This is a genomic window from Planctomycetaceae bacterium, assembly GCA_041398825.1.
Lineage (GTDB): Bacteria > Planctomycetota > Planctomycetia > Planctomycetales > Planctomycetaceae > F1-80-MAGs062.
Map to the genome: position 1 here is coordinate 461,371 of JAWKTX010000002.1, position 57,671 is coordinate 519,041.

General features: G+C 55.2%; 57 protein-coding genes, 1 tRNA gene and 1 pseudogene (2 of these 59 only partly in view). 12 read left to right on the top strand and 47 right to left on the bottom strand.

Translation table 11 applies throughout. From position 1 onward, the window contains the following. From R3C20_05635 to R3C20_05705, 15 genes are all read right to left on the bottom strand, one after another. On the bottom strand, positions 1-93 hold the start of the coding sequence (locus tag R3C20_05635; GenBank protein ID MEZ6039966.1) for a hypothetical protein. The gene continues 492 nt to the left of window position 1, outside the view; 93 of the gene's 585 nt are visible here — the first part of the coding sequence; its start codon is at positions 91-93; its stop codon lies off the left edge, out of view. A 344-nt stretch (positions 94-437) separates the two neighbouring features. Next, a complete protein-coding gene (locus R3C20_05640; GenBank protein MEZ6039967.1) occupies positions 438-1,763 on the bottom strand; it encodes a CehA/McbA family metallohydrolase in 1,326 nt (441 codons plus the stop codon). 9 nt (positions 1,764-1,772) lie between these two features. Further along, a complete protein-coding gene (locus tag R3C20_05645) occupies positions 1,773-3,077 on the bottom strand; it encodes a hypothetical protein (protein ID MEZ6039968.1) in 1,305 nt (434 codons plus the stop codon). 28 nt (positions 3,078-3,105) lie between these two features. Continuing rightward, complete coding sequence (locus R3C20_05650) at positions 3,106-5,808, bottom strand: CehA/McbA family metallohydrolase (protein ID MEZ6039969.1); 2,703 nt, start codon at positions 5,806-5,808, stop codon at positions 3,106-3,108. A 43-nt stretch (positions 5,809-5,851) separates the two neighbouring features. Next, the gene (locus tag R3C20_05655; GenBank protein ID MEZ6039970.1) at positions 5,852-7,348 is read right to left on the bottom strand and encodes a CehA/McbA family metallohydrolase; all 1,497 of its coding nucleotides are present in this window, start codon (positions 7,346-7,348) and stop codon (positions 5,852-5,854) included. 112 nt (positions 7,349-7,460) lie between these two features. Further along, positions 7,461-7,799, bottom strand: a complete 339-nt coding sequence (locus R3C20_05660) for a hypothetical protein (protein ID MEZ6039971.1) — start codon at positions 7,797-7,799, stop codon at positions 7,461-7,463. Positions 7,800-8,211: 412 nt separating this feature from the next. After that, positions 8,212-8,748 (bottom strand): N-acetyltransferase, encoded by a 537-nt coding sequence (locus tag R3C20_05665; GenBank protein MEZ6039972.1) that lies wholly within the window; start codon positions 8,746-8,748, stop codon positions 8,212-8,214. Positions 8,749-8,822: 74 nt separating this feature from the next. Then, a complete protein-coding gene (locus tag R3C20_05670) occupies positions 8,823-9,404 on the bottom strand; it encodes a sulfatase-like hydrolase/transferase (GenBank protein MEZ6039973.1) in 582 nt (193 codons plus the stop codon). Positions 9,405-9,412: 8 nt separating this feature from the next. Beyond that, positions 9,413-10,315 carry a sulfatase-like hydrolase/transferase gene (locus R3C20_05675; GenBank protein ID MEZ6039974.1) on the bottom strand — a complete coding sequence of 301 codons (903 nt, stop codon included), beginning with the start codon at positions 10,313-10,315 and terminating at the stop codon, positions 9,413-9,415. Between the two features lie 530 nt (positions 10,316-10,845). Further along, a complete protein-coding gene (locus R3C20_05680) occupies positions 10,846-11,391 on the bottom strand; it encodes a hypothetical protein (protein MEZ6039975.1) in 546 nt (181 codons plus the stop codon). Then, positions 11,343-11,612: a sulfatase-like hydrolase/transferase gene (locus tag R3C20_05685; protein MEZ6039976.1), complete on the bottom strand. Its 270-nt coding sequence runs from the start codon at positions 11,610-11,612 to the stop codon at positions 11,343-11,345. Before R3C20_05685 ends, R3C20_05680 begins: the two co-directional genes overlap by 49 nt. A 135-nt stretch (positions 11,613-11,747) precedes the next feature. Next, positions 11,748-14,663 carry a heparinase II/III family protein gene (locus R3C20_05690; GenBank protein MEZ6039977.1) on the bottom strand — a complete coding sequence of 972 codons (2,916 nt, stop codon included), beginning with the start codon at positions 14,661-14,663 and terminating at the stop codon, positions 11,748-11,750. 464 nt (positions 14,664-15,127) lie between these two features. Next, positions 15,128-15,565: a hypothetical protein gene (locus tag R3C20_05695; protein MEZ6039978.1), complete on the bottom strand. Its 438-nt coding sequence runs from the start codon at positions 15,563-15,565 to the stop codon at positions 15,128-15,130. Positions 15,566-15,692: 127 nt separating this feature from the next. Then, positions 15,693-16,715, bottom strand: coding sequence for a sulfatase-like hydrolase/transferase (locus R3C20_05700; GenBank protein ID MEZ6039979.1), 1,023 nt, complete (start codon positions 16,713-16,715; stop codon positions 15,693-15,695). After that, positions 16,716-17,132: a sulfatase-like hydrolase/transferase gene (locus tag R3C20_05705; protein MEZ6039980.1), complete on the bottom strand. Its 417-nt coding sequence runs from the start codon at positions 17,130-17,132 to the stop codon at positions 16,716-16,718. 259 nt (positions 17,133-17,391) lie between these two features. On the opposite strand from R3C20_05705, the gene R3C20_05710 reads away from it, so the two are divergent. The 3 genes from R3C20_05710 (at position 17,392) to R3C20_05720 (ending at position 21,197) form a co-directional block, all read left to right on the top strand. After that, complete coding sequence (locus R3C20_05710; protein MEZ6039981.1) at positions 17,392-18,567, top strand: DNA-binding transcriptional regulator; 1,176 nt, start codon at positions 17,392-17,394, stop codon at positions 18,565-18,567. Positions 18,568-18,708: 141 nt separating this feature from the next. After that, positions 18,709-20,598 (top strand): redoxin family protein, encoded by a 1,890-nt coding sequence (locus tag R3C20_05715; protein MEZ6039982.1) that lies wholly within the window; start codon positions 18,709-18,711, stop codon positions 20,596-20,598. Continuing rightward, positions 20,595-21,197 (top strand): TetR/AcrR family transcriptional regulator, encoded by a 603-nt coding sequence (locus tag R3C20_05720; protein MEZ6039983.1) that lies wholly within the window; start codon positions 20,595-20,597, stop codon positions 21,195-21,197. The genes R3C20_05715 and R3C20_05720 overlap by 4 nt, the downstream gene beginning before the upstream one ends. 521 nt (positions 21,198-21,718) lie before the next feature. On the opposite strand, the gene R3C20_05725 is transcribed toward R3C20_05720, so the two are convergent. Both R3C20_05725 and R3C20_05730 read right to left on the bottom strand, forming a co-directional pair. Continuing rightward, the gene (locus tag R3C20_05725) at positions 21,719-23,791 is read right to left on the bottom strand and encodes an alkaline phosphatase D family protein (protein MEZ6039984.1); all 2,073 of its coding nucleotides are present in this window, start codon (positions 23,789-23,791) and stop codon (positions 21,719-21,721) included. 48 nt (positions 23,792-23,839) lie between these two features. Continuing rightward, entirely contained in the window at positions 23,840-24,979 is a 1,140-nt protein-coding gene (locus tag R3C20_05730; GenBank protein ID MEZ6039985.1) for a phosphonoacetaldehyde reductase, read from the bottom strand. A gap of 116 nt (positions 24,980-25,095) precedes the next feature. Here R3C20_05730 and R3C20_05735 point away from each other — a divergent pair, with 116 nt between their 5' ends. Genes R3C20_05735 through R3C20_05745 form a run of 3 tightly spaced genes read left to right on the top strand, consistent with a single transcriptional unit; the run spans position 25,096 to position 27,628 of the window. Then, positions 25,096-26,364: an MFS transporter gene (locus tag R3C20_05735; protein MEZ6039986.1), complete on the top strand. Its 1,269-nt coding sequence runs from the start codon at positions 25,096-25,098 to the stop codon at positions 26,362-26,364. Between the two features lies 1 nt (position 26,365). Continuing rightward, positions 26,366-26,932: a cupin domain-containing protein gene (locus R3C20_05740; protein MEZ6039987.1), complete on the top strand. Its 567-nt coding sequence runs from the start codon at positions 26,366-26,368 to the stop codon at positions 26,930-26,932. A gap of 15 nt (positions 26,933-26,947) precedes the next feature. Further along, a complete protein-coding gene (locus R3C20_05745) occupies positions 26,948-27,628 on the top strand; it encodes a phosphonatase-like hydrolase (GenBank protein ID MEZ6039988.1) in 681 nt (226 codons plus the stop codon). A 422-nt stretch (positions 27,629-28,050) separates the two neighbouring features. Here R3C20_05745 and R3C20_05750 read toward each other — a convergent pair whose 3' ends face one another. The 3 genes from R3C20_05750 to R3C20_05760 all read right to left on the bottom strand — a co-directional run bounded on the left by R3C20_05750 (position 28,051) and on the right by R3C20_05760 (position 29,401). Continuing rightward, complete coding sequence (locus R3C20_05750) at positions 28,051-28,692, bottom strand: hypothetical protein (protein MEZ6039989.1); 642 nt, start codon at positions 28,690-28,692, stop codon at positions 28,051-28,053. Between the two features lie 101 nt (positions 28,693-28,793). Then, positions 28,794-29,138, bottom strand: a complete 345-nt coding sequence (locus R3C20_05755) for a serine hydrolase (GenBank protein ID MEZ6039990.1) — start codon at positions 29,136-29,138, stop codon at positions 28,794-28,796. Beyond that, positions 29,111-29,401: a hypothetical protein gene (locus tag R3C20_05760; GenBank protein MEZ6039991.1), complete on the bottom strand. Its 291-nt coding sequence runs from the start codon at positions 29,399-29,401 to the stop codon at positions 29,111-29,113. The genes R3C20_05755 and R3C20_05760 overlap by 28 nt, the downstream gene beginning before the upstream one ends. A 127-nt stretch (positions 29,402-29,528) precedes the next feature. Here R3C20_05760 and R3C20_05765 point away from each other — a divergent pair, with 127 nt between their 5' ends. Both R3C20_05765 and R3C20_05770 read left to right on the top strand, forming a co-directional pair. After that, positions 29,529-29,774 (top strand): ribbon-helix-helix protein, CopG family, encoded by a 246-nt coding sequence (locus tag R3C20_05765; GenBank protein ID MEZ6039992.1) that lies wholly within the window; start codon positions 29,529-29,531, stop codon positions 29,772-29,774. A gap of 3 nt (positions 29,775-29,777) precedes the next feature. Further along, a complete protein-coding gene (locus tag R3C20_05770; GenBank protein ID MEZ6039993.1) occupies positions 29,778-30,212 on the top strand; it encodes a TA system VapC family ribonuclease toxin in 435 nt (144 codons plus the stop codon). An 8-nt stretch (positions 30,213-30,220) separates the two neighbouring features. Here the strand turns inward: R3C20_05770 and R3C20_05775 are convergent, their stop codons facing one another. The 16 genes and pseudogenes from R3C20_05775 to R3C20_05850 form a co-directional block, all read right to left on the bottom strand. Then, the gene (locus R3C20_05775) at positions 30,221-30,616 is read right to left on the bottom strand and encodes a hypothetical protein (GenBank protein MEZ6039994.1); all 396 of its coding nucleotides are present in this window, start codon (positions 30,614-30,616) and stop codon (positions 30,221-30,223) included. A 41-nt stretch (positions 30,617-30,657) separates the two neighbouring features. After that, positions 30,658-30,972 (bottom strand): hypothetical protein, encoded by a 315-nt coding sequence (locus R3C20_05780; protein ID MEZ6039995.1) that lies wholly within the window; start codon positions 30,970-30,972, stop codon positions 30,658-30,660. Between the two features lie 77 nt (positions 30,973-31,049). Then, positions 31,050-31,301, bottom strand: a pseudogene (locus tag R3C20_05785) (sulfatase-like hydrolase/transferase). A gap of 224 nt (positions 31,302-31,525) precedes the next feature. Beyond that, a complete protein-coding gene (locus R3C20_05790) occupies positions 31,526-31,813 on the bottom strand; it encodes a sulfatase-like hydrolase/transferase (GenBank protein ID MEZ6039996.1) in 288 nt (95 codons plus the stop codon). Positions 31,814-31,835: 22 nt separating this feature from the next. Continuing rightward, positions 31,836-32,132 carry a DUF1501 domain-containing protein gene (locus R3C20_05795; GenBank protein MEZ6039997.1) on the bottom strand — a complete coding sequence of 99 codons (297 nt, stop codon included), beginning with the start codon at positions 32,130-32,132 and terminating at the stop codon, positions 31,836-31,838. Between the two features lie 176 nt (positions 32,133-32,308). After that, positions 32,309-32,881, bottom strand: coding sequence for a DUF1501 domain-containing protein (locus tag R3C20_05800; protein MEZ6039998.1), 573 nt, complete (start codon positions 32,879-32,881; stop codon positions 32,309-32,311). A 475-nt stretch (positions 32,882-33,356) separates the two neighbouring features. Continuing rightward, positions 33,357-33,878 (bottom strand): hypothetical protein, encoded by a 522-nt coding sequence (locus R3C20_05805; protein ID MEZ6039999.1) that lies wholly within the window; start codon positions 33,876-33,878, stop codon positions 33,357-33,359. Further along, positions 33,879-34,907 carry a helicase C-terminal domain-containing protein gene (locus R3C20_05810; protein ID MEZ6040000.1) on the bottom strand — a complete coding sequence of 343 codons (1,029 nt, stop codon included), beginning with the start codon at positions 34,905-34,907 and terminating at the stop codon, positions 33,879-33,881. It lies immediately after the preceding gene. Positions 34,908-35,799: 892 nt separating this feature from the next. Beyond that, a complete protein-coding gene (locus R3C20_05815; protein ID MEZ6040001.1) occupies positions 35,800-36,078 on the bottom strand; it encodes a hypothetical protein in 279 nt (92 codons plus the stop codon). Between the two features lie 327 nt (positions 36,079-36,405). Then, positions 36,406-36,696, bottom strand: a complete 291-nt coding sequence (locus R3C20_05820) for a hypothetical protein (GenBank protein MEZ6040002.1) — start codon at positions 36,694-36,696, stop codon at positions 36,406-36,408. Positions 36,697-36,976: 280 nt separating this feature from the next. Further along, positions 36,977-37,522, bottom strand: coding sequence for a hypothetical protein (locus R3C20_05825; GenBank protein ID MEZ6040003.1), 546 nt, complete (start codon positions 37,520-37,522; stop codon positions 36,977-36,979). Positions 37,523-37,603: 81 nt separating this feature from the next. Beyond that, positions 37,604-37,768 (bottom strand): hypothetical protein, encoded by a 165-nt coding sequence (locus R3C20_05830; protein MEZ6040004.1) that lies wholly within the window; start codon positions 37,766-37,768, stop codon positions 37,604-37,606. A gap of 64 nt (positions 37,769-37,832) precedes the next feature. Next, positions 37,833-38,093 carry a hypothetical protein gene (locus R3C20_05835; GenBank protein ID MEZ6040005.1) on the bottom strand — a complete coding sequence of 87 codons (261 nt, stop codon included), beginning with the start codon at positions 38,091-38,093 and terminating at the stop codon, positions 37,833-37,835. A 357-nt stretch (positions 38,094-38,450) separates the two neighbouring features. Beyond that, positions 38,451-38,618 carry a hypothetical protein gene (locus R3C20_05840; GenBank protein ID MEZ6040006.1) on the bottom strand — a complete coding sequence of 56 codons (168 nt, stop codon included), beginning with the start codon at positions 38,616-38,618 and terminating at the stop codon, positions 38,451-38,453. A 661-nt stretch (positions 38,619-39,279) separates the two neighbouring features. Continuing rightward, entirely contained in the window at positions 39,280-40,386 is a 1,107-nt protein-coding gene (locus tag R3C20_05845; protein MEZ6040007.1) for a cis-3-hydroxy-L-proline dehydratase, read from the bottom strand. A 125-nt stretch (positions 40,387-40,511) separates the two neighbouring features. Then, entirely contained in the window at positions 40,512-42,305 is a 1,794-nt protein-coding gene (locus R3C20_05850) for an arylsulfatase (protein MEZ6040008.1), read from the bottom strand. Positions 42,306-42,696: 391 nt separating this feature from the next. Here R3C20_05850 and R3C20_05855 point away from each other — a divergent pair, with 391 nt between their 5' ends. Then, a complete protein-coding gene (locus R3C20_05855) occupies positions 42,697-43,107 on the top strand; it encodes a hypothetical protein (GenBank protein ID MEZ6040009.1) in 411 nt (136 codons plus the stop codon). Positions 43,108-43,276: 169 nt separating this feature from the next. On the opposite strand, the gene R3C20_05860 is transcribed toward R3C20_05855, so the two are convergent. The 4 genes from R3C20_05860 to R3C20_05875 form a co-directional block, all read right to left on the bottom strand. Further along, positions 43,277-43,567 carry a hypothetical protein gene (locus R3C20_05860; protein ID MEZ6040010.1) on the bottom strand — a complete coding sequence of 97 codons (291 nt, stop codon included), beginning with the start codon at positions 43,565-43,567 and terminating at the stop codon, positions 43,277-43,279. A gap of 513 nt (positions 43,568-44,080) precedes the next feature. Beyond that, complete coding sequence (murQ, locus tag R3C20_05865; protein MEZ6040011.1) at positions 44,081-45,010, bottom strand: N-acetylmuramic acid 6-phosphate etherase; 930 nt, start codon at positions 45,008-45,010, stop codon at positions 44,081-44,083. Between the two features lie 136 nt (positions 45,011-45,146). Further along, positions 45,147-47,282: a hypothetical protein gene (locus R3C20_05870; protein MEZ6040012.1), complete on the bottom strand. Its 2,136-nt coding sequence runs from the start codon at positions 47,280-47,282 to the stop codon at positions 45,147-45,149. 284 nt (positions 47,283-47,566) lie between these two features. Beyond that, positions 47,567-47,713, bottom strand: coding sequence for a hypothetical protein (locus tag R3C20_05875; GenBank protein ID MEZ6040013.1), 147 nt, complete (start codon positions 47,711-47,713; stop codon positions 47,567-47,569). A gap of 123 nt (positions 47,714-47,836) precedes the next feature. Here R3C20_05875 and R3C20_05880 point away from each other — a divergent pair, with 123 nt between their 5' ends. The 3 genes from R3C20_05880 to R3C20_05890 all read left to right on the top strand — a co-directional run bounded on the left by R3C20_05880 (position 47,837) and on the right by R3C20_05890 (position 49,809). Then, entirely contained in the window at positions 47,837-48,949 is a 1,113-nt protein-coding gene (locus R3C20_05880) for a hypothetical protein (protein ID MEZ6040014.1), read from the top strand. A gap of 308 nt (positions 48,950-49,257) precedes the next feature. Continuing rightward, on the top strand, positions 49,258-49,641 hold the full coding sequence (locus R3C20_05885) for a hypothetical protein (protein ID MEZ6040015.1): 384 nt from the start codon (positions 49,258-49,260) through the stop codon (positions 49,639-49,641). Between the two features lie 93 nt (positions 49,642-49,734). Further along, positions 49,735-49,809, top strand: a tRNA-Pro gene (locus R3C20_05890). Between the two features lie 520 nt (positions 49,810-50,329). On the opposite strand, the gene R3C20_05895 is transcribed toward R3C20_05890, so the two are convergent. The 7 genes from R3C20_05895 to R3C20_05925 all read right to left on the bottom strand — a co-directional run. Further along, positions 50,330-51,226: a hypothetical protein gene (locus tag R3C20_05895; protein MEZ6040016.1), complete on the bottom strand. Its 897-nt coding sequence runs from the start codon at positions 51,224-51,226 to the stop codon at positions 50,330-50,332. Further along, positions 51,223-52,032 (bottom strand): hypothetical protein, encoded by an 810-nt coding sequence (locus R3C20_05900; GenBank protein ID MEZ6040017.1) that lies wholly within the window; start codon positions 52,030-52,032, stop codon positions 51,223-51,225. Before R3C20_05900 ends, R3C20_05895 begins: the two co-directional genes overlap by 4 nt. Before the next feature lie 40 nt (positions 52,033-52,072). Continuing rightward, entirely contained in the window at positions 52,073-53,380 is a 1,308-nt protein-coding gene (locus R3C20_05905) for a VWA domain-containing protein (protein ID MEZ6040018.1), read from the bottom strand. Positions 53,381-53,384: 4 nt separating this feature from the next. Further along, entirely contained in the window at positions 53,385-54,272 is an 888-nt protein-coding gene (locus R3C20_05910) for a MotA/TolQ/ExbB proton channel family protein (GenBank protein ID MEZ6040019.1), read from the bottom strand. Positions 54,273-54,338: 66 nt separating this feature from the next. Beyond that, entirely contained in the window at positions 54,339-55,199 is an 861-nt protein-coding gene (locus tag R3C20_05915; GenBank protein MEZ6040020.1) for a GYF domain-containing protein, read from the bottom strand. 71 nt (positions 55,200-55,270) lie between these two features. Next, positions 55,271-56,374, bottom strand: coding sequence for a hypothetical protein (locus R3C20_05920; GenBank protein MEZ6040021.1), 1,104 nt, complete (start codon positions 56,372-56,374; stop codon positions 55,271-55,273). Beyond that, a protein-coding gene (locus R3C20_05925; protein MEZ6040022.1) for a hypothetical protein crosses the window boundary here: on the bottom strand, positions 56,368-57,671 show its 3' portion. It continues 541 nt past the right edge of the window; only the last 1,304 of its 1,845 coding nucleotides appear in the window; the start codon falls outside the window, past its right edge — the gene reads right to left on this strand; it ends in the stop codon at positions 56,368-56,370. Before R3C20_05925 ends, R3C20_05920 begins: the two co-directional genes overlap by 7 nt.

Sequence of the window (57,671 nt, forward strand, 5' to 3'; positions counted from 1 at the left end):
AAACGCTGATCGAGCGGCACTATGGCGAGAGCCAACAACGGTTGGAAACGAACATCGTAAGTGAAGCGACAGCTTTGGGTAAGCTACTAGCATTCGTCACCTCATCGTTTCAGCACTACTGAGTTGATCCGCGCGTACCAAGGCTAATGTTCCAAACCTATTATGGCCCAACCGTTCCAGAGATTGACGGTGTACTGGACAAGTTGACGGAGCAGCGATTTCGGCTTGTCGTAAGCACCACGAAATATGGCATGCATTCTGGTGAGCTGAGAGATTCGAACGCTGAGTCCCTTGCTTTGACTTTTTGCAGCATAGTGGATCAGCCGCTGAATCTATTTTCTCGCAAATCAAGGCCCAAGAGATACCTGACGCCTGAGTTTGCGTGCTCAATCGTCAACATGTTTATGACGGTTGCAGCGGCAAAGCCAGGCTAATGTTCATTGCGCCTCGTGTTCTTTCGCGAGTAACCGTTGATAGTAGGTGCGGGCGTGTTCGTACGCGGCCGTCGCGTCTTTTTGTTCATCTGCGTCGTAAGTCGCTTGTTTGGCTTTCCAGCACTGCTCGACTCCGGCCAAACACCAACGGATGCTTTCAGTAGCACCCCTAATCGGCTGATCGTCGACAACAACGTAGATAGGATTCGTGTGGGCATGGGGAAACACACGCACGGCAACCCAACTACTTTTTTCCAGTCGATGCTTAAACGTGATTTCTGTGAGTGTGCCATCTGCCTTGGTTTTCTTGCTCACCGCAGGGTAGCCGTTGACGATCAGCTCCACTTCCATCTCTTGATCTTCGAGCAGCGCGGCGACGTCCACAGCGAATGAGACTTCGCCTGGCGGCTTCAGTCTCAACTCGCTGCCATCGACACCTAGTTTGGCAACTTGACCGGTTTGGATATCTGTGGCATTGAGACCGGTTAGGTGACAGAGGCCGTCGCTAACATAACTTCGTCCATCGGCGATGGATTGAACCCATTTTTCGAATGTCAATTTCCCGTCGACTTGTGCATACACGCGGCCAATGCCAACTCGCTCACCGCTCATGCAGGGAAAATCGGTTTCACCACTCGCAGCGACGCGGAACCCACAGTTCAACACGTGATACCACATGTTCCACTCGGCAACTCGTTCGGTGTTCATCGTCGAGATAAAATCGACCGCAGGGACCAAAGCCCCATCGATGCCGGGGACTTGATGGGTCACATCGACGATAAACTCATTCGCACCGATCCCATCAAATGCCGGGATGTTGAAATTTGGCAAATTGTTTGGACCGTCTTTACCGTCGGTATCGGGAACACGCCCCACAAAGCGGCTGAGGCCGATCGATGAATGGGCGGGCCCGCAGACGGCACCTTGTCGTTTTGCCCACCGCAATGTGTTGAGCCCTAACGTCGGCCAGTGATCTTTGGATTCTCCGCCCGGGTAAATCTGTTGTTGCAGATTGAGCAGGTTCAGGTGCCCCGACATGTGCGAGCCAAATCCCGAAACTTCGACATCGTATCGCAACGTGTAGGGATACTGAGATTGTTCAGCGACCTCGCCAGTGAAGAATCTCTTCTGGTAGTCAAAGCACGGTCCCCACGTGAGGCAGCAACCTACCTTCAAGTCTTCGCCCATGATGTGCCTGATCATGTCAGCAGGTTGGACGCCTTGCGTGGGATTTTCATAGTGCAGACAGCCAGCCGCGTGAATGTGATGATCGCCCGACCACCAGCCCATTTTGGCCGGATCGACCCAGCGCCGGACGCGATACAACAATTGAGACTGTTATTGCCCCACGGTCAGCGTCTTCGTTTCAGGAATCGTTTCCGGACCTCGAGAACATTGAATGGTGTACTGACCAGGAGGCAACGAAACCGTTTCGCCATGCCCTCGATAAATATGGCGTTGGAAAAAGAAATCGGGAGCGAGACGTTTGGACTGGGCGGGATAAATCCGCCCTTCGCGATCACGTATTTCAAACTTGGTAAACGCGGGCAAACCTTCATCATCTATGACGTTGAAGGTGACTTCAGTCGAACTTTGACAATTGAAGTCCACTGGCAACTTGGCCCAGTTCTCTGACCGCTGGGCGGAATACAGATCGATCCAGTCAATGCGCATCTCGCCGGGCTGGACCAAGGGGTCAAGCCGCACGCCCGCAAGCTCCCCATCCACTTGAAACGGAATCTCGTACAAGTGCTCTTTGTTGGGCTCGAGCAGGAAGTTGGTTTGCCGGTCCGCCGTTGGCGATGGAATGTCGCTGGTCCACCAAAACAACTGACCGATTCCCCCGGTGCCAGCTTTGGCCCAAAAACGCAACATCATTGGACCGCCGCGAGATTGAACGTCCGCCATCATGAAGGGGTCTTCGCCGGTGGATGTTACTTGAAGTGATCCATCACTGGCATCGATGTTGATTTGATTGGCTGGCTGCCAACCGTCGGTGTCGCTGTCGAAACGCCACTCACGGATCAAATCACGGTCCCCTTTCGGATCGCCACTCACGTTGAACTCGAGCGTCGCCGTTTTCGCTCCGGCGTCGCGACTGTAGACCTGCACAATTCGATACTCTAAAGCCAGTCCGCTCAGATTGGCTCGCATCGGCTGACCTTCGAACGTCGAGATCTGCATCCACCGCGAATCCACTTCATCCGACGGCGCATGAGGCAGCGGGCGAGCATTAGGACTTTCCACGAAAAGTCGCCCGGTTCTCCCAGGTCGGTTAATCACTTTGATTAAGAAAGTCCGCCAACCTTGTTCAAGTAGTTCAGTTCTGGCGGAGCCCAAAGAGACTTGCGGCGGTCCTGATTCAGCGACATTTACAGCGGCCAAACAGTACGGATCCAACAGACGCTCAATGGCAGCGGACACTTCTTCATCGGTCGCCAGAGACTTAATCTGGGCGAGCCTGTCTAGCTCTGCTTCTGATAAGGGACGCCCAACGACTTCCAGTGCTTCGGACAAGCGATGCACTTGCGCCAGCAGCGGCTGAGCTGGCACTTGCAGGGCTTTCTCATCGATCTCGTCACCAAGCGTCAGTGCCGAGTGCGAACACAGCGATCCGGCCAGCACTCCGAGCCAAAGAAACATTCGCGTTAGAGTTCTATTGCTCACTATCCTACCGCCCATTGCTGCTTGACCACTTGGGACGAATCTCCAGCAGTACATCCGACGTTGCGCGGAAACCCAAGTCCTGTGTTCCCTGCCCGGCGTCGCCAATGATTCGCGATTCTCGCAAACCGCTTAAATGCGAAGTCAATTGCATCACTTTGTACTCCGAATCGTCGCCGGTAAAAAACCGCGAAGTAAACGGGCTGTCGACCACTTCAACACTCAGCCAGTCCGCCGCCGTGGGCGGATTCAATGCCACATCGATCGCAGAAAGATTCAGCGGTGCGGTGATCCCTGCCGTGTTTTCCACTTTGATCAAGAAACGCTCAGGTCGCTGCTGGTGCAGTCGAATTCTGTCGCGGCGCGAGCTAATCTTCACCCGTGACTCAGGGTTCACGGAAACGTCGAACAACACCAGCGGCTCACAGGCTGCCTGGACTTCGCGAAAGTTGGTCGCACCTTTCAGTTCGTCAATCGCTGCCGCGGATTCCGCATCACCGCCAAAACGTCGCAAGACGTGAATCATTCGATCACGTGTGGTCTGCCAGGACGGATTGCGCTGACGCGCGGAATGGATGTGGGACTCCAGTTGGGCAAACATCTCCATCCCATGCTCTAAGTAACGCACCGCTTCTGCCAATTGCGATTCAGTCGCAAAGCGTCCCTTCGCCTGGACGTCTCTCAAGTGATCGCGTATCTGATCCTGCCAAAAGGCAGCGGCAGCGGGATCGAATCGCACGCGGCCGTCAACTTCCACATAGATCGGGCTGGTATGTGCGATCCCAGGCCCGGTGATCGCGTTGAAGTTGCCGAAGCCCCAATCCGCGTTGCCATCGTCGCGGTGGCTGCAGCGTGCGACGATCCAGCAGCTTTCCGTCGGAGCGACGGCGAGTTCTAGTTCAGCAGTGGTTTGTTCTGTGTAAGTTTCCGCGATCACGTCTCCGTTGGAGATGATTTGAAACTGACCAATCGGCTCGCGCGAGATAACATGCGCTCGAATCGTGAGTGATTGTTGATGCCCCGCAGTGACCACATCACCGATCTGATGGTCATCCACGGTCAAGAAAATCAGCGGTCCCGAAGTTGTAAACGTTCGACCTTGCCTGACGGCTTCAATCCACTTTGGATAGTAAAACTGTCCATCAACTTTCGCGTAGCAACGAGCTGCGCCCAGCGGCCTCGCGGGATGATCACTCCCGTTGGTCAACGGCAAACGAAAACCGCAGTCGAGCAGACGGTAGTACATCTCCGGTTCCATTTGATCCAAAGAGTCTGTCAGATTGTGGATAACGTTGACAGGAACATCCTTGTTGCCGCCCGTTCCGTGCGCCTCGATACTGATCCCACCTTGCTGCCGGCACGCTTGAATAGCCGTCCGATTCAGCGGATAGTCTATCGCATCGGGACCTGCAATGATTGAGCCTGTACCAATCGGCTGAACAAGCCAATCAATGTTTAAGAAATTGAGATGACCGTAGAGGTCTTCGTTGCGATACTCTTCGCCCATTTGAATGTGGAACGACGTATCGCTGAATTCTGCTACAGGGCCCATCGGCGCTTGAGACGGTTTGATGAACGCCTCGTTCGCGTATCGTTGCAGCAACGTCAAATTGTTGGCGACCATGAGTCCCTCCGCCCGCTGCACCAATGCCAACAGTTCCAGGGGTTCATCCACGTTCCACTGATTCGTGACCCAATGCACGTGCGTGTCGCCAGAAATCCAGCCCAATTGTTTCATGTCGACCAGCGGTTCGCAGGAAACTGCGAGATCAACGATCTGACCTGAGGCGATGCTGGGCGACACTCGCCCGCGCTGATGATGAAAACCGCGTTCAACAATGACTTCGATTTCGCCCGGCGGCACCTTCAGCTCGAATGTTCCGTCGGAGTAGAAATAGGTCATCCTTTGCCATCCTCCAATCGGTGGATAGATGATCGGCTTCTTAGTAAGTGTTGACTTCTCAGCATATTGGCCGCCAAAGCGACACATCCCATCACCACTGATCACGGTGACTCTGGCGGGAACGCGTTGGTCGTCGTCAACAACCGTTCCACGAAGAATTCCGCAATCAGTCAGCTGAACCGGTACGACAAGTTTCGACGAATCGACGCCATGATCAAAGCTGATCTCGATTCCGGCCGCTTGGGCATCTGCGGGATACAGCATCGGGACCAGGAACACGCACTCAGAGTTGCCTGCAATGTCCGTCCATTCCGAAATCGAGCTCTCCGCAGCGGCATGATCGGAGGCGACGAAGCGGGGATCAACACGCGGACGCAACCGGACAGATTCTCCACTGCGATTGTGAACTGCAACGAACAGTGGAGTCGTCAGCGTGCGACAAAAACTCAGCGGCGAAGTATTCTTGTGCAGCAGCATCGTTGTCCCATCCCACGTAACTTCGATCGATGGGACACGGTCGAACAGCTTTACCAACAGTTGTTTCCGCGAAGCCTTTAACTCGCCTGGTGCAGCCGCGTTCGCATCGCCATTTAAGGCTTGTTGTTCCAGCCACGCTTGAGAGATGAGTTGTTCCTGCTGAGGCGTCGGCCAGTGTTCGATCAGCTTCGTCCACAGTCTGTGGTACGATTCAGCGACCTGATTATCAATGCTTTGAGACTTGGAGCCCGCGTTGACCTGCGGCGTATGCTGGTGACCTTCATGAGCGCGAAGACTCTGCACCAGAAGCACGGCGATGATGAGGGCCATCCCAGAACGGTCTCGAAAACCCCTTACCGACATTCTGTTTTGTCTAGTCAGCATTGGCATCTCGTTGCAGTGCACGGAAAAACTCCCTCGCCTGATAGTGCCAACCAAGTACTAAATCTCGCTGACTGATATCGCTGACGTTTTGCTGGATGTTCAGAATGCGTGATTCCAGCCAATCAAGAAAGAATTCGACCGAAGAACGGCTGATACGTTTTGAATTATTTTCACCCTCAACGTACCACGGCGCAGTCGATGCAAAGCGAAATGTGTGTTCGACGTCCGCGATGGCTCGAACCAGAAACCACCCTGATTCACGCAATTCCATACTTGCGTGGAGCGTTTGATCTCTTGCATCTCTACAAGGGATGCGATGTTGGACTGATCCGTTGAAGATGACCTGCACTTCGGCAAAAGGATCATTCGAAGTAAGGTGGATTTCAAAGTCGATTTTTCGAGTCTCGTCCAAACGCAAGATGGTGCCTGCATGCGTTTGATTCGCCCTGACACGAAGTAGTGGGCCATTGGTCACAAAACAGCGCCCCGATTTAAGCGCCGTGAACCAGTTGTCACGATGAAACGGCTTGTCGCCCAGATGCACGTAGGCACGATTGTAGCCAACGGGATTCGGCAACACGCCCGATGCGCTTCCGGCCGACGGCGGGATTCGAATGCCGCAATTGAGAATGTGGTAATAGATCTCTTGAGTCCATAAACCATTGCCGTGCGGACCAGGAAACTGTTCGATGCTACGCTGCTTTCCCCACGCTTCGTTGTCCAGCACGCCACTTCGGTGCATGTGGTTGTGTGCGATGCCAATCGAGTCCGGTTTGGCCACGGCAAGCCAGGTTGGCACATCCCACCAAAACGATTTCTCGATATCGATCCATACCTCGGGATTCTGTTGTCGAGCTTGTTCGACGAACCGCATGGGCGAAGGAACTTCTCGGTTGATGACTGATAGATCCAGTGGCTTGTTCAAGCCGAAGTATAGCAGCGCTCCACCAGCACGTTCGTCTTCGCCTGCGCCGGTACAGTAGATTCGGTCGTCACCAAACTGGAATTCAGTTTGCTTGGCTGCAACTGCTTTTGGCGCGGGACTGTTCCACCACCCGATCACGGTCGCGAAATCCAGATCCTCCGCCAGCATCAACGGCTCAATCTGTGACACCGGCCGATGAACATGCAAGTCACCACAATACCAACCTTCATCACGAAGCGATGCAATCGAAGTCAGCATCGCAGTCGCATCCACAATCTCGCCAGATCTAACGTTGACCTTACCAGACTTTCGTAAGTACTCGGGACCGCGTTCGATCTCCCATTCGTAGTTGTCTGGCGCAACAGAAACGGTTGCTTGTCCTGAACAGACAAAATGGTCGGACCAATACGGATACCCGGCCACTTTCACAGGAGCGCCCGAAGAATCACGCACGTGAATGCGACACGGCAAAGAATCACCGCGGTCATCGGTCACTTTAAAATGGATCTCGCCAGTCTCCGCCGCGATACCGGCAACCACCGGTATGAGGAACGATGCCATCAAGAAAAATAGCGAGACTTGGCGATGTCGAAGGCTGTGCACGAGAGTGTTCCTATTGGTTGGATCGCTGCAGTAGGGTCTCAGCCACCTTTCGGTGGTCAATCGTGACAAATTAGTCAAACCATGTTGCTTCTTTGCCCCAATCTTGAGCACCGTTTTGCTCTCCGCGATCGTTCAAGATGTTGCCAATACGGCATTGGACTCGAATGGACGAAGCGACGCGCACAGCCAAGCCAGATTCTTCTTGATCGTCACCATCCTGGTCGATGATAGTGTCAACGCGATCGCCCGGCGTCTCAGGTGCTGGCCCTCGCCACTGCGGCCCTTGCGCAACAAAGATGCGTCCCAGTCGGTCGAACGCCATCACACACGGATTGCTCACCATCGGCTCGCGAGCCACAACATCGACCACAAACCCATCCGGCACGATCGGCAGTTGATCATCAGCCAAGGCAATCGGACAGTTCAACAGACAACACAGGAGTAAACCCGCGCGTCTTGGATTTCGCCGAAAAAGACACAGCAACAGCGAGTGAATAAAGTCCTTGTCATTCATGTGAATTCTGAATTCCCTAAACAGCCCGTTCAGGTCTTTGACTGTCGCAAACCACTCTCTCAAGTCCCTTCGTTTAACCCGTGGCCGAAAGGACAGGCCGTCTCTGCGTGTCGGACGACCTGGCCTCTCGGCCACGGGTTAAACACAATACCGTTCACCGAACCGAGATAATGTAGTGGATCTCGCCAGAGATCCCTGTATTTTTCCAGGGGAAGTCTGGCGACTCCCACTACATTTTGAACGGCATTGGAGTTAAACAAGACAGAACAAACCGTTCATGAAGAGCCTGTCTGAACGAGACAGAATACTACCAATACGCAGCATCGCTCAATGCCGCGACACATTGGCAGTGACCGCGAAATTCTTCCACGGGTGTCGAAGTGAGTGACTGACCCAGCCAGCCTTCCGGCTGTGAGAGTTCAAACGGAGGACGAATTGCCTGCGGAGAAATCGACCGGAACCCGACCTTTGAATAGAACGCGGGATCTCCATAGGTGACGACCAACTCGACGTGCTGATCCTGAAGCTGCGTCAAACCGTATCGAATCAGTTTCTGACCGATGCCCTGTCCCTGCGATTTGGTTTTAACCGCCACCGGAGACAGAATGGACGCTTCGATTTGAGTATCGAAGCTCAGCCGACTGAAGAAAATCGCGCCAACGATCTGCTCGGCTTCGACAGCCACAAATCCGCGCAGGTCCTGATGCTCGGTCGTGGTCATCATCTCACGGACGAGTGCCGCGATCCGGCCCCCTTCCTGCTCGCCTTCAGCATCCGTAAAGACGGAATGAAACAGTGACACAATCGCATCCAAATCGCTCGGCAGACTATTTCGAAATTCCAATGCTATCTCCAGTGAACAACGAGGGGCTTGTGGTCGGGAATTGCAACGAATCAATACATCTGCAGGCTACCGTGTCAAGCTGTCGGCACCCAGTTGCAGGTAATGCTGATACCATACTCGTTCGCGCTGGATGCCGTTCTTCGGCAATCCGGGTGGTCGCAATTGCTGTGACCACGTTTCAAGTTTGGCACGGAGCTCGACAACTTTTTCAGGATACTCCGCTGCAACGTTTCGCGTCTCAGGGTTCGGCTGACGCATGTCGAACAGAAAGTCGGTCCCGTCACCCAGATGCAGTAACTTCCAGTCGCCACTACGAACGGCGGCTTGTTTCCAGAATCGCCAATAGAGAGCATCGTGCGGTGGGCGGTGACGGCGCTCGTCAGATGTGGCAGCAAATCAACACCGTCGAGTCCTTCACGCTCTTCGATGCCCGCTGCGGCAAGTACGGTCGCGGTGATGTCGAGTGAGGACACCGGATGATCAAAAACCTGGCCAGCAGGAATAACTCCTTTCCAGGACCAAAGGAACGGCTCGCGGATGCCGCCTTCGGTCAGCATCCCTTTCTCGCCCAGTTGCGGTGCATTGATCGATCCGTCCCAGCCACCCATTTCGGTTTGCTTGCCGTCGGGGCCACTGGTCATCTGCGCGTCAGGCATCGTCAGCTTCAGCGCGCACCGTTGTCGCTTGTGAAGACAATCAATGTGTTCTCTTCGATACCATGGCGTCGCAACGATTCGCGAAGTAGCCCAACGCCATCGTCGATCGTCGCCAGCATCGCCAATGCGGTTCGTCTGCGTTCCGGCATTTCACCCGGGAAGCGGGCGAGTCGTTCCGGGGTCGCCGCCAGCGGTGTATGTGGACCGCTATAGGCAAGGTACAGGAAAAACGGCTTCGTGTGATTGCGTTCAAGAAACGCCAGGGCACCCGCGGTTTCATCATCAAGACGATCACCAGTGGTTTCGGTGATCCATTCACCTTCGGGCTTTAGACTGGATCCGTCGGCGCGGAAGTTCGCCCAGCGCCGCTCACGAGCGTTCATGTAGAACTCGTCAAAACCCTGTCCAGCCGGCGAGAACCGACGACGCGCTGGTTCCCTGATCGTCAACGGTTTTCCGGGCGTACGTTGAACCGCATTGGGATTGCGTTTGATCCACGCTACGGAAGATGGGCTTGCATCGAGATGCCATTTACCAACCATGCCGCTGACGTAACCTGCAGGTTTAAGACGTTCAGCAATCGTGAGTTCATTCGCTGGCATCGGCGTATCGGCGATTTCCTCCAAACCGAATCGCTGCTGATATCGTCCTGTCAGCAAACCCGCTCGCGAAGGAGAACACTGGGGTGCCGTGATGTATCCCGCCGAACATCGCACGCCCGACACCGCCAACGAATCGAGGTGCGGCGTTTTCAAGTCATCGCGCACGCCCTGGCATCCAAGATCGGCCCAACCCTGATCATCGGTGAAGATAACGATGAAGTTGGGTTTTGGCCCGGCCGCGGATACCACCGAGCCACAGACGACACAGAGAACGAGCAGGAGGGAGCGTCTTACTGGTTTCGACATCATTTGGCGTTCTTCTTTCCTCGTCCTCGTACCGTGGCTGCACCGGCGGATTGGATGTGCATTTCGAGTTGCTGGCGGAGCTGTGCGAGCGTCTTTGAGTGCAACGTGTTGTGCGAGGTTATCGTGCTGGCCCGGGTCAGCATCCATGTCGTACAGCTCCTCCGCACCGTCCGCGTATCGCATGTAGGCCCAGCGGTCGGTGCGGAGGAGTGGTGACCGCCCATCACATAGGAAAACGCGGAATCGTTTACCGTGGCGTGGGTCTCGCAGGACCGGTACGAGGCTTTACCTTCCACACTGCCGGGGACGGGTGCGCCGGTGAGCTCACAGACGGTGGGAAACAAGTCGACCAGTTGGGCAAGGAGCGGCTGCGCGACGGCACGACATTTGGCGCGGCAATGATCAAAGGCACGTGGATAACCTGCTCGTGCAAATTCGACTTTTGCCAGAACGTGTGGTCACCGAGGTGGTACCCGTGGTCGCTGGTAAAGACGATGGCGGTGGTCTCGGCAAGGCCAAGTCGGTCGAGCTCGTCAAGCACACGCCCAAGTTGCATCCATGAAAGTGACACTGGCTCGATAGCCCGACCACATACGTTGCTGGTTTTCGGGATATTCCGCGAGGCCGTTCTTCCGCGAGTTTGAACCTGAGATGCCCGCTGGAGGAATGTCGTCCAGATCGCCGTCGGGAACGTGCGGCAGCGTCATCTGGTTGTGCGGGTAAAGATCGAAGTATTGGCGTGGCGCGACCATCGGATAATGCGGGCGCACGAAGCCGACTGCGAGCAGGAAGTTTTGGTCCGCTGCCTTGAACTCGCGCAGCAACTCGACCGCTTTCGTCGCCGCTTTCGCATCCGGTTGGTCTGAGCCGTCGCCTTCGTAACTCACGGTGACGAAGGGACGATGCGGGTCGCCGGTAGATTGCCGACCCTCCAGCGCGGTCGTAAAGATATTCCGATTCAGACAGGCATAATCGCCCGGAGTGTGGGCCTCCAGGCCAGGGGCGTTGAAACGCTGAGTCCAGCAGGCGGCTACGTCCTCGCCATCGCTGCCGGCGATGATGTCACCGGGCACACGCATGTGAAAAATCTTCCAACCCGTGCCGTTGCGCGGCCCTGTCCGATCAAATGCTCGCCTAATGTGATCCCTCGATTCCCGACGTAGCGGCCACGCATTAACGATGCCCGCGAAGGGCCGCACACCGTGCCTTGGCAGTAAGCTCGCTCAAAGACTACGCCTCGAGCCGCGAGACGGTCAATGTTGGGAGTGTCGCTTGTGTTGTCTCCGTAGCAACGCAGCACATTGGCGGCAAATCGTCGGAGATGATGAAGAGGATATTCTTCGACGGTTCAGCCTCAGCTCGCGAAACTGTGGTTGCGCCGATTACGCAGAAGAAAAGAATCAGGTGCTTCATGATGATTGTCGGTTCGTTGTGATTATTGCGAATCGGAAGAAGCCTTCGTTTGCGCGGCGTTAACAAGATGAGAAGGTTTGGCAACACTCTCTTCGCCATCGATGATTTCCAATCGAAAGTGTTGGTCGGTGGAGTCGATGCAATCGACGACAAGATCGCCCGTGATCGTCTCGCCTTGGAACTCAGTCGGTGGCTGACCGGGAAAGCGTCGCAGTACGTGATCATGTCCACCATCGCGACGATGGATCGTGAAGTGAATTTCTCCTGCTTGGTTTGTCGGATGCAGCGAAACCGATTCGACGGGCCACGCGGATTCATCAGCCGACATCTGGATGACCCAGGCACGGCAAAAGGTGCCATCGTCCTGCCATTGGTAGGTCGGAACTGGCCACGGATTGGCGATGGTGTCATAGATGCGCCAGCCGAGTAATTCCGGCTGCTCCTGACCCTGGATGATGGAGACATTCATCTCGCCGACGGGCAGGATTTTTAGTGCTGCGTCTGGCCCGATGGCGGTGGAACTGCGGTCGGACTCGCGGATCGCGATGTTGGAAGCGTTGAGTCCCAACTGCGAGGGATGCCGCCAGGTGCGCGGCTTGTCGTCCCTGGGTTCGACTGTATCAATCACGACAAAATAGCCGTCCGTGCGAGCGTCTTTGCCTTTGACAAAGACGACTTGCCGCAACCACTTTCCTTGAATGTGCTCCGTGGAGTTGTACCAACCATAGTTGAACGCGCCTTCCCCATAGTCGAAGTGGTCATTGCTGATCCAGCGACGCTTGGGAGGAACGAAGCCGATGGCCATGTCGTGCTTCCAGTGCGGGATGCTGTTTTCCTGGGCCCAGTCGGGCGAGAGCGTGTTGAACGAGAGCGAACGACCGGCGTGCTTTGTGTTCCCGATCCCGCTGTAGCTGCCCCGACCCGCGTTGCGGATCAGTACCTGGTTTCCGAATTGTGCGTAAATATTCAGCGCGTCAAACTTGCCGTGACTGGCTCCCCACGGTCCCGCACCAAAGAACAGATACTTTTCCTCTGGTCCCCAACCGGTTCGCATGACGTAGTGGCCGGCGTTAGGAAAGTAAACGGAACGCTGATCGGGAGGCGAACCTTTCGCTCCCTTCGTTGCCATCCACTGAAAGTCTTTCCGATCGGGGAACCACGTCAGCAGCGATTGGTAGCGATCTTCAATTGTGCTCCAGCCACCATCGTTGAGATCCATTTGTCCTTGATTCGGGCCAGTCAAAAGCATCGGATGTTCGGCCGCCTGTTCGAGCGTTGCGAGCGCCTTCGCAGGCGGAGTTTCACCAAAGCGTTGGTACAGACGCAGATAGTTTTCGAGTGCCGTCAAGGAGGCCCAGTTGTAGCCGGTACTCAAGCTGACGTGGCTGCCATCGGGATGAAACTGCCGTGCCAGGATCACATCCCACCGTTGCATGGCGGTCTGTTTCCAGGCAGCACTTTCCTTGAACTCAGGCAACATCAATGCCGTCTGCATCAGTGCCAATGTGGTGTGAGCGCCACCGTCATCGTGCGCCGCAAAGCTGGTGGGGTTCATGATCAACCGAGCCTGCCGAAGCATTCCCAACAACAGGGCGACGTGCGCCTCGTCGCTGAAGTCAGGCGAATCGCGGAAGACTTCGTACGCAGGCCACCATGTCAATTCCAATCGACGTCCGATGTTGCTGGTATTCATGTAGCCCCAGCGAAAGGTCGTGCCGTCCATTAGGTTCAAGCCACCGACGGTGGGACAGCGGTCCCAGAAGAACGGCTCGCGCGAAACCCAGTCCAGCACCTCTGCGCTGAACTGGCGGACGTACTTCGGGTCGTGATTTTCTTGCCAGGCACGCGCCATCGACACCCAATGAAAGTGGCGGTTGAGATGGCCGTTGTCACGCGCCCAGTTCAATTGCAGCGGTTCTTGTTGCAGCACCCACGGGTGCGTTTCGTTGTTCGTGTCCCTCCATGCATCGACGAAGCCGTCGAAGTACCCGATCGTCGCGTAGCGTCCTGCCACCGCTTCGTCGGAGATCTTCTGCCAGTTCGGATGCAGCACCACGCTGGCGACTTCGTCGATGGTCGGGCCCATCGGCTCCGTGCGGGTGCGCATGTGCTGGAGCAAGAGTGATCTCGCCTCGTCGGTTCTGCCCTCCTTGATCGCCGCAGCGACGGGGCGCATCGCCGGATGGTCGCCATTGATCGCATCCAGGACGTTCTCCACCATCGATGGCAACTCGCGAGCCTCGTCGATCGTCAGCTTGCGAAAGGCAACATCGGAGAAAAGGCTTGTCTGACGAATGTCGACTTCTTGACCGCCGCGCATCGTGAACAGCTTTACCACGCCAGCGCGAATTTGCTCGGTGAGCACATGTTCCTCAAGAGGTCGATCCATGTAGTCCACGAACAATCGCACACGCGAACCCTCGCCATCGGGCCAAGCAACCAGCTTGACACGGCGACCCAGGCCATCGCGCGACGGCAATTCATTCGGATGCTGGTAGTCACGGTTGTCCATCCAGCCCGCAGGTTTCAGGCCTGGCTGCTGCATTGTCAACGATGTCTCGCGATGCCAAAGGTTGAAGCTCGCGCGTTCCGCGCCTTCGCGAAGGTCCACACGCAACTGACCGCCAAGGCCGTCTTGCAACCGCTCGCCATCCCGCATCCCGACGACGAATCCACTGACGACTTGCAAGTCGCCTCCCACCGCCTCAACCGGATCGATCTGAGCTTCGATGGAAAAAGTCTCCGCCGCCGCATCGACCCCTTCGATGACCGTCTCGCTCCAGGTGCCCGAGCGGGCGACAAGCGTGCTTCTGCCGCCAACTGCTGTGACGGAAGAGTCGGGCTTGGATTCCGCGGCGAGCAAGACTCGATCGTCCGGGACACAAAGCCCGCCAATGGGAACACAGAGAGCGAAAAGGAAGTAGTAGAAAGTTTTCATGGTGATGTGCGACGCGACAAACTTGAAGGGCGATAGGCAACGCTGTGAAGTATCCTCTTTCGATGTAGGACGCCCTTTTCAGGGCGTCGAAATCGGCCGTTCTTTTGGCAATGACGGCCTGAAAAGGCCGTCCTACGAATAAATTGACAGCCTCGCCGCGCTTTTGCCCGGAATCGCAGGAAAACCCATCAAAAGAAGACGTCACAGCGTTGGGCGATAGGGGGAATTCGAAGGATTCATGGCATCTTTCAACCAGAAAACGGAATGCAACGGATGAAGTTCACTTCAATTTCTGCCGTAGATAAACGATGCGCCAAAGCCCTCAGCAAAGGCGGTGTCTTTCAGTAGCGACTGGCTGCAAGGTGGTTCTATCGCGACGCACTTTGGTGACCACAATCCGCAGCCGATTGAAATCAGCAGACAAAGACTGAGGGCGAACCTGAGAACACGTAGTTGTTTCGCGTTCATCGCTGGTCCTCCACCACCAATTCGCCGTCCGCTGAAAAATCATCGAAGACCAGATGACCCCAACCAGCCTTTGCCTGGTCCACCAGCCGCAGGTAGAGAATCCGGCCGGTCTGTTGCGGCAATTCGATGACTCGGCGAACCATGCGCGGACCGTTCTCACCGCCACTCCGAGCGATCTCGTTTCCGTCAGCATCACAGACTGCCAGATGAACGTCCTCGCGAAAACCACCACCAATCAGAAACGCGATCTTTTCACCCTTCAATCGAAAACGCGGCGACTCGATAATGCCGGTCTGTTGATCCGATGCGCGCGGGTTATCCCTGATGGCCACAGTGGACAAATGAAATTGCCCCTGTCGTCCGAAAGGTCGATCGGGATGCCGTGGCAGCGAGTCGGAAGAATCAACAGGTTTTGCGAACTCGCCATCGATCACTCGCCAGCCCTGCAGGTCGCCGGATTCGAAATCAAATCGCAGATCTCCGAGTGCCCAAATGCCGCGGGCGATTTCAGTTCAGCCAATCGGGCTGCCAGCTTGCGAGCAACTTCCGGGTGTTTGCGGATCACGTTGTGCTGTTGCTGAGGATCCTGTTCGAGATTGTAAAGCTGTTCTCGAGGCACGTTGGCTCGCAATTTCCCCTGCGAATCGATATCGCTGTTGAGTTGCCCTGTGAACGCGATCTCTCCCAGTCCATTGCCGAACCCACCCGACCCTGAGCGCCGATGTAAACCCATGGTCCGGATCGCAGTGCCAGGTTGGCCCGCTGATGCGGCGCCAGCACGACTTCCTCTCGCATCGGCTTTTCGGGATCACCGGTTAGCACGGGAAGGATGTTCCGCGAATCCTGTCCGGAGTCTGAAGGAAGCTCGACCTCGACAACTGCGGCCATTGTCCGCAGCAGGTCGACGTTCGCAATCAACTGCCCGGATGTGGTTCCGGCAGGAATCTGACCCGGCCAGCGAGCAATGAACGGAACGCGGTGTCCTCCTTCCCACGCACCAAACTTAAAGCCAAGCAGCTCGCCGTTCAGCCGATGCCCGGCGGTCCAGGCGTCGCGGCCGCCTTCATTCAGCATGCCTCCGTTGTCGCTGGTAAAGATGACCAGCGTGTTCTCGCGCTGGCCGATTTCATCCACCGTTCGCAGCACTTCGCCGACTATCCAGTCCAGCTCATGAATGAAGTCGCCGTAACGTCCGCATTCGCTGGTGCCCTGAAAACGCGGGTGCGGCGTGAAGGGGTGATGAATATTCCCCGGTGCAAAATAAAGAAAGAACGGCTGATCTCGTGACTGCCTGAGCCATGCCACTGCCTTCTCGGTCAGTTTGGCCCCGACCTGTTCATCGCGATACAGCTCATGCGCCTTCCGTGCACCGCCGACCGCCTGAATATTTTTCTTCTCCGGAAATGCCTGCGCGTGAATCCTGCCCTTCGCAGCTGCGCTGAAGACAAATGGATCTGCCGGATCAAATCCGACGACGTGATGGTTCTCGACGAACACAAACGGCGGATGACTGTTGACAACGGGAATTCCGAAGTAGTCATCAAACCCGCTTCGAGCGGTCCTGGCTTCAGTTCGCCATTCCAGTCAGGCGTCGTTTCGCCAAAGCCCAGATGCCATTTGCCAATACACGCAGTCCCATAGCCCTGCTGCTGCAGCAGACGAGCTACGGTCATCTGCTTCGTGCCAATCAGCGGCTCCGGCGGTGTGAAAAACGGGAGCCCAGATATTCTTTCGCCACGCATACTCACCGGTCAGCAGCGAGTAACGCGATGGAGTACAAACCGCAGACACGGTATGCGCATCGGTGAAGCGGCGTCCTTCGCGGGCGAGCTGATCAAGATGCGGAGTCCGGACGTGCGTCGCGCCGTAACAACCGACGTCGCCGTAGCCCAGATCATCGGCGAGAATCACGATCACGTTTGGCCTGTCAGCAAACGCAGGAACGCCGCCAGCTATCAGGATCAGAAGCAGCGAACAGACGTTTCCGATCAAACATTTCATCGCAAGCTTCCCCAGCCATTCCAAACACGGCATCGGTCCACAGGTGCGGCGTCATTTTGAGCAGACTCACCACAACCGGCTCAATATTTCTACCGAAACGACGATCTCAACAAAACGAAAAGCGACAAGACTTCATGGAGCACAAACTCGGATTTCTTGGTGATTCTAGCGTGATGGCGTTCATCGTCGATGATAGAATGCGACGGCGTATTGACGATTTGCGACATTTCCAGGGCAGATGAAACATTCCCTGAAAACCATGACTCCGAAAGCTCGTTCCCGTATTGCACTCCTCGTCGAAACCTCGCGTTCTTACGGACGTGAAGTCCTGATGGGAGCTGCGCATTTTGCAAGGACGCTCAACGACTGGTCGCTGTTGCATCAGGAAATGTCCATTGATGCTGCCATGCCGCAGTGGATCGGCGAGTTCCAGGTTCAGGGGGTGATTGCGCGAGTCGATCAACACAACATTCAGTCGCTTCGCGCGTTGAACATCCCCGTGATCGATGTTCGTTGTCACATGACCAATGTCGAGTTTCCGCAGGTCGACACAGACGACAGACTCGTTGCCCAAATGGCATTCGATCATCTCTGGGAACGCGGCTTTCGACGATTTGCATTCTGTGGCTATCAGCATGCTCGTTACTCAGAGAGCCGACTGAGTCATTTCCGTGAATTTGTGTCAAACGCGGGTTGCCGTCTGATGGTCTACGAGACGAACGCAGGCAGCGATCAGGCTCTCAGCCGAATTGAAGAATCCGGCGTCTACGAAATGGAGACGCTCGCCGATTGGCTGCAATCACTTCCTCAACCAACCGGTGTCTTCGTCTGTAACGACATTCGCGGACAGCAGGTGCTCAACGCCTGCCGAGTTGCAGAGATTGCTGTTCCGGAAGACGTGGCCGTGATTGGGGTCGACAACGATGATGCAATCTGTCAGTTGTGCGATCCGCCACTGACCAGCGTTCGCCCCAATTCCTGGGCGGTCGGTTATCGAGCAGCAGAGATCCTGCACGAATGCCTTCGCGGCGGTTCGTCAACTCGAAATATAGAATACGTCCCCCCCATCGGCGTCGTCGATCGGCTTTCAACGCAGGTCAGTGCGGTTGAAGATCGGGAGGTTGCCAGAGTGTGTCAGTTTATTCGCCAACACGCCTGCGACGGGATCAATGTCAGCGATGTCGAGAACTATTCGCGAATCTCACGACGACATCTCGAACGTCGATTCCGTGAGGCGCTGAATCGAACCCTGCACGAAGAGATCACGGCAAATCAGATTGGTCGAGTCAAACAACTGCTGGCAGAAACCTCGATGACTCTGGAACAGATTGCGCCTCTCGCCGGATACAGCCACAAAGAACGTTTAAGCACCGTCTTCAAACGCGAAACCGGAATGACGCCAGGCCAATTCCGGCAACAATTCTCCGTGAGCTGAGAGTCGGCACTTCATCCGCATCGCAGTTCCCATCGTCCCCGCGGGGGAATCCGCAGCAACCGCTTGAAATCACCCTCTCAGCCACTTAATATAACGATCGTTATATTTGCGTGTCTTTCCCAAGTGATGGGAGTGTATGCCGTGGGATTCCGTAACCTTTTTTATGCCGGACTGTTGGCGGCATCAGTTGGCATTGCTTTTGCCGACGATTTGCGACCAGGCGGTTCGACCAACGCTGGTGTCAGGTTAAGCTTCGATCTTTTGGATGTGGATGGAAAGATTCACGCTCTCGGCCAGAACGACAAGCAGTCTGTCAGAGTCTTTGTGTTCCTGTCGATGTCGTGTCCGATCTCGAATTCGTACACGCAGGAACTGAATCGTCTCGCCCAGTTGCCGCATGCAAACGTGCAGTTCTATGGAGTCGTTTCTGACCCGTTTGTGACTCGGCAGGAGGTTGCCAGTCACTTTCAGGAGTTTCAAACGAAGTTTCCCGTGTTGTTTGATGGATCAGGACTGCTGGCCGAAGCGTTGCAGCCGACGCACGTTCCTGAGGCGTTCGTCGTTGATCGGGAACAACATCTGGTCTATCGTGGTGCCATCGATAATGCGTATGTGTCGATCGGCCGGCGTCGCGCCAGTGTCGAAGAACACTATCTGCTGAATGCGATCAAGGCGGCCGCGAATGGAAACGACGTTTCCGTGCCCAAAACCCAGCCGGTTGGCTGCCACTTCCCCAGACGGCTATCCGATGCGTCGTCCAGTGCAGTGACATATACACGCGACATCGCACCCATCATTCAAACGCGCTGCCGGAACTGCCACCGACCAGGGCAGGTCGCTCCATTCGCGCTGACGAGCTACCAGGACGCCGTGTCCCATGCCGAAATGCTGGTCGAAGTGACTCAGCGGCGCATCATGCCGCCGTGGATTCCGGGACCATCAACGCACCGCAAGTTTGTCGGTGAACGGTGGCTCACGGATCGCGAATTATCTTTCATCAGGAAGTGGGTCGAAGCGGGGTGTCCGGAAGGTGATGCCGCCGATCTTCCGCCCTCGCCAAAGTTCGCCGATGGCTGGCAACTCGGGGAGCCGGATCTGATTGTGAAGATGCAAACGCGATTTACCGTGCCGGCGGATGGCCCCGACCTGCTGCAGAACTTCGTCATCCCGATCGACATCCCGGAAGACCGGCTGGTGGCCGCCGTGGAGTTCCATCCGGGCAACAAACGCGTTGTGCATCATGCGGTGTTGTTTCTGGACGACAAAGGTCAGGCCAGAAAACTGGACGAAGCCACGCCCGAGCCCGGCTACGGCAACTTTGGCGGTCCGGGCTTTCTGCCGAGCGGAGCGCTGGGCGGATGGTCGGTCGGCAACACCGCTCGCCGCCTGCCCAACGACATGGGGCGGTATTTGAAGAAGGGCAGCGATTTGGTTGTGCAGGTCCATTACCACCCAACAGGGAAAGAGGAGACAGACCAATCGGAAATTGGGCTCTACTTCGTACAAAAGCCCGTCGCTGAGTCGCTAAGTGAGCCGGCAAGACTGGTCGGCAGCATCTGGATGGCGAACTACGAGATGGACATCCCGGCGGGCGATGCCGACTATCGCCGTTCGACGACCTACACATTGCCGAAAGATGTGATCATCGTTGGCATCGTGCCGCACATGCATCTGCTGGGAAAATCGATGAAAGTCACGGCGCGCCGACCGGGTCAGGAGCCAGAGGTTCTGATCGACGTCGCCGAGTGGAACTACAACTGGCAGGATGAGTACTACTACGAGCGACCATTCTCGCTTCCCGCCGGAACTGTATTGGCCGTGGATGCTGCCTTCGATAACTCGGCCGAGAATCCCTCGAATCCTTCATCGCCACCTCAGCGAGTCACGTGGGGTGACGAAACGACTGATGAAATGCTGTTCTGCTTTTTCCTGCTGACCGCCGAGAAGACGGAAGACCTGATTCACACTATCTTCGATAACCTCGCCCACGATCTGCAGCAGCCTCGCAAAGATGTGGGGCAAACGCCATGAGTGTACGAAGCGAAGCCGCGGCTCAAACACGCGAGCGATTACTGAATGCATCGCTGACGTTGTTTTCGCAACGCGGATACGCCGCCACAGGCGTCCGGGACATCCTGCAGGCGGCCGGCGTTACCCAGCCCACGCTTTACCATCACTTTGCTGACAAAGCATCCTTGTTGCAGACGCTGATCGAACGGCACTATGGCGACAGCCAGCAACGGTTAGAAAAAATCATCGCGGGCGAAGCGACCGTGGTGAGTAAGCTGCTTGCTTTTGTCACAACGTCGTTCGAATACTGCTGTGTCGATCCGCGTGTACCACGACTGATGTTCCAAACGTACTATGGCCCAACGGTTCCCGAGATCGATGGCGTACTGGACAAGTTGACGGAGAAGCGGTTTCGGCTTGTCGTCGGCATCATGGAACATGGCATTCGTTCGGGTGAGCTGGCTGATTCCAACGCGGAGTTCCTTGCGCTGACTTTTTGCAGCATGGTGGATCAACCATTGAATCTGTTCTCACGCAGGTCGAGACCCGGGCGATACCTGACGCCCGAGCTTGCGCACTCAATCGTCAGCCTGTTTGCGACCGGTGCAGCCGCAAAGTAAGGCGCTGCACAGCAATAATCTGCCGGATCATGCGGAACGCGCGAAAGCCCCGACCTGCTTTCTCTATTCGAACAATGTCCCTGAGTTCCCCGACTCGCACTCTATGCGAACACGGCCTGACTGAACGCGGAGCCTTCTGAGCCAACAACTTAGGTTGATCACCCTGAATGAAGTTTGCCGGTGGAACCCCATTCAGGCAATTCCGAGGCCAATACACAAGCCGAAGAAGCCACGCGCCGATGCGCCTCAAACAACTCGCTTCGATCAGTGGCTTCTCGATTCGCGGGAGGTTTCGACACGGGCTGAATTCGCTTGTTGACTCGGTTTCAGCAGAGCTCGAGTCACGCAGGTCCTGCGGCGTCGTGAATCTGCCATTGGCTGAACATGGCATTTCAACATTAGTCTTTGATTTTTGTGGCATCGACGTTGTGGATTAGTGTGGGGATCGATGCGTCTGGCTTACCGTCTTGAAGCCAGTCGGCGGCGACCAATCAGCTTCATTTCGTGCATATTCCCCGGGTCTATTGCTTGTCCTGCGACTCGAAGAGTTCTTCCAGCTCTGTCATACTCAATACCCGTTGCCAGACCGTCACCTCATCGATCAGTCCGTCATAGTTACGCCCAGTCCCGGCACGGTGGCCACCGATGACCAAACCGCCAAATTCTGATGCGGGTCCAGGGACTGGCAACAGGTACTGTTTAGTTTGCTTTCCGTTCAGGAAAAGTGTGAGCGACTGCGAGTCGAACGTGAAGGCCACGTGGTTCCAGTTGTTGAGCAGTTTGTCGCGATCGACCAGCGTGTCGAACGGACCTTGCGAGATGGCGGTTGGGGCAGCTTCCGGTTCGCTGGCTGGTCTGAGCGTGTGTGTATACAACTGCAAATTGACCTTGCCTGGATCAGTGGCAGCCCGCATGCCCAGCGACAGGTGCCATGCGCTCGTATTCGATGGTGTCCCCTGAGCGGTGCTCTCCAGGAGAAATGACCGCAAGCCAGAACCATGTTCCGGAAGACTGCTCGGCTTGAACCATAGCGAGACAGAGTGTTCTGCCGAATTATCGTCAAGGAAGCTGCGTGGAATGCTGAGAAACTGTTGTTTCGCTGCAACAAATCGGACGGCTTTTCCCCTTATCCCGTCGGTTTGCACAATCTCCACGCCATTATTCGGCTCGGCGTCAATGCGATTTCCAAGTATCGAGTTGTTGGAGAACCCCTTCTCGAAGGACCAATGGGCCCGTAAACCGCGCTGTGTGTCTACCTTCGGAGGAGATACCATTTCGTTCAGTGGGATTTCGATCTTGCGATTGATGACGCTGTTTGGCTGGCGAAACTCAGCAGTTAACATTGGGGCGACAAGAGTCCCGTCGGCTGTGAGAGTCAGGAATTGCCCGCCTTCGACGAGCGACCACTCCAGCGACGGGTGATAAACGTCGAGCGCGGTAATCACCTTTGAATGTCCCGGAGAAATGATGAAGTCGTGAAGGTTGTAGCCGACACGCTGGGGATGGACTAAGTGTCTGGCCAGGTGGATGTCTCCACCCAATAAGACAACTCCCGAAATCTGTTCCGTCTTGATGAAGTCCAGCAGAGCGTCCCGTTCGTACCAGTAGGTAAACAGATCGTCGGTTTCCTTGTTCTTCTTGTCCTGCCAGATTGCCCCCATGGCAAGCACTTTGAAAGGTGCTTTCGATTCGCGGAGGCTCTTCAGCAACCAGTTCCACTGGTCAGCGCCAAAACAGGTCGGCTGAGTCTGGTCGACTGGAGAGGGGGCGGTTTGAGAAAAGGTCCGAGGATCGAGCAGAAAGACCTCGATCATGCCCAAGTCGACTTTGTGATACACACCTTCGCTGCCGTCACCAAACTGGGCGTGTGCGCGATACTCGACAAATCCGCGTCTGGTCGACTCCTTCCCGTTCATCATGTTGCGACCGTTACCGTTGTTGCGGCCAAAGTCATGATCATCCCATGTTCCGACGATCGGCGTGTGGGAGCCCAACGCAGCGAGTTCCGGCATCTGAAGAAATTGTCGATGCCGTGTTCGGACGACACTTAAGTCGGAACTGTCGATGTAGGGCGTGTCTCCCATCAAAAAGACACCGTCGACATCCAGATTCGCCATCTCCTGCCAGATTGCATTCGGCTCGATATCCACGCATGACACGAAACTAACCGAAGCGCGACTGTTCGCCCGGGCCGGATTAGCGGTTGTGAAGGAATGCTGTTCATCAGCCGGGACAACCACGCGACCACTTTCATCTTCAATCTGATAGCGGTACTGGGTTCCCGGTTTCAGGTGATTGACCGCAAACTTGGCGACATAGTCGTGTTCGCTTTGGGACAGCGCGGTAATTCGCTGAACCACGCGTCCATCTGTCAGCACCGATAATTGCCACTTCGATTCCGCGGTTCCAGGACGGTACAGAACATGTGCAGTCGTCGACTCGACTGTCCCGACAATCGGCCCCACGACTTCGCCTGCGTGGATCGAATGGAGATCGGTCAAGGCAGCACCGATGAGCAGCAATACTGTTGCGCCACAATTGATCACGGTGGACAGGCAAGGCTTCAGCAGGGATTGAGATGTCAGGTGGTGCATTTCATCGCGCTCCGTATTGGGGCAAATCATGCCCGGAGTAACAGTTCTTCAGAATGGAATCCGGCTTTGAGACAACACATCGATCAGTTGTTCGCGACTCGCACGACGCGGATTATTCGACAACCTCTGAACATTGGCCGACTCGATTACAGTGATCAGGCCCGTGTTGTGGTTGACAATCTCTTCCAGCTTCGGGCATCCCACGCGTGTCAGCAGGCTTAGGATTGACGAGCAAGCTTCTTCAACCGTCTCGGCTCCCAGGGCTTTGAGAATCTGCGCGATTCGTTCTCGGACAGCAGCCGCTCCGCGTGGGTCGGTGCAGTCTTCATCGGTCACACCTGCGTTGAATTTGAGCAGGGGAGCAAGCGTCGTCGCGACAGCAAAGCCGTGCGGCACACCAAAACGGGAAGTTAGAGAGTACGACAAGGCATGTGGTGCAGTTGTCTTTGTGATGTTGATGGCCTTTCCGGCAAGATGGGAAGCGCGACACATCGCACGTCTCGCTTCAGGTGTGGGCGCGTTGGTTGCGGCCTCAAGGTACCTGAAAGCAAGTTGAGCGGCTTCGGTCGCGTACCCCATGGATTCCTCATTCGCCGCAACTGCCCAGACGGATTCAATCGCCTGACAGAAGGCGTCCAGCCCCGTCGCGGCAGTGATTCGAGGGGGAAGACTTGCGGTCAACGCTGGATCGACAACCGCGTAATCTGGTCGCAGCGTTGGATGGGCGACGGAATACTTCTCTCCGTCGACATACACGACAGCAAAGTGTGTCGCTTCACTGCCGGTTCCAGCCGTTGTAGGAATTGCCATCAGGGGCCTGGCACTTGCCTGAATCGGGGCGAGCCCCAACGCGATATCGCGTGAAGAATCCTGTTGTGCTGCCAGCCCGCTGATCAGCTTTGCAAGATCAATTGCCGTGCCTCCGCCCAGGGCGATCACAAAGTCGGGATTGAATGGGCGATAAAGATCGACACCACGTTGCACATCTTCCAGTTTTGGGTTCAGTTCAAAGTTTGTGAATCGCGTCGTAGCGTGTTTCTGCAGAACGGTCTCCAGGACGGTACGTGCGCCCGACACTTCGTAAGCCTCCGTATCGAGAACGACGAACAGACGCTCAAGTTCGAGCGACTCCAGCACAGAGACCACGCTGTGGAGGGAATCAATTAAGTATTGCTGTTTGACAATCAACCTGGTTATTCCGATGTGAGGCAGGCTTTTCTCGCTTGTTGTATTATGGTAAACATTGTTGACTGATAGTCAACAATGGTCATCGGTATTCGTCCGCTGAAAGGTTGAGTCTGAGCATGAGCAGAAGCCTCACGCCTCATTTGCAGTTCCGAGCAGCCCAATGGCGCATGCTGTTGGCAACCATGTTCTGCTATTTGTTCTTCTACACAGGGCGGCAGACATTCGGATTTGCCATTCCCGGGATCGAACAGGAACTGGGCATCTCGAAGTCGACGCTGGGTTGGGCCAGCGCGGCCTTATTGTGGACATACGCACTGGGGCAGTCGATCAACGGAAATCTGGGCGACAAATATGGTGGCCGTCGACTCATGAGCCTGGGGGCGATATTGTCGTGCGGTTTGAACTGGATCGTGAGTTTCGGAACCAGCTTTGCCAGCCTGACGATCCCGTGGGCTGCCAACGGTTACGCGCAGTCGATGGGCTGGGCTCCGGGGAGCCGTGTGTTGTCCAACTGGTGGCCACACTCCGAACGAGGAAAAGTTTACGGAGCCTATGTCTTTGCTGCGGGCAGCGCATCGGTGCTGGCCTTTGGGACGTCGACCTTGATTCTGGAGTTCAATCTTAACTGGCGATGGATTTTTCGACTCCCGGTCTTACTGCTGCTGATTGGCGGCGCGGTGTACTACGTGATCGTTCGAGACCGTCCAGAAGACCTGGGGTTTCCTCCGCTCTCCGATGAGAATCTGAACGACAGCAACGAAACGCCCATCCCTCATGAAAACGCTGCTGTGTCCAATGAGTCTTCATGGCAGCGTTATCGCTACGTTCTCAGCAATCCACGATTCCTGATTGCCTGTCTGGCGATTGGATTTCAAAGTATGGCCCGTTACGGCTTGCTCATCTGGGTTCCCGTGCACTTTCTCGGTGAAGACTGGAAGAATACCGACACAAAGTGGATGACGCTTGCATTACCAATTGGCATGGCACTGGGTGCCATCATCAATGGCTGGCTGTCGGACCGACTGTTTCATTCGAACCGAGCACGAGTGATCGCACTGTTCTTGTTCCTCGCAGCAGCCTGTTCGCTGGCAATGTATCTTCTCCCGAATGATCACTGGTTGGGGGTGCCAATGCTACTGCTGACCGGCTTCTTCGCTTATGGTCCACAGTCTGCGTTTTGGGCGTTGTGCCCGGATCTCCTGGGACGAGAGCGTGCCGGAACCGGAACCGGGGTGATGAACACTTTCGCATATGTTTTCGCGGGCCTGGGAGAACCGTTCATCGGCTGGATGATCGAGTCTCAGGGGCAAACCGCCCTCGTTTTCGGTGTTGTCGCCACGGCATGTCTCGTCGGTGCCATCATCTCACCTTTGATTCGGCGGTAGTATGAACCTCGTGGAACTCGCACAGCGGATTCGCAAGCTCCGCCTGGACAGACGGCTTACACTGGATGATGTTGCCTCGCGGACTGGTTTGACACGCAGCTGGCTCTCGAAGGTGGAGAACTTTCGGATCACGCCGTCACTGCCTGCCCTGGGACAAATTGCCTCTGCCCTCGGCGTCACTGTCTCCGAACTTGTCCAGGGACTGGATGAGAAACCAACTCTGGTCAAAATTGCCAGGGACGACCGGAAGGTTGTCGAGCGTGACAAAAGCAAGACCAATACGGCTATCTATGAGTCGCTGGCACACAAACGCCCCAATCGATCCATGGACCCGTTTCTGCTCACCATTCCTGCTGGTGTGGCACGGGAAGAGGCACTGACGCACGAGGGAGAAGAATTTCTGATGGTTCTCCAGGGAGCCATCGAATTCGAATTCGACAGCGAATTGCATTCCCTTCGCAAGGGAGACTGCCTGTACTTTGACAGCCATATTCCCCACCGGATTATTAACCCAAACACACGTGAAGCCATCGTCTTGTGTGTGTTTATGGAACCGCGAATCAATTAAGAAAGGAGAGCTTCCATGATCCAGCTCGTTGTGTTTGACATGGCCGGAACCACGATTGATGAAGACAACGTTGTCTACAAAACCGTCCGTGCCGCCATCAATGCTGTCGGTTATCAGTTTACGCAGGAACAGGTTCAGGAGGTTGGCGCTGGCAAGGAAAAATCGCAAGCGATCCGCGACGTTCTTGCTCTGGATGGACAACAACATTCGGATGAAGAGGTCGCTGCGATCTTTGACAACTTCAAACAAATGCTTGATGCCGCCTACGCAGCGCTGGATGTGAAAGAGCAACCGGGAGCTTCAGAAACCTTTATGAAGCTCCGACGGCACGGTGTTAAAGTGGTGCTCAACACCGGGTACGACCGAGTCACCGCAGAAAGCCTTGTCGCGAAGATCGGCTGGGAGGTGGGACGGGACATCGATGGACTGGTGACCGCCAGCGACGTCGAAAACGGTCGACCGGCTCCCGACATGATCCTTCTGGCCATGCGACAGGCGGGAGTGAAATCGAGTGATGCCGTTGCAAAAATCGGGGATTCAACGATCGATATTGAAGAAGGTAAGAACGCCGGATGCGGAATGACGTTCGGCATCACCACTGGAGCGCAGACTGAGTCGCAGCTTCGCTCAGCTGATCCGACGCATGTCGTGCGAAGCCTTGCCGATTTGTGTGAACTGGTTGTGAATGGTGGATGATCTCTTCAGATCGACCGAATCCGGTCAGTCTGCATGATTCAAATGTGGCATACAAGCCCCCGGTAAACACCGGTGACCCAGCCGAAAACTTCAAGAAGTTGTTCGTGAATAAAGTTCGATCGTGTTCGCACGGCCCTCCGAAAGTTCCCCGAGACGGGCGTCGTTCGAACACGGGGGCTTGTCGAGCCAGGTGCCTGGCAACGCAACAACTCACATCAGTCTCCGAAGATGCTCTTCTTCCCCTGGACGACCGTTTCCGAATTGCCGGAGGCCATGCCTGTCGAGCTGGTTGAACCGTTCCTCAACAGCGTTCTGTGCCCGCACACTGCGGGCGAATGGCGCGGCGCAGACGACAACCGTAAGCCCAGTGATGACGATCACAACACGACGGCGTTCTATTTTTACAGTTCCTGTTCTTTCCTCTATTCAGAACTGGTCGCTTCCAGTCCTTCCGGCAATGAATCGATTCGATGCAGTTCAACAATTTCGCTGACATACCAGGGTTTACCGGTGTTTTTCTTAAATCCCACACAACGAGCGGGATACCAGATGTTGTCCTGCTGTTTCCATTCGCTGAGGCGATGGATGTCGCTCCGCCAGTCGATGCGCACGAGTCGCAAGGTTTCCTTGTCGAAGTAGACATCCATCGCAGGTTTAATCGTCTCGCTGAGCCGCAGTCCTGCCAGGGTTTTGTCGTCTTCGTTAATGTCCGTAATCGCTTCGACTTTGGTTTCCGGATCGGTGAACACTTCGAGCGTCCAGGCCCAAACCAGTTTTGTTGCTGGTTCATCCTTCTTCTTCTGCCAGGCTCCTTTGCCTCCACGGAACCACCAGTGCTCGTGCCCATCGAATACCGACTCACGCGGTTTACCGGGCTTCTCCAGGTCTTTACTCACATTCAGTCGTTCCTGAATCGTGAAGCGATGTAACAGATTATGCTGACCACCTGCGGCTTTGACTGCTTGTTCGACCAGTGGGATGGCATCCTGTGCGGATGCAACTCCACCGAGCGACAATACGACAACGGCAAAGATAATCTTCAGATACACGGAAATGCTTACCATCAAAAATACATCCTGTTGTCAGTGCGATTGTGGTACCTGAGTGTCTTGTGTTACCACGACACTCGTCATCGAAGGAGTAAGCGCAGTCGCTGGATCCCTCATCACCTTGATTTCCCCAGCGCCTTCAGCTCGTCGATTGTAACAACCCCATCTTTGTTCTTGTCCAGCCGATTAAACACCGCAGCCGGCAGTTCATCTCGACTCAGCTTGCCCGGAAGCTGGTAATACAGCCCGCTGCTGTGGGTCATCAGCATGCGCGGTATGATCGGTTTCCGCGCCGGAACGAGTCTGTCCTCCTCGCTGACTTTCGATTCCTTCCACTCCGGCAGATGGTTCGAGATCAGATCGTCGAGACCAAACTTCCCATCGTCGAACAGAACCAGAGCGGCCACGGTGACCACTGGCTTGCTCATACTCTTCAGTCGAAAGATCGCGTCCTTCGGCATTGGCTTCTTTGCTTCAATGTCCTGCCAGCGGAAAGATTCGAAGTAGCCGCGTTGCGGTGAATCAGGCCAATGACGCCGGCGACTTCGCGGTTCTCGACAGCCCGCTGCAACGCGGCGTCGAGCTTCAACAGCATATCGGGATTCAATCCGGCTTTGCTGGCTTCATCACCGTGGGGACGCGGGTTGAAGTCGGTCGCGAAAGATTGTGTCAATCCGTTCGCAGCCAATGACAGAAGCAGAAGAAGTGGTAATGTGGTTTTCATGATCGAGGACTTCCTGCGTACCGTGTACCGTGCTTGATTGCAGAAGAGCGTCACGCACCGTCGGATTCCGAATGGTCGTGAGCTCAGCCGATTGACGCCATATTGGCGCTGGTGTAAGATTGACATCATGATTCGCACGAATATCCAGTTTCCAGACCCACTCTACCGGCGGCTCAAAGAGATCGCAGAGCAGCAGGACTGGTCGCTGTCCGAGGTCATGCGCAAGGCGGCCGAGCATTTCGTGGACCGCTTCCCCAGTCGCGCGGAGTCCACGGGCCAGTGGCAGTTTCCGACGCTCGATTGCGGAGGCGATTTTCTGCTCGATCCAGCGGAGGTGAACTCCGAGGCGGACGTGATCGAAGGGCGGGATTGAGTCATGATTGTGTCCGCCGACACGAACCTGTTCCTCTACGCGGCGAATCCCCAGTCGCCGTACCATGCACCGGCCCGGCGGTTCTTTGACGAGCAGGCGTCCGGAGGCGAGCGGTTTCTGCTGTGCGGGCTGGTGCTCGTGGAGATTTACATGCAGCTTCGGAATCCCGCGGTGTTCCGGAGTCCGAAGTCGTCGGCGGAAGCGGCCGCGTTCTGCGCCGCTTTGCGAGGCAACCCGAAGTGGGAATTCGGCGACTACGAACCGCCGGTTGCAGAGCCGTTGTGGCAGTGGACCGAAACAACCACAGCAGGATTCCGGCACATCATCGACGCCCGGCTGGCGTTCACATTGCGGCACCACGGAGTGACTCACTTCGCGACAGCCAATGAAAAGCACTTCAGCGGTTACGGATTCCAGCAGGTGTGGAATCCGGTGTGACGACAACATTATTGTTGAGTCTCCTGCCGCGATGTCTCTCGCCCTTTTCTGAAGTAGGCACGTACCTCTTCGAGCGTTGCGAATCTGTCTTTGTTGGTATCAACCGCGTCGAAGACGCCCGGTTGTGGATACTCATCGCGAGACAGCTTGCCATCGCCGTTCTTGTCGGCGGCTTTGAAGGCTTCGTCGATGCGATTGGCGGCCGGTCTGCGACGACCCGGTGTGACGTCGGTTTTCAACTTGCCGCCGGGTTCGGCGTTGCGCTGATCCTGCCGTATCCACTTCGCCGCGATTGTGCCCGTCTCCCATTCTGCGAAGGCGGCCTGCAGTTCCCTGAGCTTTGCAGGATGGGTCGTGGCGAGGTCGTGCTGCTCGCCGATGTCATCCTTGAGGTTGAAGAGCATCGACGCGCCTTCGCGAGGAATGTGCACGAGTTTCCAATAATCTATATCTTGAAAGCTGCCGGGCTGGCTTCGATCAGGCCCATCGTTCCGTTCTCTCCAAGGCAGTACAGCATGCCGTCGGCGTAGATAATGGAGCCTTTGCCTGGGCCGCGCCCGGACCATTTCTCTTTACCGCTCTTCAGCTCCAGGCAACTCCAGCCGTTGCCTTGGTTCATGTAGATGTGGCTGTCAACAACCACATAGCCGCCATGCTCGCAGTTGATTTTGGAGCTTTCCCAGGCAGGCTCAGCCTTGAGTCCGGTCGTTATGGGTTCGAGTCTGCATTGCAAACGGCACGCGAATGCCCCTTCGAACATCTGGCCTTAAAGCCGCAGAGGGTCGTTGCAGCTGGTGGTTTCGGCCGTCGGCCCACCGTTGTCGCTGTAGAACATGATCAGCGTGTTTTCCTCCTGACCAAGTTCGCGGACTTCGCCATCACACTGCCAATCGCGTCGTCGAGGGCGGCGAGTACGCCAGTAGGTCTTGGCTTGCGGTTGGTGATGTGCGGGAAGCGATCCTGATATTTGTCCGTGGCTTCGAGCGGTGAATGCACCGCGTTGAAGGGAAAGTAGAGGAAGAACGGTTTGCTTTCGCTGCGACCGACGAACTCCACCGCTCGTCGGGCAAACTCGTCGGTGATGTAGTCGAACTTCTCATCGACCGTGGTGGCGTGCGATACAGCGGATTGCGTGGCGGTTCTTCAGGAAAAACGACCGCGCGCTCGAGTGGAATACGAACGTGTGGTCGAACTCGCTCGTGCCGGAAGCGCAGCCCTCATTGAAGCCGATGTGCCACTTGCCGACCATACGTCGCTATCTGACTCCTTTGAGTTTTCAGCCAGGCATGGAACATCGCGCGGCATGCCGAAGTTCACGACGCGTAGCGTTCCGGCCGGAGTTGTGTTCGAACCCGAAGCGATGCTGATACATCCTGCTCATCGAGCCTGCACGCGATGGCGAGCAGACCGGATGCGTGGCAGAGCCACCCCGTGAATCGCACGCCGTTGTTCGCGAGGGCATCGACGTGTGGCGTGGGGATGTCCTGGCAGCCGTACACACCGATATCGGCGTAACCGAGGTCGTCGGCGAGGAAGATGATGATGTTGGGTTTGTCAGCGGCAGTTCCGATTGGCCACATCGCCATCGAGACGAGTGCCATCCAACCATTTTCATAGTGTCTCTCATGCGAACATCCTGTCATGCACCCGCCCCTTGACGTCGGTCAGACGCATGTCGCGGCCGGCGTGGCGGAAGGTGAGGCGTTCGTGGTCGAGGCCGAGCAGGTGCAGGATCGTGGCGTGCCAGTCGTGGATGTGGACTTTGTCGACGACGGCTTCGTAACCGAATCTGTCGGTGGCTCCATACTGGAAGCCGCCTTTGACTCCGCCGCCGGCCATCCACGTCGTATAACCGGTGTGGTTGTGGTCCGGCCGTCGGCGACCTGGGCGTATGGTGTGCGGCCGAACTCGCCGCCCCACAGCACCAGCGTGTCCTTCAGCAAGCCGCGTGCGGCCAGGTCGGTGAGCAGTCCCGCGATCGGCTTGTCGGTCGCTCCGGCGTGCTTGCCGTGGTCTTCTTCAGGTTGCGATGCTGGTCCCAGCCGCCGTGACAGACTTCGACGAACCGCACCCCGCTTCGAGTAGTCGCCGCGCCATCAGCACTGCCGACCAAAGTCGTCGGTCTCGGTCGTGCCGATGCCGTAGAATTCCTGTGTGGCTGACGTCTCTTGCGACAGATCGATGACAGGCGGGAGTTCTCCCTGCATCCGATAGGCGAGTTCGTGGGCTTCACTCAAGCCCGCGATGAACGGGTTGTTGTGATCGTGTTCCTCAGCGGACGCATTGAGCGACCGAATGAAGGCCAACTGCTCTTCCTGAGCCGTCTGCGTGCGGGGGCTTTTCAGGCTGGCGATTTTGATGCGCGAGATCGGCTGGCGGTTCGTGCCGATCTTTGTCCTGGACGACGCCGGCAGAAACGCACTCCCGAAGTTCGTCGAGCCTCCGTTGTTGGACGGGGTGCAGATGGTGACGAAGCCGTGGGCAGATTCGCGTTCTCGGTCCCTAGCCATACAGCACCAGGCTCCCATCGACGGTCGCGGCGACGTCGAGATGCCGGTGTGCATTTGAATAAACGCCGGCGGATGCGCCGGGATGTCGGTCTGCATGCTGTTGATGAGGCACAGCTTGTCGGCGTGATTCCGACTTCGGGATACAGATCGGAAATCCACAGTCCCGACCGCCGCCCTGTCGATACTCCCACGGTGACGGCATCAGCTGCCATTGGGGACTTTTCCCTTGCCGATGGCCTCTTCGAGTTTCGCGAACCCGGCTTGTAGTCGAATGAATCGACGTGTGATGGTCCTCCCTCCATGCAAAGCATCAGAACCTGCTTCGCACGCGGTTCGAAATGCGGTTGCTTCCGGTGCCAGCGGCGACTTGGCCGCCGCCCTTCCTTGCGACAGTGCGGCTTTATTCGAATGGCACGAAGTAGGCGCCAACAATCGACTTAGCATTGATATTCGAGTCCAGCAGAGATCGCACTCCGTCACGAGCTCGGTTTCCGACAATTGCGATTCGCACAACCGGGAAAGCACAACTCGGGCGTCAGCGATTAAGGACGCAAGCTTTTCATAGGTCAGTGCACGAGATGCGCCTGCAACGGCTGCCTTCGTTGCAATTGCGTTCGGATGAACACTGATGCGTTCACACTGGTATGAAGAATAGTTCTTCGTAAACCACTCTGCAGCGACAAGGAGTTGACCGTGTTCTTCCTTTGTCAGCGTTCTTAGCCTTCTTTCGGCTCTTGGCCTCGATAACCAAGCCGACATTACCCGGAAGGAGCCATAGAACGTCCGGGCCTTCGCCATTCACGTCGTGTCGCTCCGTCGAAAAACCAATCATCGAACCCAAATCTGCGAGGGCCTTCTCGAACTGATTGGACGATGCCGCATGATGAAGATAAGCAACGGTGTCATCGAACGTTTTTAGGAATCCACGCCGGATATGGTACGCCTTGAGTTGTCGAACAATGGCAATTGCTTGTTCGCCCGGAATAGGAAGAGGGGAATATGGTGGGCGAACGGCAGGCCGAAATAGGTTTCGGTTCTGTGCGTAAGCATCTTGTTGAGACTCTCGGCTCGCTCGCTTTGCCCCCAATGATGGGCGATCCTCGCTGCCAATTGCTCCATCCAACGCGAGTTTGCCGATCCAACTCTGCTGAGTCATTCAAAACCTCCGATTCTGCAATCGCCTTTGGGATAGCCATCTTGCCAGAGGTTCACTCGCCTTACGTTCCGCGGCGACATGTGAAAATCGTCCCCCAGACGCTTCTCCCCCGTCGACTAATTCTGCCAATGTTTCCGCATGGTACTCAGTCCAATCTGCATCACGGTCGAAACTTCGTTTGATTGTGTTTGCAAGCTCTTTCAGGTCTTGGACCTCCTTGCTGATTTCGATTCCCATCTGCATTTGAGCGCGCGTTGCACTCGTCAAGAGTTGGAAATTTGCTTCTTTCGCGATCCAACCCGCGAGGTCCGCCCCAGCGAGCACGACGACACAATGATCACCCGAACCTCGTGCGGCTCGACCGATTCCTTGTTCAATTCGCTGAGCCAGCATGCGGATGATCGCCGTCCCACCATAAAGGGCAGCGGCTCGAAACAGCTCGTAGTTCGATGTGCCCGTCGGAAGTCCACTCAATACAAGCAGCCGACACGAATCCCCCGGGAGATCCATTCCGTCATATCGGTTTGCGAAAACAAGCGGTCCGTGCGTTGATCCAGCTTGCAGTTGCTCAACGACTCCCTCAACCTGACGTGATCCCTGCGCTACCGTAGCCACATCCTGCCAGTGCTGGGCGGCCTTGTCCGACGGTACAAGGATGACGGCTCCTTTTTTCTGATCGGCGGTCCATTTCAGGAGTTTGCCGATTGCGTCATGCGTATCAAACTTGAAAGGCATTAGATCAGGAATCAGTAACATGCGTTCGCTGACCCCTGCCAACGATCGCGAACTCAGGGAACTGCTCACAGAATTCGGGTTGGCGTCAAAGGTGCGAATGATGTCACTGTCGTCGGCGATCGTGGCCGACATGTAAATGCGACGCGGTGCATCGGCGAACGTCGGGAACGCATTGACGAGTGGCACGATCGGCGTGACTGTGAACGCGTCCCGGCTAATCAACGCATGGCACAGATGAAGTTCATCACGAATTAAGGGCCATTCAAACGGGTGGGCGTCCGCATCGGATCGCAACTGCTCTCGTACCGCGTCGATCTGCTCGTGCCATGCCCAATACGGTACCTCGAGTACTGCGAATTCAGAGCCGTTTACGACATCGTCGAAAGTCCCGAGTCTGCTGCTGCTTTGTAAGCTTACGAAAGAGACTGGTTAACGAGTTATATCGGTCACGACGCTCAGACGAGCTGACTCTCGAGAGTGAATGAATCTCTAACGACGGAAAACGCGACGTGTAAGTGTCGTCGAGGATTACGGCCGAGACGCCTTTGAGGATGTCCGAATCATGAAGCCGGGAATTTGCTCTTCCCGTTGAAGAGCCAACAGTATGTTGCGACCATGATGGCGTTGCCATTGACAAAGTCTTCGTCAGTCCTTGCCCTTTTTCATAGGTTACCGCAGGGATGCTGGCTGCCTCGCCTTTTTCCAGCGTCTGGTTGACCAGTTGAATCGTCGGAGCCAAGTAGAAAGTACTGGCTCTCCTGTTTCATTCAGCGTTGATTGAGCCATCAACAAGCCAACCATCGTTGTCGCCGCCGGTGTGCAGTTTCAGCACGATGTCCGACTTGACCTGTTCGAACCACAATTTGAGGACCTCGGCTTGGCTTGTGTATAGGATCGTTGATTCCTGGCGGTTTGGGAAGCCTGCGAAAGATTTCGATCGGATCGATGGCCTGGGTCTTTCTTTGTCGTCCTGGAAGTCAATAAGCTCCATTGCGACGGAACTCGTCCGCTGAATGAAACGGAGTGCAGGATGGCTACCTAGTTTACACTATGTGACGTCTTTTTCGTTGTGGGTCTGCTAAGAATTCCGAAAGATGCGGGGAGTCAGTCTGATTGTGAGCCGTCTTTGTCCAGCGTCGCCTTCGGCAGGGGGGTTGACATACTTGTCTTCGCCTTCGGCTGCGGGTTAAACGATAGATGCTTCAGGAACCACGCCACCTCCAACTGCGTCGCTTCCTCGAAGCCCTCGCGATAGACGCCAGCATCCCTGGATGACGTGGTACGCCGACGGCACGCCGCGCTCGAGCAGTCCCTTATGAACAGCCTCGACGTTGTCGTTGTTACTCAGTTCCTCGTTCTCCGCGACGACAAAGATGATCGGAGACGTGATGCGATCGGCTGATTCGACGGCATTGAAGCCCACGCTCTTTGCCGGGTTCACTCGCATATTCGAGTAGCGTTCCATTCACCGGTCATCTTGAGCGCCGGTCTCGATGGGGACCGGTTCGGTCTCGCCGCAGGCCGCTTGCCAAATGAGGGCGGCGGCGACGGCTCGCGGAGATCGTCCGCCCATGCCGGGCACCGGTCGCGACACATTTCACGCGGTTCAATCGCGGCCATCGTTGCACCAGTCCGCCGCCGTAGCTGCTCCCACAAAAACCGATGCGATCCTTATCGACGTTCGGTTCGCCCGCGAGAAAACTGATGGCCGCACGGATGTCCTCTTTGGTCTGATCGGTGTAGTTCATCTGCCACTGCCGCCTTGACCTTGATGGTCATCTCGTTGTTTTCGTCAGGTTTCGGCTGCGGATCGGACCGCCATCAGTTGGCTTTCACTGTCGCCCCAACCGCGATAGTCGAACGCGAGCACGAGACGAAACCGTTCCGAGCAAAAGATGAAGCGCGACACGGCCTGTGTTCCCCCTTCGTCCCGCCTGTCCCGGCACAAAGGACAATGGCCGGAAACTTTGGTTGGGCTGACGATCCTTCGGGATGCGTACAGGTCGCCGGTCATCCGCGTGCCGTCGCTGAAGATGACCACCGGTCGCTTCTCGACGCCATCGAGCGGCTGTTGCCGGGGCATTTTGCTCTCCTCTGCCTGGTGTGGGCTGGGTTGTTCGCTGCGGTCGTTTCGCCAGCCAGACCTGCAGCTCTTTTACCGAGGCGAACCTGTCGCCAACGGTGTCGACATCGTCGAACACAGCTTGTTCGGAGCCTCTTCGCGGCTCAATCGGCCATCGCCGTCTGGTCTGCTTGTTTGAACCAGGCTGCATCTCGAGACTCGGGAGCGGGACGCTCGTCGCTCTGCAACGGCCACCTGTGCCGCTGTGAGACAGAATGTGAATGCCACGAAGGCAGGAAATCTAATGATCATTCGAAGCTGCCTCCGGGATTTGAATCCAGCGTTCGGCAGATGTGCCAAACCAGTTCACGATCAGCTCACGGCGTCTGGCGGAATCTGTATCACTGGCGAATATTCGATTAGGTTCTTTCAGATGCCCTTGCGGACGATACATCGCTTCGTCAGCCAGTCGAGAATCGACCAGCGTAAACGTCACGATGGTCGAGGACTGATCGGGAAACCCCCGTTCGACCACGAGCCGCCGGATCGCTTTCGATTCGCGATCGACTTCGATCATCGCCCGTTTGAGCGGACGTTCACTCCAGCGTCGACGAGGGACGGCAGTGATGATGTCGGTCCCTGCCGGACCCTTCCGGTCCGCTCCAACTGAGCAATGCTTGAGAAAGTTCTGGCAGCAGTGTTTCCAGATGCAGCGTGTACAGGTCGCCGATGTACTTGAGGCACTCCCATCTCGTCGGCACCAACCACGAACCAGGCGCGGCCCCAGCGTCATCCAGATTGCTCCGTCAGCATCACGTCCCCAGGCCCAGCGACGATAGCCGTTCATTTCCACCCAGAATTGATCTCCTGTGTCGAGACTTTCACATCGCGTGGGATATTCATCCCGTTGTCGGCTGTCGGGTGACGTTCACTCGACGACATAGACTCGCTCGATCGGTTCAGCGTGGGTATGGATGGCGGCTTCAACAATCTGGCTGGCACTGGCATAGACCGGGTTGTCACCATGACCTGTCAGCAGAAAGGCTGCCAACGCCACGCTGGCCGCGATAACCAGCCAGTTGGTGAGCCTCACTTGAGTGCGGCGACTTGTCGCCGATTTGGATTGGTCTTCAAGCCTTCTGAAACGGGCTGTCACTTCAGAGAAAGCTGTGACGAGTCACAGCACTCCGAAACATCAGGTTCCGCCACCAGTCGACCAATGCCGTAAGCGATTCCCGTCCCAGATCGTCACTCAGCAGCGAGTCCAGCAGCAGATGATCAACCATCTGCTTGATGCCATCCGGAACCGACTTCGCCACTTGCTGCAGTTCATCGAGATGCTCTTCACTCGGTTGCTCGTCAACCAGTTCGATGAGCAATTCCTTCAATAGTTCTTGATCAGGTTTTCTGGGGGTCATGCTTCAGTACCTCCCGTGCCGCCAATTGCTGTTCAATGCAGTCCAGGAGCCGCACCGCGAATGCGATACAGAGTCTGACGAATCGAACCTGCGGGGCGACCAATGGCCTCCGCAATCCGCTCGATCGCGTGGCCGCCGACGTAACGCAGGTCGATCAGGCTGCTGTTGGCCGTGGAGCGAGCTTATTCAGACAATGTTCAACGCCTTTACGTCGCTCATCGAGCTGACTCCAGACGCTGCTCAGCCACCGCCGCCATGGCTCCACAATCTCGGGTCGAACACCAGCCGTTCGCGAGTATTTTCGGAATCTGGTTCAGCGACCTGAACCGGGCAATCTGACTGGCCCAGGCCCAGAAATCAGTCCCCGGCTGAAACCTCCGCCTTCTCCCACAGAACCGCATTCACTTCCTGCAGTAGATCGTCAACGTCGCCCTGCCGAACCAGTAAACAGCGCATAAACGCCCTGAGCCGCGGCTGACACCGAGCAATCTCCTGCACCAGAAGTTTCTGCGTTTCGTCGTTCAACAGATTCGTCCTCCAGGAAGCTAATGTCGCCCGGAGTAGAAACGTCAACAACCGAGTCAAGAGAATTCTGGCCTGCTGGTTTCGGGTGAACTCCGGTCTATGCAGGATACATGGGCGCAAAAAAGCCAGACGGACCCAACGCCCAACCGGCTTTCTCTATTCGAATGATGTCTCGAAGCTCCCTGAGACGGGACTCGAACATGACGTGACATGTCGTATCGGGCGCGGTCTTCGGGCGAGCTTCGTGACCAGGGAGGGCGTGGCACGAGTCAGATGCCCGGGAATGGCTGATGCGTCGGTGCAACACGCCCGTGCGGCGATCAGATCAGCGAGGTGGTGCTGGCAATTTCCATCGACGTTGCCAGCGAACAAGGCCTGGCCGAAATACTGCAGTATGCAGGATCGATCGGGCTTACGCGCCCACCGGCATCGTCGATCCGTGGGCGTTGGTTGCAACGATGGCCCGCCTGGCCTTTCGACAGGCAACCGTTCGCACGCGATTGGAAAACGCACAAAGGGCAACCCGAAGAGTGAGCGAAGGACATTGGACATTTTCACGGACGTTTATGGGCCAGCGATCAATTGCTGGCGCGTCGGGTTCCTCTTTTCAGTCAGGTTCCTCTTTTCACTGGCGGCAAGACGTCCCTGATTCGATGGAGCATCAAAGCCGAATGTCGACGACAGGATCGCCGAACAGTTCAAATCGAGGTTGAACTCCCAGGCCCGGCGCAGTGGAGGCAGACATTCGACCATTCACGCGCTGTGGGGCACCTTCCGCATTGCTTACGGTCACATAGCTGTTGAAGTCTGTTGCTGTGAACAGGAATTCCGGAGGCGTGCTGTGTGCAAGATGGGCAATGGCCGCGGTTGTAATATCTCCGCCCCAGCTGTCTTCGAGCGTCATGGCGATGCCAAGTTGCAGGCAGAGATCACGAGCCTGACGAATCTTTGTCAGCCCACCAAACTTGCTGATCTTCAGGTTGACGACGTCGGCTCCCAGATCCCCGTGAGCTCGCAACAGCATCTCTAGGCTGTCGATATGCTCGTCCATAACAAACGGATGGTCCGTCCGTCGCCGGATTGACAGGTTTTCGTCGTATGAAAGGCAGGGTTGTTCAATGTAGACATCGATATCTTTGACAGCTCGAACCACCCTCGCGGCTTCATGCATCAGCCAGCCTGTATTTGCATCGGCAATCAGTTTATCGGTTGGTTCCAGAATCGCGCGGACCGCCCGAATCCGTTCGATATCTTCATTCGGATCCCCGCCGACTTTCAGCTGGAAACGAGTGTACCCCGCATTGCGATAGCTTTCGACATTCCTTGCCATCTGTTCGGCTGGCTGCTGAGAAATAGCTCGGTACAAGACGAAATCGTCTCCGTAACGCCCTCCCAGTAAGTCGCACACCGGCAGACCTGATGCCTGTCCAAGAAGATCCCAACAAGCAATATCGATTCCGGATTTTACATAGGGATGGCCTTTCATGGCCTTGTCCATGATGTGGTTCAGTCGGCCGGTCTGCGTAGGATTCTGACCCAGTAGATGTGGAGCAAGTTCCGCGATTCCAGCACGTACACCATTCGCATAGGCGGCCAGATAAAAAGGTCCCAGCGGACAAACTTCGCCATGTCCTGCCAGTCCGCTGTCAGTTTCGACGCGCACGATGGTGCTGTCAAAGACATCAACCGACTTACCACCAGACCATTTGTAACTTCCTTCATGCAGGGGAAGGTCAATCTGATAGGCGGCAATACGTGTGATCTTCATCGGAGGGCAATCTGGTCAGAGACACTCTGAAACTGAAAAAGAGAATTATCAAACCCCGAAGTGGAGTTGATCTGGCGATCCCGGGAACACCGTTGGTCAGGAATCTCGTCAGAAAATATCGCAGGCTAAGGCTCGGCGCTGATCCTGCGAAGTGTGAGTAATCGGAAATCCATAACCTGAGAACCCGGGATATCGGTGGCTGAAAGTGTGAGAGTCCCGGTTCCTTTGGGAAGGTGCATCCTGCCCAGAGTCATCCGTCCAAAGTTCTTGACGTAACCCTCCCCACGTTCTACGCGATCGTCAGAGCCGCCAATCAGGGCAGACTCAACCGGATCTGAGACGATTCCTTCCAGCATCACGTCTCTGAACCGAAGTTGAATTGTGGCCCCTACGTCTGGTGCAGCGCAGGTGTAATAGATGCCAACTTCGAATTCGCCTTCCTCGACGACGTCTACCTTCCAGTGAATGGCATCTTCGGTACTGCACCAGTTACTGAAGTAACTGCAGTTGGGATGACGACTACTTCGTGTCATTCCGCCAACTGTGACGGCATCTCTTGCAGGTAGCTGGGTGATGGCAAAATCCGGGTGAGCGATGAGGAATGGTCGACTGTCTTTGTCGTAACCGGGCATGACTTCGTTGCGATACCTGCGGACAGCATCCTTGAGTTCTTCGGTGATCTCCGGGTGCTGCTCAGCCAGATTGGAATACTGCCCGGGATCGATGGACATGTCAAAAAGATGCCCGGCATCATCCAGACGAAAGCGTTGATTGCGTGCTGCGACTCGTTTGCCCCAATGAGAAATCAGAGTTCTGTCGGGCCATTCATTGGGAATTGCTTCCGGTGCCAGCAGCGGCTTCAGGCTGACCCCGTCGAGTGATTTCGTCGAAATGAGGGGAACGCTGGCCAGGTCGGCAATTGTTGGCAGAAGATCGATGGCTGCGGCGATAGGTTCGGCCTTTCTGCCGGCAGCAATTTTTCCGGGCCAGCGAATGATCAACGGAGATCGAACCCCACCCTCGTCGGTGGAACCCTTGCGGCCTTTCATTCCGCCATTCCATCGAAAACTATTGGGGCCGTTATCGCAGAAGTACAGCACGATGGTGTCGTTGGTTAGTTGCAGCCGATCCAGAGTCTGAAGGACTCGACCAACATTCCAGTCGATGTTCTCGCACATTGCCAGGGCTGCGCGGGTGAATACGACGTCTTCCTTGTCCGGGTCTCGATGGCGACTGGTTATTTCTTTGTCGGCAAATCTGTTCCACCATGTATCCGGCACCTGCATCGGCGAATGTGGTGTGTTGTATGGCAGATACACAAAGAACGGCTCGTCCTGATTTTCTTCAATGAACCTGATCGCATGGTTTGTAAAGTCATCGATGCAAAAGCCTTCGCCTGTCACAATTTCGCCATTGTGATCCAGCATCGGCGTGAAGTACTGCCCCCAATGGCCGGAACAAAATCCGTAAAATTCCTGAAAGCCTCGGCCCAGGGGATGATAGGGGTATTGCATCCCGTTGTGCCATTTTCCGAACGCGGCAGTCGCATATCCGGCGGCTTTCAGAGTATCCGCAATCGTCACTTCGTCCAGATTCAGTCGTTCGCCGCCGGTGCTGACTCCGTAAACTCCGCCACGCGGATGATATCGTCCTGTCAGAAATTCAGCTCGTGTGGGAGAACAGACCGGGCAAACAAAAAACCGATCGAACTGCGTACCTTCTTTAGCCAGCTGATCGATGTTTGGAGTCGAAAGATTCTCATTTCCGTTCAGACTGAGATCGCCCCATCCCTGATCATCGCTGAGAAAAACGATGATGTTGGGGCTGGTGGTGGATCTCTCGGCCGCGCCACAGTCAGCGGTCGACAGAAACAGGACCACGATCAGGCACAGAAGTGCCTTTGCCGGATTCGAACTCATGATTTCCCCTCCCCTCAAAAACCAGGTGAACGGGAATCATATCGGATTCGCAAATCCACGTCGCCTGAGGTGAGATTTCGGGCAGACAAATCCGCAACGCTGGAGGGTCGTCGAGACACAGAGTTGCCAAATGTAGTCGACAGAACGTATTCCGGCGGATAAATTCTGCCTTTTACACGCAGTCCGGTTCTTTCGGGCGGGGATGTCAGCGGCGTCTCTTTCGAGTGCTCGGCCTGCTGCTCCCTGGGCAACGGCGTGTGGTCGCCCATCTTATCAACCCTGTGTTTTATCAGCACTGTGTTTTGTCAGCCCTGTGTATTATCAGCCCTGTGCATTATCAGCGCTGTGTTTTGTCCGGAACCGATCAAAGATTCATTGGGGAACGCATCGGGTGCCTCGAAGATTTCAAAACAATCGCAGCGATACGGGCAGCCTGCTCGCCTCGACATTTATTGTGGCGATGGCCGTAGGATGCTCCATATGCATTTGCATCGCGGTGGATCCCCGTTCCGGAATGGACAGCGCGATCGTCATTGGCGTGGTGGGAGCGATTTTTCTGACAGTCATCGCACTGCAGCGATTCAGCACTCCCCGAGCCATGACAATGTCATTCCTGAGTGTCCTCAGCCGCAACCATCGTGATGATGGACTCGCAAGCCAGTATCGACCTCGCAAAGTCAAATCGAAATCCCAGGCAACTGCGGAAATCAATCAGCCGATCACAGTCGACGAATTGCGAGAAATTCAATCGACAAGTGCTAATACCTGGGTGCCGGCCCGCGGGCAAAAACTTCGCGACTGATGCGTCGACCACAACCATTTGTTAAGACTCTGATGAGCCAGGCTCAGCGCATGAAAAAACCGTCTGCGGAGACTGCAGACGGTTTTGTATTTTGGCTGCGATGCTTCTTCGATGCTTCGCTTTCTCGATGCTTCACTGTGACCGTCATGAACGATCAGCATCTGAACAATCAAAAGATGTCCAGCATGAAGTGAGCACCCCTGTGGTATGGCTTCTCTGACGGGTAGAAGTTGTACCAGTTGGAGTTGTAGACGGGGATCCGCATTTCCGGAGCGTAGCGATAGTACATGTGATCGTACGTCTGAGGACGCTGGAAGTTCTGTGGATAGTAGACGTATGGATAATGGTAGAATCGCTGCCAGTCAGAAGGCTGCCCTGGAGGGGCGGCTTCCGCTCGATCCGTCGTCTGAACACACGCTGCCATCACGATGATGGCAAACAAAACAACTCGCTTCAGCATTGGTTATCTCCCAGAATCAGACTGTTCTGACATTCCGGCAACGCGAGTCGTTGATCCCGCTTCAGGCCGGTCCCGTACCTGTCAACCAGCACTTCAGTGCAGGTTGATCGAAGAGCTGGACGAGTTCTCGGCCGCGAACCATGGTAGTCAGATGGCCGCAGCCATCTCCCATCGCCCCCGGAAACAGACACAGGGTTCGCTGTGCCGAGTCTCGCCAGTATCTTCTGTGAATTCTGTCATATGCCTTCCGCACTCTCAGGCTCGGCAAACTCTGCCGGTTTCGAGCGAATCGCGGTAGACCCATCACGAGGATATTCATCGGCAGTCGTGCACCGGCAGAATCAATGCTTTCCGCAGAATCGTTAAGTTCGGTTCATTCTGTCCCAGGGTAGTCGTGCGATCGCCCATCGCTGCCCGATTCCATCGTTGTGCTCGCCGGATTTCCGGGATGCAGTTTTCCCATGAATGTCATTCACCGCAGCTTTGAGTGTCACTTCCTGCACCGGTTGTTTTTCAGCATTCCGTCGGTCCTGGCGAATCACCTGGTCTGATCGCCTTTCGGAGATGGCCGCCACAGTTTGCCAGATGAATCCTCGCGTCGCTGGCGGATAATCCAAGCCTCGAAGCCACAATTGCAGTCTTGACTTCTCCATTGCATCGCTGCAACTGTTCCGTCGATTCCTGTGCACTCAGGCCGGTGAGTTCAGCGACTATGCGCCGAGACCGATCTACGAGCTTTTCATTCGTCGCAGTCAGGTCGACCATCAGGTTGCCAAAGGTCTTGCCAAGGCGAACCATGGTCCCGGTAGTCAGCATGTTCAATACCATTTTGGTTGCCGTCCCGGCCTTCAGTCGAGTCGACCCGGTGATGACTTCAGGACCGACCACAGGCTCAATCATCAGGTCTGTAACGCCACACAATGCAGAACCGGGATTGCAGGCGAATCCAATCGCGTAGGCACCTGTGTGTCGAGCATATTCCAGACCTGCGATGACATAGGGCGTACGACCACTGGTGGCGATGCCAACGACAACATCGCATGAGTTCAGCGAAATATCCTTCAGGTGCTGAATTCCCTGCTCACCTTCATCCTCAGCTCCTTCAACGGCACTCGTCAACGCTTTCTGTCCACCGGCGATCAAGCCAACGACCATGGCTGGAGGTGTACTGAATGTTGGTGGACACTCACTTGCATCAAGTACACCGAGCCGACCGGAGGTTCCTGCCCCCATGTAAATCAGTCGGCCGTTCCTGCGAATTCGATCTGTAATCACGTCGATGGCTGCCGCGATCGAAGCGGCCTGGCTTCTGACGGCTTCTGCTACAGTGGCATCCTGGTCGTTCATCAACTGAACGATTTGCAGAGAACTCATCTCGTCAATCGCTGACGAGGCTGTATTGCGGGATTCGGTCGCGACATGATTGCCTGAAAGATTGCTCAACTTATTGAACTCCCGGCAGTCCGGGGACTGCGCAGATAACCAAGTGACGGGTGACAGACCACTGGTATTCACGAAAAGAGGCCCGACCTTAAAAGGTCGGGCCTCAGAAATTCATCCTTCACTGCGTTTCAGCAGGCTACTGCAATTCAGCAGTGACCCATCCATCCGAAATCCGGATGTACGAGAGAGTCAGCATGAGAGCTCGATCGGCACTTCCCTGCAGGTCGAAGGTGGTGTCGAGTTCTCGCCGAACGATGGTTCGTCCGAGCACTCGTCGAATCTGGTTCGCTCGTCCGATCTGTCGAGCCCGATTGGTCTCTTCAACACTGGCGACGCCAAAAGTACCTGGCTCAAGAATCAGCTTTCCACCCTGAAGTGAAACACTGATCGGAACCGTGATAATCTGTTCGGGAATCGGGTCTTTCCCTTCCTGATTGACGCCGGCACGGAGAACCAGAATGATCTCATCCTCACCAAAGTGAGCACGGATAGGATCAGTCGAACTGAAGACGAACGTTGTTGGTGGTTCGGGTTCTTCAGTTGACTCCTCCTTCGGCTTGTCATCCTTCGAAAGCTTGATATCCCGCTGAAGCAGTTCGCTCAGTGCGGCTTCCAGTTCCGATGCGACCTGATCTTCGGGGATGCTGCGACCATTGAATTCCAGTGCATCGATGGTGTTGTTCAGCGCTGTTTCATGAACCTGCAACGCCAGCCCACTGGAAGAAAGAAGCATCGGTGGCTGGGTGGAGCCGCCAACGCGATTCACGTTCATCGTTCGAGAGCTTACGGCGATCTGGTTGCTGCTGGACCTGGCACTGATGCTTTCCGGAGCCACACCCTTGCGTTCAAGCGAAGACAGTGTCTTGTGGAGCGTATCGTTTAATTCTGCCAGTTGATTGTCGACTTCCGTTTCGAACTTCGGCAGTGCTTCATCCCGCAAACGATCACGTGTCAGTGCTTCAGACTGGCCTTTGCTCTTCGCAACCTCTTTTCGGGCAATGTTGCGAATAATGCCGCCGATCAATGGGATGCCATCGTACTTGGTGTTCACTGCGACCGTCTGGCTGTTCACGTTGACATCAATTGAGCCGGGGCCGCCGTAGACGTCGTGACCATTGAAGTAAACTGGCTTTGCGGTGTGGAAAAAGTGGTTTCCAAGCGTGCGTACCGTGGCCGGATCCTTGCGTGCGATGGTGTCAGACCGAGTGTTACCATCAGCCTGAATACGAAAGGCGGCAGAGTTGCTGGACGGGATAATATCGGCCGTCACGTTAACGCTCGTGACCTGGGAACCTGTGACCCAGGCCCCCATGATGCAGTCGGCAATGCAGCCGGATTCGCTGCGATAATCGGAGACCAGTCGTGACAACAGGTTTTCAGAAACCGTGATGTGCAGATTGTGGTTGAAGTAATGATTCACCATCACCGGCGAGATCACCGCGTAGGCGGCCGGGAATCGACTGCGAAGAGCGCGGTAGGCAGAACGAACAGCATCGGCATCGACAGACAATTGGCGAGCTTCGTAGGCAAGAGTGGAAGCCACCAGATGATCCAGCATCTGTTTCAGTTCTGCCCGGGCGGCTTCTTCTCCGCTATCCGCGCTTCCCGTTGCCAGAGTCGAATCGATCGCGGCCTTCAGCTTCAGCAACTGAGGTCGCTGCATAAACGATCGCTGGCTGTCTTCCATTGTCTCGGCAGGAGTCAGGTTTTCAGAAACCTTCTTCAGCACATCCGCAGATACACCTTCGTCAAGAAGATCATTCAGGTGCAGGTAGTCCAGCCAGAGCTGCCCGTTTCCAACTGAGTTCAACCAGTCGATCGCGGCCTGGGCTGCCGATGGTACGTTTGAAGTCGTCGAACCAGCAGACAGGTCCTGCACTTCGCCGGCATTCACCGTTGCTTCGATCAGGGCAATCCGTCGACGGAGGCGGCTGACTGCTGATGCCATACCGGGCGTCGATTGATCCGCCTGATCGGCCAGATTCGTGAGTTCCGCTGCGGCCGATCGACGCGCATCCGCAGACTCCTCATTGTTGAACAGAACCCGCAATTGCGGTCCGGCCGAAGCAGCGAAGGCTGCGTCCACTTTTTCAAGCGCCTCTTCCCGGATGTCTTCCGGAACCAGTTTCGCCGCGTTGGCGACCGGTGGTTCATCCTGCGTCGCTCGCAGTGTTCCGGTCGACGTAATTGATGCTAGTAGCATTGCTGTCGCAATGGACAGCATTCCCAAGGCATTTCGTACCTTGTGTGCTGTACTTCGAGTGGTATTCAACGCACGTCCTCCTCAATTCTCTGTCTGATGGCGACAGAATTGCTGCCCCGGGTTCATGCATTATCGACGGTATGTGTCGCCAATCACTTGAAACCAGGAACAACAGTTACATCCTCGCTGACCGTAAAATTCGCCCCACACGTTGAAGGCGACACAGTCTTCGCAGGTTACGCGATCGGTACAAGCTTCTCAATTATCCAGCCGTTCAACCTGTCAAGGCTACGAGAAATCAGAAAGACGTCGGAAACACGACGTCCGAACGCGGGGCGAACAGGTAAAGAGTGTCAGCGAGGGCAAGTTTGCGGACGCCCCCGCCCCAGACCTGTTGGATTCAGGAAGCTTGCCCAAATTCCGGCCCGCACGAGATAGGTATCCAGCGGATAATCGTCTGGATCACGCAGCATCCACGCATCCTGCGAGTTTTGAAACATTGGAAACGTTCATAAGCCTTTTCACAGATGTATCTTGCGCAAAAAAACAACAAGACGGATGGGCGAAACAAGCGTCTACGCTGCCGCTCCGCTTTTGTTGTAATTGCTTGCACACTAGTACATTTGTCAACCCTGGATTTGGTTGCGGAAGAGTCAGTCAGCGACGCAGGTGCAAGAATCGCAGCGCTGGTTGAAAAGATGGAGCATGGGTCTTTCGCAGAGCGACAGATGGCAACGCGATCGCTTCTGTCACTTTCGATCGATGAAATCGCTCCCCTGCAGGAGATTGTCGCAGTTGCCAATGTGGACCAGCGTCCCCGTCTTCAGGCCATTGTCGATAAGATTCAGCAATCTGAGTTCGACCGACGCCTGAGTGTAGCGACGCTGACTCCTTCTCCTGAAACGGCCAACGCTCTGGGCAGTTGGAAACGATTTGCCGAACTGGCGGGGAACAGTACCGACACGGTTTTGTTGTTTCTTGAGATGCAAAAGGCCGAACCTCAGTTGTTTCGAAGCGCTCTTTTCGATCGCTCCCAGCTGCCGCTACTGCTGGAGCAAAGAAGTCAGTCGGTTTCGAAACAACTCAATAGCCGGGTCAGTGAAGGTTTCCCTGCAACGTCGTTTGCCGCGTTAATGTTTCTTGGCGCAGACCCGTCCATCAGACTTCTGCGGGCTACCTCGACAAATATTTCGGACGGGCTGGCAGATGAACGATTTCATCAGTTGATGGTGTCCGGCAGAAATCGAGAGGTGCTCCGTACGCTGGCCAGCCAGTGGGTTGTGCGGCCGGGAATTTCAGCCGAACGACCGTTGCTGTTCTGTATCAAACACCAGTTGCCCGCAGGCAAGACCCTCGCACATCGAGTGATGGAGTCGAAATCAACGCGCCCGGATATGATTCTTGCCATTCTGACCCTCGCTGCCGTTGGCAGTGAAGCAGACATTCCGCGGATTGAGTCAATGTTCTCGGTGCATTCTGTACTTTGGCCACCTCGCAACCAGCAGGCACGGAAGGCCGTCGATGTTGGAAAACAGGTTCCTTCGTACGCAACGGTCCAGACCGCTGATGTGGCACTAGCCGTCGCGATCTATCTGCGCAAGGCTGAATTTGCCGATTTCGGCATGACCGTGAAACTGCAGCCCGTGACTGTTTTCTCTGTGGAAACTCTCGGCTTCGAAGACGAGCAGAAAAGGAAGGCGGCATTCGCTGCCTACGCCGCCGCTTTTCGACCCTGATCCCGCTTGAGCGACTCAAGTCAACTTTTTCCGAACCGGCCACTTTATTGGCATTGTTCCACGCACGTCGGCAGAGTTTCTCCAGATTGACCCAAGCACAAATGTACTGCTGGATGTCCGAGGGTTTGAAGCCTGAAACTTGAGCAGCTTTGAAGAAATTCTCTGCGCACTTTGGAACTCAGCTTCGATTTTTCGCTTCGTATTGCTCGACTGTGTTGTGTTGAAATCAACGCCTGGATCGGCCGATATTCCGGAGTATGAATGGAACTGACTTTCAACTTGATGAGCTTTCTGAAGACTGCCGCACGGTGTTGAACATCTACGCTGTCCGCGAACATGCTCAGAAGAAGGCTGCGGTTGAGAATCCGGGCTGGCTGGATCGCATCGAAGACGTAGAAGGTATCGCTCCCACTTCGCTGACCAGTATTCACGGGATGCTGATTGCAAGAGGATTACTTCGCTTTCAGATTACTGGTCGCAGTGTTGGCCTTCAGTATCAGATCAGTCCTGCTGGCAAGGATATGCTCTCACGCGTCTCGGCGGCTTCAGACCAGGATGACACTGTTGCTGACGCGATCGAATCCGAATTTGCCACGAACTCATTCTCATCAGCCACTGTCTCCGGGGAGAACGCGGACAACAACGCCACTGAGGTTCAGGAACAGCATCCATCACGCCGCGGAGCCGCCTGATCACGCAGGTCAGCAATTCGCTGTCAGTCGGTTGACGATTCCTCATCCAACCGCCATCATTCCACCCGCTCCTGAATTCATTCAGGAGCAAATCGGGCTGTAGCGCAGCTTGGCTAGCGCGCTTGACTGGGGGTCAAGAGGTCGCAGGTTCAAATCCTGTCAGCCCGACTGAAACCGTACCTGAAACCGTACCTGAAGTACGGTTTTCACGTACGGTTTTCTTTTTGGAGTCGCGTAGGTGGTATTCAGCAATCACTTCACGATCTCAGCCACTCTCGGAGAGGGACCATTTGCCAATGTTTTCGGTGTACTGAAATTGCCACTGGTAGGGAGTCCGCAGTGAAGCGGGTGAAAAGAACACCGTTGAAGGACGAATCAGTCCTTGATAGGTTTCGCAATGAACTCGAGATCATGGAGAGACTCACCGGCGTCAATGCGGTCATCCCGATTCATCGGGCATTCCCAAGTGCTCCTGACTATGCGAACATCATGCCCTTGGCAGAGTCCAACCTGCAAACGCATATTGATAAGAACAACAATAGACTTGGACGTGAGGAAAGGTATGCAATCATTGATCGCATACTTTCCGCCTTGGCGGCTGCCCACGCAATCTCAATTCTTCATCGGGATCTGTCACCTCCCTCACTAAGGGGACAACCACCGTTCGCCGCTGTCAATCGCCTTCCGGTCATTGAACGAAGGATTCAATATCACTGGGTGCAAGGACAAGTTCGGCACTCCCCTCCGAAAAGAGGATGACTTCATATTCGAAGCCAGATCGAATGAACAGTGTTTTCAGTGGTTGAAACTGTGCGAAGGAATCGCGTGAGACAAACAGTCGAACAAAATGTTCTGACTTCCGAATCCCAATTAATCGCTTCTTTAGACCCGGATCTTCCTCCGATGTCACCTTCACTCCAGCGCCAGGTCGTGGGGCGATGACTGTCGTCCCAAGCCTGTCCGATTCTATGCAATCCACGTCGTCGATAAATCCGTCTGGAGTCGTGGCGCGATGAAGTTTTGATCGATGCAGCATGTACGCCACACCTTGCTTGGTTGTGCGGCGGACTTTTGGAATTGTGGCAGTTCTCGCGGCCAGTTCGACCGCCTTACTGAGCTCCAGATGCAGTTGTCTGTTCACTTCGGTAGTTCGAGCCAGTTCTCCGGCCTGGCGATTCAATTGCTCGTTAACTTCCACATTGCTGGCTTGAATCTCTGAAACACTCATAACTCTGGAAGCTCGCTCCTCAGACAGCGTCAGGTGCTGCTGAGAGACTGCAACGACCTGTGAAGCCAAGTGCCGTGACTCGTCACTGGTTAGTCGGTCAATCAAGCGTTGCTGCTGAGCGTGCTGCGTCGACAACTGACGCAGTCGAATTCTGGCTGCAGCGATCTGTTGCTGGCATTCCTGTACCAAGGTTTCTGTCGCCGACTGCTCAAGCTGCGAGTTTGACTCAGGACCGGATCTTCCGGCAAGAATGGCAACCAGTATCGATATGAAAATCACGGCCCCGAAGGTGTTGCAAATAGTGTCCAACAATAGATCCAAGCTATCGGACTGGCTGACTGACCGCCGCTTCGTCATGGCTTTTCTCCGCCTGCCTGTCCCAGCACAAATGATTGTTGAGGGAGCAAGTCGAAGCCAAACGAAGAATTGGACTCATGCATCGTCTCAGTCAGGAATTCAAATTCCGGGGCAGAGTCTGGCTTAACCAGCAACATGAAGGAATCTCCCAACTTTGACTTAGTGTCAATCCATCGCGTCAGTTCACTGACGTTGGGAAATGATTGGAACGACTGCTCCTGGCCAATTTGCGCCACTTTGATGTCGGATGGGCTCGTCAGTTCCACAAGCCAGCAATTGGCTGACTGAGCATCATGCGCGTTGTAGATAACTCGCTGTCCACTGGTGATTTTCTCAATCTCCTGCTGTAGTATTTCGTTTTCCAGTTTCAATTCTCCGATATGTAACACTTCAGCCGATCGACGTTGGAATTCACTCTGTGACTGTCTGAGTTCACTCTCGGCGGCAATTGTCAGTTGATTGAGTCGCTGCAACTCAGCTTCGGTCGTTGAAATCTCGTTCTGCATGGCGGTAACTGAATCGGTCAGCACTTTGGGGTCGAGCAATGCACCTGATTTCAGCATGTCTGTCTGGCTCTGAACTGAAGCGACCGATTCTGCAACAGCTTGTTCCAGCTGATCTGCTTCCGCCTGCATACTGTCCAGCAATTGCTGAATCTCCGGGGAAGTCTGTGGCACACCAGCTACGGCAATCTGAAGCGACATCATCAATGTCAGCAGCAGCATGATCCCCATCACGCAAGTGATGATGTCTTGAAAGGCAAACAAAGAAATAGCCGTTGTCCCGCTTCGTTGTCGCCTGGACATATCTGCTTACTCCAGTTCTGTGTCGGTACTACGCAGATCGTTATGGAACAAACCTGTAGTCTCCGCCATTGTCTTTGGCGATCTCCATTAGCATTGGCTCACCATCGCGTGTTTCGAAGGCGATCGTATTGATTCGGGCCTTCAGGCTGTTTTGCGATTTCACCACCGCAGGTGTAGTGGATTCAAACTGACCATCCGTAAGAAGAAAGATGACATCCGCTGCTGGTCGAATGCTCAATGCTGCCGACATTCCCATCTCCACGTCAGTTCCTCCACCGGAATCCACGCTTTGCAACCACTGTTTTGCCCTGTCAACTTCTGTGTCAGTTGCTCGTGCTAGTGCATCCTGCTTTGTTAGGTTGGTGTAGGTCTGCAATGAGTCATCAAAAAAGATGACTGTGAAATGAACGGAAACCGGCAATCGTTCCAGACAGGCAATCAGTTCATGCTTTGCTCGACGCAGTCGCCCCCCATCCATGCTTCCCGAGCGATCGACCACAAATACAAACCGACGGCCGGAGGAGCGGATCCCGAAAAATGTCGCTTCACCCGGAGCGGTAACGGCAAACCGGGCATTCGGAATTTCTCCTTCGGAAGGATCGAGTTTCGATTGAAGTGCTCCGTCGGATTTCTCTTCCTGATCCGACGGCAACCCATGTCCAGGATTCAGCGAACTAACATCGTTTGATCCCGATGCCTGTGCATCGTTCTTTGAACTGTCGTCGCTAGCCAGCCGAGATGTCTCACTACCGTTATCAGCACTACCCGTCGGAGAAGATCGCCCCTGCGAATTGGCATTAGCTGCCATACGTGTCTCGTCCAGCAGGAGCGAATCGCCACTTTCTGCTGAAGCCTGTGAGCTACCGCTACTGACGGCATCGCCCAGGCCGTCACCCTGTTCTGAGAAACCACTTGCTGAATCACGGCCATCAGGGGATGAACTGGTAGATTGGGGCCATAATAGCCACATCAGCAAGAGCAAAAGGAGCATCCCGGAGATTCCAGCTCCCGCGACTATTGTGCCATGCTTCCGTTGCAGGCGTTCGTCATACGGATCCAGGGGAATCGCTGGTGGCCCGGCGGATGTTGGTTCAGCCGCCCGCTGAACCACGTCGTTTTGTTTATCTGATGGCCAACCAACCTTCACGTTGTTTTGGATCGCCTTCTTGTCGGGCTTGCGGATGGCGTCTCTTGCCAGAAGTCGCCCAAGGGTCGTCCAATTCCGTTGGCCCGCACCCCGAATTGCAGTCTCACGGTGAATGCGATGTTCTGCGTGCAGCAGCAAAAGTTCCGACTCACTGACCGGGCCTAATTCCACATCCTTAATTCGATAGAACCAGTCGGACATGATGCTATTGCTCCGTCGTTGAGTCGTCTTCACCGAAGGGTAGCAATCTCAGACGATTCACGATGTGACGAGTACAGTATTCCGAGCATGCGTCGAGGAATTCCTGCTCGGACTTCTTCAGAAAAGTCACACATAGCTGTATGAACAATGCAAAGATCAGTGCAACTAATGTGGTATCGAAGGCAATACCAAGTCCGCCGGTTACATCTTTCAATGCAGGCAACAGGGCGTCGGCTGAACCAGAAGCAGCACTGATTGCTCCACCAAAGTTACCGATCGCCACGGACAAACCAAGAACGGTCCCAATAAAGCCAAGGATTGGGATCGCCCAGACAAAACCGGTCAACAGGATGTATGACGTTTCAGAAACTGCTTCATCAGTCTCAGCCTGTGATCGCAGAATCTCATCAACGTCTGATACGCGGCCAAGATTTCGCAGGTTGGATAGTGCAATCGTAATCCGGTTCATCAGCACAAACTGTTTCGGATCATCAACAAGTTGCAGAATTCTGTCCATGACTGCATTGATAGTTCGAGGCGACAAAATGAACTCAGCATCCTGTGGAACGATGTCGAATCCTAAACACCGTTTTTGCATTGCGAGCTTCCGCCATTTGATCACAAGGATCGCCAGACACCAGCAGGCAATGAACACTGTGAAATAGGGGATTGCCCCCTGATCAGTGAACTTGCTCTTGATTGACGTCCACGGGACTGCCAGCACTCCCAGGTAGAACGAACCTGTCAGCAGGATCGCAACGATGAGCGACAGCAATGTATTGACGCGAGTGAACCGCCCGCCCGGAAAGCTCAATCGCTGTTCAATGTCCATGCGATGCCATGACAGCATGTCAGGCGGAGCAGTCAGTTCTTGGATTGTGCGGCTGGACATAGGAAGGATTCAATTGGGCAAACAATGGAAGGCGACTTCAATTGGCATCAGAAACACGCATTTCGATTATTCGGACGTTGCTGGCCGGGATGTATTGTTTTCGATCTTGATCAACACTCGCACAACTTCCAGCGCAGCAAGACAAGAAATGAACAACAGCCATAACATGACCATCTGTAACACCAGAGCAATTCCAGCAATCAGGACGACGCCTAGGATGATGGCGATGTCATTAAAACGGTTCTGTACTTCCTGACCCACCAGCACCATGAAACCGGATGTGACAGCAAGCGATAGCAAGACAAACATAATTCGGCAAGCCCCTTCCGCAACCAACAAGTACCGGGTCAGGCTCGGATACTTGTAGATAGCGTCATCCGGCAGGCTGGCCCCTTTGGATGTGCCCATCAATACTTCCAGGAACGTGGCCTTTGGAATAACAGCCTTCTGCTGCGTCTGACGACGGTCGCCAACTGGAGAAGCTCCAGCGTCGGCAACCGACCCCATAAATTGCGGCAGATCCTGGGCCGGTGTCCAATCTTCCAGGCTTCCGTGCCAGACGCGGTCGCTGCCTTGCAATCGGCTGGTTGCCAGCATGGACTTGATTTCAGCAGCAGTGACAGGTCCAATGTTGTTGCGACCTTTGGCGTAATACCAACCGGCGTCGCTGTTCTCCTCCACGGCTGGCTGAGAACCGCCAACTCCGGAATCCACAGCTGTTGCGGCTGCGACTACGGGTTCTTCGGACGCACTGAATTTAGACTCGAACAATCCGGGAATATCACCAGCTCGCTCCCAGTGTACCGCATCCTCTGAAAGCTCATGGTGCCGCCCGAGTCGCTTCTTGCGGATCTGCGACACGATCTGTTCCCGACTGAGGGGACCTTTCACTTGTCCACGCACCCGGATGTAGTACGCATCGGCCATTCCAACACTCTTTCTGCTACAACAAAAATGTCGTTCGGAATTCAGATCTGACCCTGCATTTCGCAAGTCATTCAGGAACCATTTATCAACCGGAAAACGGGGCGACCCTCTGGCCATGTCGGGTCCGCATTAGGAACCCCTATTTTTGTCGTGTCGGCTTCTGGATATGTCGCAATGTCGAACATCTTGACAGCACCGTCGGCGTTATCGCGACCGACAACAAAAAGCCTGGCCCCTTTTGCTTTAACCGGCACTGACGGCAGCGAAACGACCCAACGCCCGTCGGTGTCCTTGTGCATCCATCCGACCCACTGAGTCGCCGGACCAAGTTCTGATTTTTCCAGGCGGGAGCGATCCGCTGAGACCTGTTTCAGTTCTGCAAGTATTTCTGCCTGGCGGTTCTTCAAGTAGAACTCAGCATTGCTGCGATCCTTTGCTGCTCGCTTGTCATCAAACACAACCCAGTTCGTCAGTAGAGAGACTCCAGCCTGGTCCAAATCCTTCAGCAGCTTTTCCGCACGAACCCGGAAGAACTCGCTGTTTTCCGCTCCAAGCTTCAACAGCTTCTTAAGAGTCAGGAATCGAAGGATCGGATCGACTGTATCTGCGGCCAGCACCAGCTCGATGATGCGGAGCAGATCCTGCTCGAAATCCGGTGACTCTTCGGTCAACACTGGCATGATCTGACGCCAAAGTTTGGTTTGGGGTGACAGCCAGTCGTCCTCCTTCGGCCCGTCGGCACCAAACCTCACCTTCTGTCTGCCCAGTGTCTTGGACGCTGTTTGAGTACCGGTAGTCGTGGTGAAGTAGTTGAACCTGTAGATTGATCCCTCAATGGAGGGGATCTGGGGCGTGTAAAAGAGCTCTCCCTCCGTCGTCGTCACCAGATAACAACTGGAAATCGTGCGGGCTGCGAAGATGCCTCGAATGGAATCTGATAGTGTCCCGTCAGCCCCTGTCTTTCTCGATGCTACCGCCTTCAAGGCATTAAGACGATCGTCCATCTCCATGGGGCCGGGATACGGCCCCGAATCTTTCAGGAATTTGCCGACTTCATCCACGAGCAGTTGGGCCTCGGCTGACCGAATTGTCTTAAAACTTACTGTGATCAGTTTTCTCCGGATATCGTTCCACTGCAAGACTCCCCGATACAGCATTTGCTCTTCATTTAGCACCTGATCAAAACCTTTCGCTCGCTGAGTTCCGCTTGGGATTTCACCATGTCGCGAAGCTCGGTTTCGTACTTAGTGAGCCCACCCACGGATTCAGTGACTGCAGTCAAATCCCTGGCAATTTCCAGATTTCGACTAATCATTGAACGCTGCTGGTCGAGCTTGACCTGCAGTGCTTCCGCTGAAATCTTCAATGGTGGCGACACCCCCTTGCGACTAATCAGCTCGGAGACCTGAGCCAAAATTTCTGTGTATCCGTCAAGTCGATCCGGAGGCAAGTTGGCTGCCTGGTCGGTCAATTCAGCGAGGCTGTCACCGTAGGCCTGGTCGATCTGGTTCTTGCAGCGCTGTTTCTCCTTGATCCGAGATTGACTGGAAATGATGTTGGACTTCTCAGAAGCATTCTTTGTGAGGGAATTGGCCTTTCGCAATGCTTCGTCGGCTTCTGACAACTGCTCGACGGTCGTTGCAGACTTTGACAGTCCGTCGGCTGTATGAATCAGTTCAGATATCTGTGACAATCGACCAGCCTCTGCAATCTGCAGACTTTCCAACTGTTGCCGGAGTCCCTGGATTTCGGGGGCACCAGCAACGACAGGTCGGCCTTCATCGACGCGTGCCAAATAACCTGTTACCGGTTCAAGCACGCCCGATTTCTGAGCCTCCTGAAGTAGTTGATTGAGTTGCGTCACATGACCATCAATTTCGGAACGGATTCCAATCTGTCGGACGAACAGAGAAACAGCGACAACTAATGTGATGCCAGCCAACATGGATGCCGCAATAATCGCGGTTTGCTTACGTGAGGCTTGCGTTTGCAATGTCTCCATGCGATCCGCGAGTCGAGCCTCCAACTGCTGCGGCAGAATATGTTCGCGTCGGGTTGCCTGATGATAAAGTCGTTGCAGTTCGTCCAACTTTGCATTGTGTTCAAGGGCACTTTCAAGATCCTGAACTGCCTGAGCGTGTTCAGCCGCAATTCGCTCCTTTTCATTCTCGTGGTCGATCCACTCCAATGCCGGTCCGGCCACGTCGATGATCCCATCGTTGGGTGGCAGATTGACGATCTGACACAAAGCATCAAATCGCTGTCGCAACTGCCTGGCGGTCTGCAGATCAAAGTCCGCAAATGCGTCAGACAGTTGATAGGAGATCGTTTCCATCTCCTTTCTTGACGATGTGCGTCGAAGGGATCTGTGAGCGTCTGCTGCCTGTTTCTGCAGGCTTGACGGAACTTTGACGCGCCAGTCGGTTGATGCCAGCTCTCGATCCAGCATCGCCAATTGTTCGAGGTCGGTCG

Bases quoted from the DNA above. Each gene is read 5' to 3' on its own strand.
- R3C20_05645 (MEZ6039968.1), bottom strand. From the start codon at position 3,077: ATGTTTCTTTGGCTCGGAGTGCTGGCCGGATCGCTGTGTTCGCACTCG.
- R3C20_05650 (MEZ6039969.1), bottom strand. From the start codon at position 5,808: ATGGCCCTCATCATCGCCGTGCTTCTGGTGCAGAGTCTTCGCGCTCAT.
- R3C20_05655 (MEZ6039970.1), bottom strand. From the start codon at position 7,348: ATGGCATCGTTCCTCATACCGGTGGTTGCCGGTATCGCGGCGGAGACT.
- R3C20_05670 (MEZ6039973.1), bottom strand. From the start codon at position 9,404: ATGCCTGACGCGCAGATGACCAGTGGCCCCGACGGCAAGCAAACCGAA.
- R3C20_05675 (MEZ6039974.1), bottom strand. From the start codon at position 10,315: ATGATGTCGAAACCAGTAAGACGCTCCCTCCTGCTCGTTCTCTGTGTC.
- R3C20_05680 (MEZ6039975.1), bottom strand. From the start codon at position 11,391: ATGCGTGTGCCCGGTGACATCATCGCCGGCAGCGATGGCGAGGACGTA.
- R3C20_05690 (MEZ6039977.1), bottom strand. From the start codon at position 14,663: ATGAAAACTTTCTACTACTTCCTTTTCGCTCTCTGTGTTCCCATTGGC.
- R3C20_05705 (MEZ6039980.1), bottom strand. From the start codon at position 17,132: ATGAAATGTTTGATCGGAAACGTCTGTTCGCTGCTTCTGATCCTGATA.
- R3C20_05710 (MEZ6039981.1), top strand. From the start codon at position 17,392: ATGACTCCGAAAGCTCGTTCCCGTATTGCACTCCTCGTCGAAACCTCG.
- R3C20_05720 (MEZ6039983.1), top strand. From the start codon at position 20,595: ATGAGTGTACGAAGCGAAGCCGCGGCTCAAACACGCGAGCGATTACTG.
- R3C20_05725 (MEZ6039984.1), bottom strand. From the start codon at position 23,791: ATGCACCACCTGACATCTCAATCCCTGCTGAAGCCTTGCCTGTCCACC.
- R3C20_05735 (MEZ6039986.1), top strand. From the start codon at position 25,096: ATGAGCAGAAGCCTCACGCCTCATTTGCAGTTCCGAGCAGCCCAATGG.
- R3C20_05740 (MEZ6039987.1), top strand. From the start codon at position 26,366: ATGAACCTCGTGGAACTCGCACAGCGGATTCGCAAGCTCCGCCTGGAC.
- R3C20_05745 (MEZ6039988.1), top strand. From the start codon at position 26,948: ATGATCCAGCTCGTTGTGTTTGACATGGCCGGAACCACGATTGATGAA.
- R3C20_05750 (MEZ6039989.1), bottom strand. From the start codon at position 28,692: ATGGTAAGCATTTCCGTGTATCTGAAGATTATCTTTGCCGTTGTCGTA.
- R3C20_05755 (MEZ6039990.1), bottom strand. From the start codon at position 29,138: ATGCCGAAGGACGCGATCTTTCGACTGAAGAGTATGAGCAAGCCAGTG.
- R3C20_05760 (MEZ6039991.1), bottom strand. From the start codon at position 29,401: ATGAAAACCACATTACCACTTCTTCTGCTTCTGTCATTGGCTGCGAAC.
- R3C20_05765 (MEZ6039992.1), top strand. From the start codon at position 29,529: ATGATTCGCACGAATATCCAGTTTCCAGACCCACTCTACCGGCGGCTC.
- R3C20_05770 (MEZ6039993.1), top strand. From the start codon at position 29,778: ATGATTGTGTCCGCCGACACGAACCTGTTCCTCTACGCGGCGAATCCC.
- R3C20_05775 (MEZ6039994.1), bottom strand. From the start codon at position 30,616: ATGCTCTTCAACCTCAAGGATGACATCGGCGAGCAGCACGACCTCGCC.
- R3C20_05780 (MEZ6039995.1), bottom strand. From the start codon at position 30,972: ATGTTCGAAGGGGCATTCGCGTGCCGTTTGCAATGCAGACTCGAACCC.
- R3C20_05790 (MEZ6039996.1), bottom strand. From the start codon at position 31,813: ATGGCACTCGTCTCGATGGCGATGTGGCCAATCGGAACTGCCGCTGAC.
- R3C20_05805 (MEZ6039999.1), bottom strand. From the start codon at position 33,878: ATGACTCAGCAGAGTTGGATCGGCAAACTCGCGTTGGATGGAGCAATT.
- R3C20_05815 (MEZ6040001.1), bottom strand. From the start codon at position 36,078: ATGGAACGCTACTCGAATATGCGAGTGAACCCGGCAAAGAGCGTGGGC.
- R3C20_05820 (MEZ6040002.1), bottom strand. From the start codon at position 36,696: ATGCCCCGGCAACAGCCGCTCGATGGCGTCGAGAAGCGACCGGTGGTC.
- R3C20_05825 (MEZ6040003.1), bottom strand. From the start codon at position 37,522: ATGAACGGCTATCGTCGCTGGGCCTGGGGACGTGATGCTGACGGAGCA.
- R3C20_05835 (MEZ6040005.1), bottom strand. From the start codon at position 38,093: ATGACCCCCAGAAAACCTGATCAAGAACTATTGAAGGAATTGCTCATC.
- R3C20_05845 (MEZ6040007.1), bottom strand. From the start codon at position 40,386: ATGAAGATCACACGTATTGCCGCCTATCAGATTGACCTTCCCCTGCAT.
- R3C20_05850 (MEZ6040008.1), bottom strand. From the start codon at position 42,305: ATGAGTTCGAATCCGGCAAAGGCACTTCTGTGCCTGATCGTGGTCCTG.
- R3C20_05860 (MEZ6040010.1), bottom strand. From the start codon at position 43,567: ATGCTGAAGCGAGTTGTTTTGTTTGCCATCATCGTGATGGCAGCGTGT.
- R3C20_05875 (MEZ6040013.1), bottom strand. From the start codon at position 47,713: ATGTTTCAAAACTCGCAGGATGCGTGGATGCTGCGTGATCCAGACGAT.
- R3C20_05895 (MEZ6040016.1), bottom strand. From the start codon at position 51,226: ATGACGAAGCGGCGGTCAGTCAGCCAGTCCGATAGCTTGGATCTATTG.
- R3C20_05900 (MEZ6040017.1), bottom strand. From the start codon at position 52,032: ATGTCCAGGCGACAACGAAGCGGGACAACGGCTATTTCTTTGTTTGCC.
- R3C20_05905 (MEZ6040018.1), bottom strand. From the start codon at position 53,380: ATGTCCGACTGGTTCTATCGAATTAAGGATGTGGAATTAGGCCCGGTC.
- R3C20_05910 (MEZ6040019.1), bottom strand. From the start codon at position 54,272: ATGTCCAGCCGCACAATCCAAGAACTGACTGCTCCGCCTGACATGCTG.
- R3C20_05915 (MEZ6040020.1), bottom strand. From the start codon at position 55,199: ATGGCCGATGCGTACTACATCCGGGTGCGTGGACAAGTGAAAGGTCCC.